Annotated in this window: 48 protein-coding genes (2 of these 48 cut by a window edge); 22 read left to right on the top strand and 26 right to left on the bottom strand. The window is 65.6% G+C overall.

What is annotated here, in order from left to right:
- Nucleotides 1-420, top strand: the 3' portion of a protein-coding gene (greA, locus tag JKF87_RS01375; protein ID WP_201096634.1) for a transcription elongation factor GreA. The gene continues 54 nt to the left of window position 1, outside the view; 420 of the gene's 474 nt are visible here — the last part of the coding sequence; its start codon lies off the left edge, out of view; it ends in the stop codon at nt 418-420.
- Between the two features lie 5 nt (nt 421-425).
- Nucleotides 426-1445, top strand: coding sequence for a mitochondrial fission ELM1 family protein (locus JKF87_RS01370; protein WP_201096632.1), 1020 nt, complete (start codon nt 426-428; stop codon nt 1443-1445).
- Here the strand turns inward: JKF87_RS01370 and JKF87_RS01365 are convergent.
- The gene (locus JKF87_RS01365) at nt 1442-1648 is read right to left on the bottom strand and encodes a hypothetical protein (RefSeq protein WP_201097261.1); all 207 of its coding nucleotides are present in this window, start codon (nt 1646-1648) and stop codon (nt 1442-1444) included. The genes JKF87_RS01370 and JKF87_RS01365 overlap by 4 nt on opposite strands.
- Before the next feature lie 70 nt (nt 1649-1718).
- Between JKF87_RS01365 and trxB the strand changes: the two genes are divergently transcribed.
- Nucleotides 1719-2726, top strand: coding sequence for a thioredoxin-disulfide reductase (trxB, locus tag JKF87_RS01360; RefSeq protein ID WP_201096630.1), 1008 nt, complete (start codon nt 1719-1721; stop codon nt 2724-2726).
- 244 nt (nt 2727-2970) lie between these two features.
- On the opposite strand, the gene JKF87_RS01355 is transcribed toward trxB, so the two are convergent.
- From JKF87_RS01355 to JKF87_RS01340, 4 genes are all read right to left on the bottom strand, one after another.
- On the bottom strand, nt 2971-3930 hold the full coding sequence (locus JKF87_RS01355; protein ID WP_307417184.1) for an aldo/keto reductase: 960 nt from the start codon (nt 3928-3930) through the stop codon (nt 2971-2973).
- Between the two features lie 71 nt (nt 3931-4001).
- Entirely contained in the window at nt 4002-4409 is a 408-nt protein-coding gene (locus JKF87_RS01350) for a response regulator (RefSeq protein WP_201096628.1), read from the bottom strand.
- A 71-nt stretch (nt 4410-4480) separates the two neighbouring features.
- Nucleotides 4481-6418, bottom strand: a complete 1938-nt coding sequence (locus JKF87_RS01345) for a PAS domain-containing protein (protein WP_236261015.1) — start codon at nt 6416-6418, stop codon at nt 4481-4483.
- An 86-nt stretch (nt 6419-6504) separates the two neighbouring features.
- Entirely contained in the window at nt 6505-7680 is a 1176-nt protein-coding gene (locus JKF87_RS01340; protein WP_201096627.1) for a cell wall hydrolase, read from the bottom strand.
- 233 nt (nt 7681-7913) lie between these two features.
- Here JKF87_RS01340 and JKF87_RS01335 point away from each other — a divergent pair, with 233 nt between their 5' ends.
- Nucleotides 7914-11618 (top strand): PAS domain S-box protein, encoded by a 3705-nt coding sequence (locus tag JKF87_RS01335; protein ID WP_201096625.1) that lies wholly within the window; start codon nt 7914-7916, stop codon nt 11616-11618.
- A 72-nt stretch (nt 11619-11690) separates the two neighbouring features.
- On the opposite strand, the gene JKF87_RS01330 is transcribed toward JKF87_RS01335, so the two are convergent.
- Nucleotides 11691-12047, bottom strand: a complete 357-nt coding sequence (locus JKF87_RS01330; RefSeq protein WP_201096623.1) for a DUF6481 family protein — start codon at nt 12045-12047, stop codon at nt 11691-11693.
- 225 nt (nt 12048-12272) lie between these two features.
- On the bottom strand, nt 12273-12458 hold the full coding sequence (locus tag JKF87_RS01325) for a hypothetical protein (protein ID WP_201096621.1): 186 nt from the start codon (nt 12456-12458) through the stop codon (nt 12273-12275).
- Nucleotides 12459-12904: 446 nt separating this feature from the next.
- On the opposite strand from JKF87_RS01325, the gene JKF87_RS01320 reads away from it, so the two are divergent.
- Nucleotides 12905-14095, top strand: coding sequence for a cell wall hydrolase (locus JKF87_RS01320; RefSeq protein ID WP_236261014.1), 1191 nt, complete (start codon nt 12905-12907; stop codon nt 14093-14095).
- 27 nt (nt 14096-14122) lie between these two features.
- Here JKF87_RS01320 and nadC read toward each other — a convergent pair whose 3' ends face one another.
- The 6 genes from nadC to JKF87_RS01290 form a co-directional block, all read right to left on the bottom strand.
- Nucleotides 14123-14983: a carboxylating nicotinate-nucleotide diphosphorylase gene (gene nadC, locus JKF87_RS01315; protein ID WP_201096619.1), complete on the bottom strand. Its 861-nt coding sequence runs from the start codon at nt 14981-14983 to the stop codon at nt 14123-14125.
- Nucleotides 14980-16500, bottom strand: coding sequence for an L-aspartate oxidase (locus tag JKF87_RS01310; protein ID WP_201096617.1), 1521 nt, complete (start codon nt 16498-16500; stop codon nt 14980-14982). The genes nadC and JKF87_RS01310 overlap by 4 nt, the downstream gene beginning before the upstream one ends.
- Nucleotides 16497-17360 (bottom strand): metalloprotease, encoded by an 864-nt coding sequence (locus JKF87_RS01305; protein ID WP_201096614.1) that lies wholly within the window; start codon nt 17358-17360, stop codon nt 16497-16499. Before JKF87_RS01305 ends, JKF87_RS01310 begins: the two co-directional genes overlap by 4 nt.
- 60 nt (nt 17361-17420) lie before the next feature.
- Nucleotides 17421-18500: a quinolinate synthase NadA gene (gene nadA, locus JKF87_RS01300; RefSeq protein WP_201096612.1), complete on the bottom strand. Its 1080-nt coding sequence runs from the start codon at nt 18498-18500 to the stop codon at nt 17421-17423.
- Nucleotides 18501-18585: 85 nt separating this feature from the next.
- Complete coding sequence (locus JKF87_RS01295) at nt 18586-18774, bottom strand: helix-turn-helix transcriptional regulator (protein WP_317134887.1); 189 nt, start codon at nt 18772-18774, stop codon at nt 18586-18588.
- 13 nt (nt 18775-18787) lie between these two features.
- Nucleotides 18788-19486, bottom strand: coding sequence for a hypothetical protein (locus tag JKF87_RS01290; protein ID WP_201096608.1), 699 nt, complete (start codon nt 19484-19486; stop codon nt 18788-18790).
- A 141-nt stretch (nt 19487-19627) separates the two neighbouring features.
- On the opposite strand from JKF87_RS01290, the gene JKF87_RS01285 reads away from it, so the two are divergent.
- The 4 genes from JKF87_RS01285 to JKF87_RS01270 all read left to right on the top strand — a co-directional run bounded on the left by JKF87_RS01285 (nt 19628) and on the right by JKF87_RS01270 (nt 23161).
- Complete coding sequence (locus JKF87_RS01285; protein ID WP_201096606.1) at nt 19628-19963, top strand: GIY-YIG nuclease family protein; 336 nt, start codon at nt 19628-19630, stop codon at nt 19961-19963.
- Between the two features lie 97 nt (nt 19964-20060).
- Nucleotides 20061-21578, top strand: a complete 1518-nt coding sequence (gene ilvA, locus JKF87_RS01280) for a threonine ammonia-lyase, biosynthetic (protein ID WP_201096604.1) — start codon at nt 20061-20063, stop codon at nt 21576-21578.
- Nucleotides 21562-22284 (top strand): LamG domain-containing protein, encoded by a 723-nt coding sequence (locus JKF87_RS01275; RefSeq protein WP_236261012.1) that lies wholly within the window; start codon nt 21562-21564, stop codon nt 22282-22284. Before ilvA ends, JKF87_RS01275 begins: the two co-directional genes overlap by 17 nt.
- A gap of 67 nt (nt 22285-22351) precedes the next feature.
- Nucleotides 22352-23161 (top strand): tetratricopeptide repeat protein, encoded by an 810-nt coding sequence (locus JKF87_RS01270; protein ID WP_201096602.1) that lies wholly within the window; start codon nt 22352-22354, stop codon nt 23159-23161.
- Here JKF87_RS01270 and JKF87_RS01265 read toward each other — a convergent pair.
- Together JKF87_RS01265 and JKF87_RS01260 are read right to left on the bottom strand one after the other, a co-directional pair.
- Complete coding sequence (locus JKF87_RS01265; RefSeq protein ID WP_236261011.1) at nt 23158-23688, bottom strand: methylated-DNA--[protein]-cysteine S-methyltransferase; 531 nt, start codon at nt 23686-23688, stop codon at nt 23158-23160. The two genes, JKF87_RS01270 and JKF87_RS01265, sit on opposite strands and share 4 nt — an antisense overlap.
- Complete coding sequence (locus JKF87_RS01260; protein ID WP_201097186.1) at nt 23672-24763, bottom strand: bifunctional transcriptional activator/DNA repair enzyme AdaA; 1092 nt, start codon at nt 24761-24763, stop codon at nt 23672-23674. The genes JKF87_RS01265 and JKF87_RS01260 overlap by 17 nt, the downstream gene beginning before the upstream one ends.
- Before the next feature lie 156 nt (nt 24764-24919).
- Between JKF87_RS01260 and JKF87_RS01255 the strand changes: the two genes are divergently transcribed.
- Entirely contained in the window at nt 24920-25522 is a 603-nt protein-coding gene (locus tag JKF87_RS01255) for a beta/gamma crystallin-related protein (RefSeq protein ID WP_201096600.1), read from the top strand.
- A 43-nt stretch (nt 25523-25565) separates the two neighbouring features.
- On the opposite strand, the gene JKF87_RS01250 is transcribed toward JKF87_RS01255, so the two are convergent.
- The 3 genes from JKF87_RS01250 to JKF87_RS01240 all read right to left on the bottom strand — a co-directional run bounded on the left by JKF87_RS01250 (nt 25566) and on the right by JKF87_RS01240 (nt 30183).
- On the bottom strand, nt 25566-26696 hold the full coding sequence (locus tag JKF87_RS01250) for an HAAS signaling domain-containing protein (RefSeq protein ID WP_307417179.1): 1131 nt from the start codon (nt 26694-26696) through the stop codon (nt 25566-25568).
- Nucleotides 26693-27040: a PadR family transcriptional regulator gene (locus tag JKF87_RS01245; RefSeq protein ID WP_236261010.1), complete on the bottom strand. Its 348-nt coding sequence runs from the start codon at nt 27038-27040 to the stop codon at nt 26693-26695. The genes JKF87_RS01250 and JKF87_RS01245 overlap by 4 nt, the downstream gene beginning before the upstream one ends.
- 143 nt (nt 27041-27183) lie before the next feature.
- Nucleotides 27184-30183, bottom strand: coding sequence for a TonB-dependent receptor plug domain-containing protein (locus JKF87_RS01240; RefSeq protein ID WP_201096596.1), 3000 nt, complete (start codon nt 30181-30183; stop codon nt 27184-27186).
- Nucleotides 30184-30555: 372 nt separating this feature from the next.
- On the opposite strand from JKF87_RS01240, the gene uvrB reads away from it, so the two are divergent.
- A complete protein-coding gene (gene uvrB / locus JKF87_RS01235) occupies nt 30556-32889 on the top strand; it encodes an excinuclease ABC subunit UvrB (protein ID WP_201096594.1) in 2334 nt (777 codons plus the stop codon).
- Nucleotides 32890-32901: 12 nt separating this feature from the next.
- Here uvrB and JKF87_RS01230 read toward each other — a convergent pair whose 3' ends face one another.
- Both JKF87_RS01230 and JKF87_RS01225 read right to left on the bottom strand, forming a co-directional pair.
- The gene (locus JKF87_RS01230; protein ID WP_201096592.1) at nt 32902-34605 is read right to left on the bottom strand and encodes a DGQHR domain-containing protein; all 1704 of its coding nucleotides are present in this window, start codon (nt 34603-34605) and stop codon (nt 32902-32904) included.
- 22 nt (nt 34606-34627) lie between these two features.
- The gene (locus tag JKF87_RS01225) at nt 34628-35569 is read right to left on the bottom strand and encodes a DNA-methyltransferase (protein ID WP_201096590.1); all 942 of its coding nucleotides are present in this window, start codon (nt 35567-35569) and stop codon (nt 34628-34630) included.
- Nucleotides 35570-35761: 192 nt separating this feature from the next.
- Here JKF87_RS01225 and JKF87_RS01220 point away from each other — a divergent pair, with 192 nt between their 5' ends.
- Nucleotides 35762-36304: a hypothetical protein gene (locus JKF87_RS01220; RefSeq protein ID WP_201096588.1), complete on the top strand. Its 543-nt coding sequence runs from the start codon at nt 35762-35764 to the stop codon at nt 36302-36304.
- Between the two features lie 186 nt (nt 36305-36490).
- Here the strand turns inward: JKF87_RS01220 and lepA are convergent, their stop codons facing one another.
- Entirely contained in the window at nt 36491-38299 is a 1809-nt protein-coding gene (gene lepA, locus JKF87_RS01215) for a translation elongation factor 4 (RefSeq protein ID WP_201096586.1), read from the bottom strand.
- A gap of 193 nt (nt 38300-38492) precedes the next feature.
- On the opposite strand from lepA, the gene JKF87_RS01210 reads away from it, so the two are divergent.
- The gene (locus JKF87_RS01210; protein ID WP_201096584.1) at nt 38493-39626 is read left to right on the top strand and encodes an efflux RND transporter periplasmic adaptor subunit; all 1134 of its coding nucleotides are present in this window, start codon (nt 38493-38495) and stop codon (nt 39624-39626) included.
- Between the two features lie 8 nt (nt 39627-39634).
- The gene (locus JKF87_RS01205; RefSeq protein ID WP_201096582.1) at nt 39635-42727 is read left to right on the top strand and encodes an efflux RND transporter permease subunit; all 3093 of its coding nucleotides are present in this window, start codon (nt 39635-39637) and stop codon (nt 42725-42727) included.
- A 60-nt stretch (nt 42728-42787) separates the two neighbouring features.
- Here the strand turns inward: JKF87_RS01205 and JKF87_RS01200 are convergent, their stop codons facing one another.
- The 3 genes from JKF87_RS01200 to nhaA form a co-directional block, all read right to left on the bottom strand.
- Complete coding sequence (locus JKF87_RS01200; RefSeq protein WP_201096580.1) at nt 42788-43069, bottom strand: hypothetical protein; 282 nt, start codon at nt 43067-43069, stop codon at nt 42788-42790.
- A gap of 165 nt (nt 43070-43234) precedes the next feature.
- Nucleotides 43235-45859 carry a TonB-dependent receptor gene (locus tag JKF87_RS01195; RefSeq protein WP_201096578.1) on the bottom strand — a complete coding sequence of 875 codons (2625 nt, stop codon included), beginning with the start codon at nt 45857-45859 and terminating at the stop codon, nt 43235-43237.
- Nucleotides 45860-46135: 276 nt separating this feature from the next.
- The gene (nhaA, locus tag JKF87_RS01190; RefSeq protein ID WP_201096576.1) at nt 46136-47335 is read right to left on the bottom strand and encodes a Na+/H+ antiporter NhaA; all 1200 of its coding nucleotides are present in this window, start codon (nt 47333-47335) and stop codon (nt 46136-46138) included.
- Nucleotides 47336-47669: 334 nt separating this feature from the next.
- On the opposite strand from nhaA, the gene JKF87_RS01185 reads away from it, so the two are divergent.
- Nucleotides 47670-49085, top strand: coding sequence for a protein adenylyltransferase SelO (locus tag JKF87_RS01185; protein WP_201096574.1), 1416 nt, complete (start codon nt 47670-47672; stop codon nt 49083-49085).
- Between the two features lie 36 nt (nt 49086-49121).
- Here the strand turns inward: JKF87_RS01185 and JKF87_RS01180 are convergent, their stop codons facing one another.
- The gene (locus JKF87_RS01180) at nt 49122-50405 is read right to left on the bottom strand and encodes a hypothetical protein (RefSeq protein ID WP_201096573.1); all 1284 of its coding nucleotides are present in this window, start codon (nt 50403-50405) and stop codon (nt 49122-49124) included.
- 395 nt (nt 50406-50800) lie between these two features.
- Between JKF87_RS01180 and JKF87_RS01175 the strand changes: the two genes are divergently transcribed.
- The 7 genes from JKF87_RS01175 to JKF87_RS01145 all read left to right on the top strand — a co-directional run bounded on the left by JKF87_RS01175 (nt 50801) and on the right by JKF87_RS01145 (nt 56517).
- Complete coding sequence (locus JKF87_RS01175; protein WP_201096572.1) at nt 50801-51217, top strand: DoxX family protein; 417 nt, start codon at nt 50801-50803, stop codon at nt 51215-51217.
- A gap of 174 nt (nt 51218-51391) precedes the next feature.
- The gene (locus tag JKF87_RS01170; RefSeq protein WP_201096571.1) at nt 51392-51871 is read left to right on the top strand and encodes a MerR family transcriptional regulator; all 480 of its coding nucleotides are present in this window, start codon (nt 51392-51394) and stop codon (nt 51869-51871) included.
- A gap of 3 nt (nt 51872-51874) precedes the next feature.
- Nucleotides 51875-53659: an acyl-CoA dehydrogenase C-terminal domain-containing protein gene (locus JKF87_RS01165; protein WP_201096570.1), complete on the top strand. Its 1785-nt coding sequence runs from the start codon at nt 51875-51877 to the stop codon at nt 53657-53659.
- Nucleotides 53660-53842: 183 nt separating this feature from the next.
- Nucleotides 53843-55006, top strand: a complete 1164-nt coding sequence (locus tag JKF87_RS01160) for an acyl-CoA dehydrogenase family protein (protein ID WP_201096569.1) — start codon at nt 53843-53845, stop codon at nt 55004-55006.
- Between the two features lie 19 nt (nt 55007-55025).
- The gene (locus JKF87_RS01155) at nt 55026-55304 is read left to right on the top strand and encodes a type II toxin-antitoxin system Phd/YefM family antitoxin (RefSeq protein ID WP_307417169.1); all 279 of its coding nucleotides are present in this window, start codon (nt 55026-55028) and stop codon (nt 55302-55304) included.
- Complete coding sequence (locus JKF87_RS01150) at nt 55301-55555, top strand: Txe/YoeB family addiction module toxin (RefSeq protein WP_201096568.1); 255 nt, start codon at nt 55301-55303, stop codon at nt 55553-55555. Before JKF87_RS01155 ends, JKF87_RS01150 begins: the two co-directional genes overlap by 4 nt.
- Before the next feature lie 68 nt (nt 55556-55623).
- Nucleotides 55624-56517 (top strand): bestrophin family protein, encoded by an 894-nt coding sequence (locus tag JKF87_RS01145; RefSeq protein WP_201096567.1) that lies wholly within the window; start codon nt 55624-55626, stop codon nt 56515-56517.
- A gap of 5 nt (nt 56518-56522) precedes the next feature.
- On the opposite strand, the gene JKF87_RS01140 is transcribed toward JKF87_RS01145, so the two are convergent.
- A protein-coding gene (locus JKF87_RS01140) for an ABC1 kinase family protein (RefSeq protein ID WP_201096565.1) crosses the window boundary here: on the bottom strand, nt 56523-57671 show its 3' portion. The gene runs 384 nt beyond the window's last position; the window shows 1149 of its 1533 coding nt (coding positions 385-1533); the start codon falls outside the window, past its right edge; it ends in the stop codon at nt 56523-56525.

The following is a 57671-nucleotide window of genomic DNA, read 5'->3' as shown; positions in this document are numbered from 1 at the left end:
AAACAACTGAAGTCGGTCGAAAGGCCCAGTGTCATCGCGGCCATCTCTGAAGCCCGCGAGCACGGCGACCTGTCTGAAAACGCCGAGTATCACGCGGCCAAGGAACGCCAGGGCTGGATCGAAGGCCAGATCGCCGAGATCGAGGACAAGATCAGCCGCGCCCAGGTCATCGACGTGTCCAAACTGTCGGGCAGCCAGGTCAAATTCGGCGCGACCGTCACGGTCGTCGACGAGGACACCGAGGAAGAGAGCCGCTATCAGATTGTCGGCGAACACGAAGCCGACGTGAAGCAGGGCAAGATCTCCATCGCCTCGCCGATCGCCCGCGCCCTGATCTCCAAGGAGGTCGGCGACGTGGTCGAGGTCAACACTCCCGGCGGCGTCAAGGCTTACGAAATCCTCAAGGTCGAGTGGAAATAAGCCCGATGGCGGGGGCGTTCGCTCGTCCCCGCTCGTCCGGCCCTCTTGCCATCTGGGTCGTCTCTGACGGCCGCACCGGCATTGAAAATCAGGCGCTGGGCCTGGCCGAGGCCATCCAGCGCCTGACGCCTGCCGACATCACGATCAAACACATTCGCTGGCGGCCTCTGTTTGACCGCTGGCCCTCAGCCTTGAAGACGCGGGCCATGCTGGACCCGGCGTCTGATCCGCTGGACGCCGCACGGCCCGATCTGTGGCCCGATCTGTGGATCGCCACCGGCCGCGCCACCCTTCCGCTTTCGACCCGAATCAAGGAACGGAGCGGCGGCAGGACCTTCGTCGTCCAGACCCAGGACCCGCGCTGGGCCAACACCCGCTACGACATGATCGTCGCCCCGGCCCACGACGGTCTGTCGGGCGACAATGTCTTTGAGATCACCGGCTCGCCCCACCGCATCACGCCGCAACGGATCGCCGAGGCCGCGCCCGCCTTCGCCGACCGCATCGCCCCCCTGCCCCATCCGCGCGTCGCCGCCCTGATCGGCGGCAAGTCCAAGGCGTTCGACCTGCCCCCCGACCATGCGGCCGCCCTCGCGGACCGGATCGCGGCGGCGGTGAAAGCCGCGGGCGGATCGCTGATGCTGACCTTCTCGCGCCGGACCCCGGACGCAGCCAAGGCGGCGATGACCGCGCGTCTGTCGGACCTGCCCGGCTGGATCTGGGACGGGACCGGCGACAACCCCCTGTTCGGCTTCCTGCATCACGCCGACCACATCCTGGTCACCGAGGACAGCGCCAACATGGCGGCCGAGGCCGCATCGACCGGCAAACCCGTCCACATCCTGCCCATGGTCCCGCTGAAGTCCGGCGGCAAGTTCGCCCGCCTGCACGACGACCTGCAATCACGCGGCGCGACCCGCGCGTTCGACGGGACGCTGGACGCCTGGACCTATGAGCCGCTGGCCGAAACCGACCGGGCGGCGCGCGCGGTGCTGGAGGCGATGAGCACCCGCGCGACCGCCTAGTCCGGCGACTTGTCGTCGTCGTCCTTGCCGTCTTCGGCCTTCTTGTTGATCGCCGCCATTCCCGCGGACCCGAGGCCGGAACCGATGGCCACGCCCAGGGCGATCCCCACGGCCAGATTGTCCATCGCCACACCCAGCGCCACGCCGATGGCGACGCCCATGCCTATGCCGCCGCTGAAAAACGCTGCACCCTTGTTCTTCATTTCCGCTTCCGATCCGTCAGACCCGAAGACGAGCATCGCACAGAAAGGAATCAGCGCCTAAATAGGCGTCATGAGCACTCCCAGAACCGTCCGCGTCGCCATCATCGGATCCGGTCCCGCCGGTTGGACCGCCGCCATCTATGCCGCGCGCGCCTCGCTGAACCCCGTCGTCATCGCCGGCATCCAGCCCGGCGGCCAGCTGACCATCACCACCGATGTCGAGAACTATCCCGGTTTCGCCGAAACGATTCAGGGTCCGTGGCTGATGGAGCAGATGCAGGCCCAGGCCCTGCACGTCGGCACAGAGGTCATCCACGACATCGTCACCTCGGCGGACCTGTCGCAGCGGCCGTTCCGACTGACGCTGGACAGCGGCGAGGGTATCCTGGCCGAGACGGTCATCATCTCCACCGGCGCCCAGGCCAAGTGGCTGGGCCTGGAGTCTGAGGCGGCCTATCAGGGCTTTGGCGTCTCGGCCTGCGCCACCTGCGACGGCTTCTTCTATCGTGGCAAGGAGGTGGTCGTGGTCGGCGGCGGCAACACCGCCGTCGAAGAGGCGCTGTTCCTGACCAACTTCGCCTCCAAGGTCACGGTCATCCACCGCAAGAACGAGTTCCGCGCCGAGAAAATCCTGCAGGACCGCCTGTTCGCCAATCCCAAGATTGAGGTGATCTGGAACGTGGCCATCGAGGAGATCGTCGGCGTCGTCGACGGCATGGCCAAGAATGTCACCGGCGTGCGCCTGAAGAATGTGCAGGACGGCTCGACCCGCGAAATCCCCGCCGACGGCGTCTTCATCGCCATCGGCCACGCCCCGTCGTCGGAACTGTTCAAGGGCCAGCTTGAGACCAACTCGGGCGGTTATCTGCGCGTGAAGCCGGGCACGGCCTCCACCGCCATCGAAGGCGTCTGGGCCGCCGGCGACGTCACCGACGACGTCTATCGTCAGGCCGTCACCGCCGCCGGCATGGGCTGCATGGCCGCGCTGGAGGCCGCCCGTTTCCTGGCCGAGGAAGACCACGCCAAGGCCAATCACCCGATCAGCCACGCCGAGGCCGAGAAGATCGGGGTCTGGTGATTTCCGACTTCTCCCTCCGCGCGACGGGGAGGGAGAAGCCGCTTTGACCCAGGTTCGATTGACGTTCAGCCCCCAAACCGTCCTTCCGGGGCGCCCGTAAGGACGAACCCGGAATCCAGGGCCGCGACGCCGTTGCTGAAGGTGTTCGGCGCCGGGGTGCGAACCTCCTGGGTTCCGGGTTCTTCGCTTCGCTCAGCCCCGGAATGACGATCTAAAATCTCGGCTTACTGAATGTCGATTGGCCCTAGTACGCGCTGGCCTCGGTCAGTTCCGCGACATCGTCAGCCGACAGGCTCAACGCCCCCGCCTTGACGATGTCCTCCAGCTGTTCGGTCGAGGTGGCGCTGACGATCGGAGCCGTCACGCCCGGCTGGGCCAGCAGCCACGCCAGAGCCGTCTGGGCCGAAGTCGCCTCGTTGCGCTGGGCCACGCCGTCCAGCACCGCCAGAATCCGCACGCCGCGTTCGTCGAACCTGTCCTTCAGGGCGTGCTCGCGGCTGGTCCCGGCGATCTGTTCGACCGTCTTGTACTTGCCGGTCAGGAAGCCGCTTTCCAGGCTGTAATAGGTGATGACGCCCAGCCCCTTCTCCACCGCCAGGTCCTGCAACGGCCCTTCGAAGGTGTCGCGGCTGTAGAGGTTGTAGTGCGGCTGGATCAACGCATAGGCGGCCAGCCCTTCGCGCTCGGATATCGCCAGCGCCTCGGCGACCTGTTCGGTGGTGTGGTTGGATGTGCCGATGGCCCGCACCTTGCCCGCCTTCACCAGCCGGTCCAGCGCCTTCAGCGTCTCCTCCTGCGGCGTCAGCGGATCGGCCCAGTGGGTTTGGTACAGGTCGATGTAGTCGGTCTGCAGCCGACGCAGGCTGTCCTCGACCGCCTTTTCGATCCAGCCCGCCGTCAGGTCGTTGCGGCCCTGGCCCATATCGGCGCCGACCTTGGTGAAGATCTTGACCTTGTCACGCACGCCGCGCGCCTTGAGCCATTTGCCGATGATCGTCTCGCTCTCGCCGCCGACATGATCGGGAACCCAGCGGGAATAGACATCGGCGGTGTCGATGGCGTCGAACCCCGCCTCCACAAACCCGTCCAACAGGGCGAAGGACGCCTGTTCATCCGCCGTCCAGCCGAAGACATTGCCGCCGAACACCAGCGGGGCGATCTCAAGTCCGCTGTCTCCAAGCGGCCGTTGGTTCAGTGTGGTCATCGAAGGCTCCTATCGGGGGGAGCATTCGACATATGCCGCATCAACAGATGCGCAACCGGCGCGGCGATCCGTCAGCCGAAAAGCTGCAGTCCGGGGGGCGCGTATTGCACCGGCTGGCCCTGGCGGCGGCGCATGGCGTAGTCGACGGCGGTCTGGACGGCCTGTTCGTCGGCGGGTTTGGACAGGACGCCGATGGCCCCGGCGACGCCGTCACGGACCATGCCGGGATTGCCGGTCATGAACAGGACCGATACGCCCAGGTCCTGGCCCAGCTCACGGCCCAGGTCGATGCCGGTCGGCCCGTCCGACAGGTGAATGTCCACCAGGGCCAGGTCGATCTCGGACTCATGGACGATGTCGCGGGCTGACTTGGCCGTCGCGGCGACGCCCACCACGTCGTGCCCAAGGTCTTCCAGCACGAAGCGAAGCTCCATGGCGACCAGGGCTTCATCTTCAATTATGAGGATGCGGGCGGGCATAAACTTTCAGTACCAATCCTAGTTAGCGTCTCGAACGCATGATGGGCCGCACAGTTTCAAATTTGTCCTAATCAGAGACTCTTTCCCGCCGCGCGTCGCCGTGACAGCGCGGCGGCGGGCAGATCCACGACCATTTGCAGGCCTTCAGGCCGCCATTCGCGCTCCAGCCGCCCGCCCAGCTGGGTCTCGACAGACAGGGTGGCCAGGGAAGAGCCGAAGCCGTTGCGCGTGGGGGCGCCGTTGATCGGCGGCCCGCCCGTCTCCCGCCAGCTCAGGATGAAACGGTCGCCTTCATGCCGGGTGTTCAGGTTGACGCGCCCGCGTGAGGCGGACAGGGCGCCGTGCTTGGCCGCATTGGTCGCCAGTTCGTGGAACAGCAGCGCCACCGAGGTCGCCGACTGGTCGTCAAAGACCGTGTCGTCGCCGCTGATCAGCACCCGTCCCTGCCCCTTCTCATCGGCATAGGCGCTGAACAGGTCGTGGAAGAAGGCGTGCAGGGTGGTCACGCCGACCGCGGGCTGCGACGTCTCGGTGTGCGGCCGGACAAACTCATGCGCCCGCGCCAGGGCGTTTATCCGCGTGCGCAGGGATGTGGCGAAGTCCCGCGCCTCGGGGTGCTGGCGCGCCGACAGGGCCACCAGGGCCGACACCACGGCGAAGATGTTCTTGATGCGGTGGCTCAGCTCCTGACTGACCAGCTCCCGCTCGTGCTCCAGCCGCTTCAGGTCGTCGATGTCGGTGCAGCTGCCGAACCAGCGCGTGATCTCGCCCGCCTCGTTGCGGGCCGCTTCCGCCCGCGCCAGCGCCCAGCGATAGCCCCCGGCATGGTGTTTCAGCCGGTATTCGACCTCATAGGGTTCGCCGCTCTCCAACGACTGCCGCCACAGGGTCTGACCGCGCGCGCGGTCGTCCTCATGCACCAGATTGTCCCAGCCCTGGCCTTCGCTGGAGCCGGGCGTCGTGCCGGTGAAGGCGTACCAGCGGGCGTTGTAATAGTCGGGATGGCCGTCCGGGGGCGAAGACCAGACCATCTGGGGCATGGCGTCGGCCAGAGAGCGGAACCGCGCCTCGCTGTCAGCCAGCTGCAGCACCGCCTCAGCCAGATGCGCGTCCTGGCGACGGCGCGCCGTGATGTCGGTGGCGATGCCGGGAAACCGCACCGGCGCCCCCTCGTCGTTCAGATAGATATGGCCGCGCGCCTGAATCCAGCGCTCGCCGTTCTCCTCGTGCAGGATGCGGTATTCGCTGAGGAAGGCCCCGCCCGTGATCATCAGGGCGTCGATCTCCGCCTCCACCCGAACGGCGTCGTCGGGATGCACATTGCGCAGAAAAGCGCTTAACGGCGCGCCTTGCGCGGCGACTTTCGGGTCCACGCCATAGATGTTGGCGAAACGTTCGTCGGCGACGATGCGGTCGCCGGGCACGTCCCAGTCCCAGGCCCCGACATAGTTCGACGCCGCCAGGGCGCGACGCGTCGTCTCCTCGCTCTTGGCCCGCTGGATCAGGGTGCGGCGCAGCTCCAGCTGGGTCATCACCTGCCCGGCCAGGGTTCTCAGCGCCATGGCCTGAACCTCGGTCAGCCCCTCAGGCCGGGGCTGGGTGTCCAGCACGCACAGGGTGCCCAGCGGCAGACCGTCCTGGGTCTTCAGCAACTGTCCGGCGTAGAACCGCAGATGGGTGTCGCCCGTCACCAAGGGATTGCATTCGAACCTTGGGTCCACCGTGGCGTCCGGCACCTGCATTCCGTCTTCCAGCAGCAGGGCGTGGGCGCAGAAGGATGTGGCCAGCGGCGTCTCGCGCACGCCCAGTCCGACCTCGGCCTTGAACCACTGGCGGTCCGCGTCGATCAGATTGACCACCGCGATCGGGGTTTCGCAGATGCGGGCGATCAGTTGGACGACATCGTCGAACGCCTGCTCTCGCTCCGTGTCCAGTATGTCGTAGGAACCCAAGGCGTTCAGGCGTTCAAACTCATCCCACTGTGGAACATCAGGAACGGGGTCGGTCAAACAGGCGTCCTTTCGCGGTCGGAGACATCCAACCCAGATGAATGCGCCGAAGGGGGCTGGCGTTGCATTACCACATCTGCGCCGCGTCAGCTGGACGGACGTCCGACCTCCTCGACCGCCATCGGCGTGACCCCGGCGGGCGCGACGGTGACGGCGGGCGCAGCAGGCTTGGCGGTTTCAAAGCTCTGCAGCCGCGCATTGATGGCGGCGACCTCTTGCGGCGTCGGCAGGCGACGGCCCGCCATGCTGGCGACGCCGACAACACGCTGTTGGCCGTCGATCTCGACCGTTTTCAACGGCCCGTTCGGGGTCAGGGGCGCATCCGCCGCGCCTGTGCTGGCCGTCATCATCCGGGGACGGGCGAAGCGCGCCTCGTCGATGTTCGGCTCGCGGCCCTGATAGACGGTGCGGAAGGCGGCGGTTTCGCCATAGACGCCCTTCCAGCGATAGAAGATGTGCGCCCCGATCTGGTTCACCTTGGCCACCGTCGGCGCCCACCACGGATGGACATAGTCGGCGTGATAGTGGGTCGCCGTGCCGACCTGCTGGGCGACCTCGCCGTTCAAGGCCTTCTCGGCGACCTTGCGCGCCCGGTCCCAGGCCCAGGCGACCGGCGCCTGCGCCAGCGCGCCGTCGCAGGTGAAGCTGAACTGGCAGCCCGTCGTCCGCTCCGCCCCCTCGAACACCACGCCGCAGACCGTATTGGCGTAGTTGGGATCGCGCACGCGGTTCAGCACCACCTGCGCCACCCCCGCCTGACCGGCGTCGGGCTCCAGCGCGGCCTCGTAGTAGACCGCCTGGGTCAGGCAGCGCAGGGCGCGGCGGCGATCCTCGGCGCTGCCCTTGAAGACAAAGGGGCGCGCGGGCCGCAGCGCGCCCGCCGCCACCGCCATGGCCGCATTCAGCTTCTGGGCCTCGGCGCCGTATTCGCCCGGCATCACCTGCGCCTTGCCCGCCAGAAGCACCGCCTCCCAGTTCGGCGCCAGTCCGTGCAGGGCGGGGATCAGCAGGGTCGGATCATGGCTTTGCGCCAGCGCCAGCTGTTCGGCGGTCAAAGGCGCGGCCAGGCCGTCTGGCCCCGCAGATGCGACCTTGCCGGCCAAGCCCTCTGTCTGCATCTGCGCCGCCTGCGCGCGGTCGGCGTCGGGCCTTGCGGTCGATCCCGCCGACATGGCGACGCCCAGCACGGCGCAGGCCGCCGGCAGGGCCGCCGCGCCGCGCCGCAGCGCCGCCCACATCGTGATCAGTCCGGACAGTTGCATTCAAAACCCAAAAAGCGACGCCCTATCTGATGAGGACGTCGCCATTTCCAAACCCTGCGCCTGATTATGGGCGGATTTCAGGCCATCAACAAACCGCTGTTATGGGTGTGGTTTCAACGCTAACTAAAGCCTGTCGGACGATGACCGACGCCGGAACACAAGACCCGACACAGCGTTGGACAACATTCGAACGCCGTCCGCTCGCGACGAAGGCGGCTGGGGTCTGACAGAATATGAAGGCGGGGGGTATTCTGCAGCGCATTCCAAATGTCGATGAGGCCTTGCTGCGTCTGGCGCGCATCGACGTCTCGTCGCCGCTGAAGCAGGTTCTGGTCGGCCTGGGCTTCGCCGTCCTGGCGCTGGGCGTCCGCATTCTCCTGAAATCGTTTTTCGGCGACATCACCGGCTTCGCCATCATGCTTCCGGCGGTGATGCTGGCGGCCCTCGCCGCTGGCAGACTGGGCGGACTGGTCGCCCTGGCCGCCGCCCTGATCGGCGCCTGGAGCGTGATCGTCATCGGCGTTCCGGGCGAACACAGTCTGGTGCGCATTGTCGCCCTGCCCGCCACAGCGACCTTCGTCTTCATCGGCCTGTTCTGCATCCTCGTCGCCGCCTCGCTGCGCAAGACCCTGACGCGGCTGGAGGCTTCGGCCTCCGCCCTGCGCCAGTCCGACGCCCGCGTGGACGAAACCGAAGACCGGCTGAAGGTCATCAGCGAGTTCGCCCCCACCATGCTCTGGATGAGCGATCCGCAGGGACGCTGCATCCACATGAACGCCGACCAACGCCAGTTCTGGGGCGTGCAGGAAGGCAGGATCGACTTCGACGCCTTCGACTTCCGCAAGATCATACACCCAGAAGATCACGACGCCTTCGTAGCGGATACGACCCACGCCCTGACGGCGGGACGCCCCTTCGAGGTCGAAGCGCGCCAGCGCCGCGCCGACGGCGTCTATCGCATCGTCCGGTCTCACGCCCGCCCGCGCATCAACCGCAACGGCGACTATCTGGGCATGATCGGCGTCAATCTGGACGTCACCGACGCCCGCGCCGCCGAAAAGGCCCTGCGGGAAAGCGAAGTTCGTTTCCGCCTGACCGCGGACACCGCCCCCTCGCCCGTCTGGCTGACCAACGCCAAGGGCGAGGTCGAGTTCGCCAATGAGGCGCTGGTGGAATTCTACGGCCGACCCGCGCCCGAGATTCACGGCCACATCTGGAAAGGGAGCGTCCACCCCGAGGACGCCCCCATGGTCGCGGACGCCCAGGGCTTCGCCCGGCCCGCGCGCCAGCCCTATGGGTTCGAGGCGCGGTTCCGCCGACATGACGGCGAATGGCGCTGGATGCGCATTTCGGCCAAGCCCCGGTTCGACGACACGGGCGCCTTCCTGGGCTATATCGGCATCTCCTTCGACGTCACCGCGACCCATGAGGCGCTGGACGCCCTGGGCCGTCAGGAACGGCGCCAGACCTTCCTTCTGGCCCTGGTCGACCGGCTGCGCGACCTGTCCGATCCCGACGCCATCATGGCCATGGTCGAAAGCTCGCTGGGGGAGCTGCTGGAGGCGGACCGCGTCGGTTATGGCGAGGTCGATCTGGACGCCGGAGTGATCGCCATGAGCCGCGACTGGACGGCGGGCGTCGCCAGCGCCAGCGGCCAGTTCAAGCTGATCGACCTGGGCGCGGAGCTGATCGCCGACCTGGCGTCGGGCCAGACCGTCCGCGTCGATGATGTCCGCACCGACCCGCGCACGGCGGCCGCCTGTGAAGTGTTCGACGACATCCAGACGCGCGCCCTGATCCGCGCGCCCCTGATCCGGGGCGGTCTCCTGCGGGCCTATCTCTACGTTCACTCCGCCACGCCCAGGGTCTGGACCGACGCCGAGGCCTCCCTGCTGGAAGAGGTCGCCGCCCGCACCTGGGCCGAAGTCGAACGCGCCCGCGCCGAGGCCAAGACGCGCGAAAGCGAGGCCCGCTTCCGCGCCGTCGCCGACATCGCCCCCGTTCTGATCTGGGTCAGCCGCAAGGACGGCAGCCGATCCTTCGTCAACCAGGCCTATTCCGACTTCTACGGCGGCCAGTACGAGGACGCGCGCGAGGCCGACTGGCTGGCCTCGGTCCATCCCGACGACCGCGAACGCATACGTCTGGCCTCGTTTGAAGGCGAAGCCTCGGGCGGCCCCTTCTCGCTGGAGGCCCGCTATCTGCGCCACGACGGCGAATGGCGCTGGATGAAATCCTGGTCGCGTCCGCGCCGCAGCGGCGCGACCCTGCTGGGCTATGTCGGCGTGGCCTTCGACGTCACCGACATGCGCGAGGCCCAGGCGCGGATCGAGGAATCCGAGACCCGCTTCCGCATCGTCGCCGACAGCGCCCCGGCCCTGATCTGGATGAGCGACGACGCCGCCCAGCTGAATTTCGCCAACAGACGCTATCGCAACTTCTTCGGCATCAGCTCGTCGCGTCAACTGGTCGGCAGCTGGCGCGCCCTGATCCATCCCGACGACGAGGCGGTGTTCAGCGCCGCCTATATGCGCGCCTTCGAGGCCCGTGACATTTTCGAGGCCCTGGCCCGGGTCAACCACCCCACGCTGGGCCTGCGCTGGCTGCGGACCGAGGGCGTGCCCCGTTTCGACGCAGAGGGCCGGTTCCAGGGCTATGTCGGGGCCAGTCTGGACGTCACCGACGCCAAACGCGCCGAAGACGACCTGAAACGGATCAACGAACTGCTGGAGGAGCGCGTCAGCGCCGCCCTCGACGAAAAGGCCCTGGCCGAGGCCCAACTGGCGCACGCCCAGCGGATGGAGGCGGTCGGGCGCCTGACCGGCGGCGTGGCCCATGACTTCAACAATCTGCTGACCGTCGTGATCGGCGCCCTGGACATCATCCTGCGCAGCGAAGACCCCGCCAAGCGCAAGAAACTGGCCGAAGCCGCCCTGGCCGCCGCCCGGCGCGGCGAAAGCCTGACGCACCAGCTGCTGGCCTTCTCGCGGCGCCAGGCCCTGCGTCCCGAGGAGATCGACCTCAACACCCTGATCCGTCAAAGCGCCCCCCTGCTGCGGCGGGCGGTCGGCGAAGCGGTGGATTTCAACCTCAGGCTCAAGCGCGGCGCCGCGCGCGTCCGGCTGGACCCGGCCCAGTTCGAGGCGGCGCTGCTGAACCTTGTCGTCAATGCCCGCGACGCCCTGGGCGACGTCACGGGCGGCCAGATCCGCGAAGGCGGCCAGGTCACCGTCCAGACCACCGCCCGCCGCATCGACGCGGGCGAGGTCGCCGAGCTGGCGCCGGGCGACTATGTCTGCGTCACCGTATCCGACAATGGCGAGGGCATGTCGCCCGAGGTCATTGACCGGGTGTTCGAACCCTTCTTCACCACCAAGGGCGTGGGCAAGGGCACGGGCCTGGGGCTCAGCCAGGTCTATGGCTTCGCCCGTCAATCAGGCGGCGGGGTGCAGGTCGCATCGACCATGGGCCAGGGCGCCGCCATCACCCTGTGCCTGCCGCGGCTGGTGACCCGGCGGACCAGCGTCCCGCCCCTGCCCCCGCCCCAGCCGGACGTTCCCTTCGCTCAGGGACGGCGCCTGCTGCTGGTCGAGGATGACGTCGCGGTCGCCGCGGTTGCCGTGGATCTGCTGGAAAGCTTCGGTCTGGAGGTTCAGCGCGCCGAAAACGGACCTGCGGCGCTGGAGGCCCTGCGCGCCAGCCGGTTCGACCTGATGCTGACCGACGTGGTCATGCCCGGCGGCATGAGCGGGGTCGATCTGGCGCGCCGGTCCGCCCGCGACTGGCCCGAGATGCGCATCGCCCTGACCTCCGGCTATATGGGCGAGGACGTGGACCAGATGCTGTCCGACAGCCCGTGGCCCTTCCTGCGCAAACCCTATTCCGCCGAGGCCCTGCGCAATCTGGTCGAAGGCCGCGCGCCCCAGGGCGTCGATTAGGCTTCAGGCAAAGAAAAACGCGCTGCAGAGGCGAATCCGCAGCGCGTCGATCCCTGAACAGACAGACCTGTCTTAGCGGCGCGCCTTGCGGGCGGCGTAGCGCGCGTCGCGCTTGGCCTTCTGCTCTTCCTTGGTCAGCTGCTTGCGCGCCTTGCGGTCGGCGCGCTTCTCGGCGTCGATCTCTTCCTGGGCCAGGCGTTCGGCCTCCAGACGGGCGGCTTCCTTTTCCGCCTTTTCACGGCGCAGCTCGGCCTTGGCCAGTTCGTGCTGTTGACGCAGGGCTTCCTTCTCGGCGGCGCGCTTTTCAGCGAGACGCTCGAATTCGGGGTCGGGGGCGGCGGCCTTCGGCTTGAACTTGGCGAGCAGGGCTTTCTTGGCTTCCTGCTGGGCGGTCAGGCGGTCGGTGAATCCGGTCTTCAAATCTTTCATGCGAAAGCGTTCAGGTTCCTTGTGGTCCGGCCGAAAGCGGCCGTCGGGGGGTCAGGCGGCGAAAACGCACGGCCGGAGCGGGCCGCACAAAACCGAAACCAGCGGCAAAATCAAGGTTCGTCATGAACGAACACGCGGCTTCGGGCGGATCGGGGGCCGATCCGCGCGCAGTGATGCAGATAGGTCGCGCCTCGCCAAAGGCAAGGGCGCGACCCCGTGCAGGCGTCAGTTGGGCTTCTGGGCCTGACCGACGGCGGTTCCAGCGGCGCCGCCCACGGCTGCGCCAACCGGGCCGCCGACGACGGCCCCCGCGACGGCGCCCGTGGCGGCCTTCTGTTCAACAGTGGCTCCGCAGGCAGCCAGCGCCAGGGCGCTGAAGACGGCGGCGGTCAAGACAATCGGACGGGTCATGTGTTTTTTCCTCCAGGGGCCAAGCTTCAACGTGAACCCGACAGGTTCGTTCCACCGCAAACAAACCACCGAATACAGAAGCCGACACGACGCGAACAAATGTCACAATTGGATAAGCTGACTTCAACGATATGGCGCAAATAACGAACAACCTGTGTGTATCGGAATACAGTATTCGCGCGATAGATTGTCCGAAATTAAACCAAATACGACCACAATCTCGGATAACCCGAAAAAATACCTATTGGTTTCTAGGCCTTATCCAACATCTTGCGAATCAACCACATTCCGGTCACAAATAGCGGTATATAGGCCCGTCCTCCGACGCCCGGGCCCATCGAGCCGAGCGCCGGATTTGCAGGCTGGAACAGCGACCGCAGAGTCGCCCGGCTGGCGAGACTACCCCGGGGGCTGCGTTTCTCGCCCTGCTTAACAGGACTACCTCGTTGTCGCATTCCTCGCAGACGCGCGGCGTTTCGCGTGCCGAACGTGTGGCCAAGATCAAGCCCATGACGGCGGCCGCGGCCTTTGGCGGGCTCGTGGGACTGGCGATCGGCAGCGCCTATCTGGGCGGCATGACGGCCCGCGCGACGACGCTGCGGGTCCAGGCTGAACGGATTCAGGGCGCCACCGCCGCCGGCTTCACCGAAGAAGCCCTGGCCGCCGCCGCAGGCGGTCTGGACGCCAGCGCCCTGACGATTGCAAGACGACACGACCCCTACACCAGCGCAGGCTCCGCCCAGCGCGACCGCCAGGCCGAGCTTCTGGCCGCCCGCCTCGAACAACTCCGCGCCCCTGCCGACAACGGCCTCCGCCAGGTCAACGTCACCGCACCGACCGGCGCGCGCCCCTTCCAGATGGATCACGCCCTGGACGCCAGCCGCGACCTGGATTGCCTGACCCAGGCTGTCTATTACGAAGCGCGCGGCGAAGGCCGCGACGGCATGAAGGCCGTGGCTCAGGTGGTCCTGAACCGCGTCCGCCACCCGGCCTTCCCCAAGACCATCTGCGGCGTCGTCTTCCAGGGCGCAGCACGGGGCACTGGCTGCCAGTTCTCCTTCACCTGCTCGGGCGTCATGCGCGGCGGCGTCAACCGCGCCGCCTGGGACCGCGCCCGCGCCGTGGCGTCCGGCGCCATGTCCGGCTCGGTCTTCGCCAGCGTCGGCAACGCCACCCATTTCCACACCACGGGCGTGTCGCCCACGTGGCGCAATTCTCTGATCCAGGTCGGCCAGGTGGGCAGCCACCTGTTCTATCGCTTCGGCGGCCGCTCGGGCTCCAGCGATGCGTTCAACTATGCGCCGCGTCCCTCCGCAGGGGGTGAGCAGCCGCGCCTGATCCAGGCCGGGATCAATCCGGTCGAGGCCGCCCGTCAGGCCGGACAGGCCGTGGCCTATTCGCTGGTCCTGGCCCAGGAAGGCCTGTCAGGGTCCGAAACCCCGCGCCCCGCCGCAGCGCCGGCCGCCGCCGCGCCCAAGGCCGAAACCCCGGCGCCCCGCGCACAAGCGCCGCAGACCGCCGCCCCGGTCGCCGCCGCCTCTGCACCGGCCCCGCGCCCTCAGCCTGCGGTTCAACCCGCCCGCGCCGCTCAGCCGACGCCCAAGACCGAGGCCGCCACGGCCGCTACGCCCGCCTGACATCATCGTAACTGGACGCGCCTGGCTTCAGAGCGCGTCCAGACCGATGTCCAGCACCGGCGCCGAATGGGTCAGCGCCCCGACCGAGATCACGTCCACGCCCGTCTCCGCGATGCCGCGCACGGTCGTCAGATCGACCCCGCCTGACGCCTCCAGCGTGATCCGGCCTGCCACCCGCGCCACCGCCGTGCGCAGGTCTGCCAGACTGAAGTTGTCCAGCATCACCACATCCGGCGCCGCGCCCTCGTCGATCAGGGCCAGAACCGCGTCCAGCTGATCCAGCCCGTCGACCTCGACCTCCACCTTCATCAGATGGGGCGCAAAGGCCCTGGCCCGGCGCACAGCCGGGGCGACTCCGCCGCAGACGGCGACGTGGTTGTCCTTGATCAGGATGGCGTCATCCAGCCCGAAGCGGTGATTGATCCCCCCGCCGCAGGCGACGGCGTGCTTCTCCAACGCGCGCAGGCCCGGCGTCGTCTTGCGCGTGTCGGCGATCCGCGCCTTCGTCCCCGCGACCGCCTCGACATAGGCGCGCGTCAGGGTGGCGACGCCCGACAACCGCCCCAGCAGGTTCAAGGCCGTGCGCTCCGCCGACAGAAACGCCCGCGCATCGGCCTCGACCACCGCCAGAACCGCCCCCGCCTCGAACGCCGCGCCGTCGCTCAAACGCACGTCCACGGTCGCCTTGGGGTCCAGCGCCAGAACGGTCAGACGCACCGCGCCGATCCCCGCCAGTACGCCGGGCTTTCTCGCCGCGAACGCCGCCTTCATGCGCGCGCCCTCGGGGATGCAGGCCAGGGCCGTCATGTCGCCCGCCCGGCCCAGATCCTCGGCCAGGGCCATCCGCACCACGGGTTCGATCATCAGATCAGGAAGGGTCCGCATCATTCCGCCACCGCCAGGATTGCGGGCTGCACCAGCCGCACCCGCGTATGTTCCGCCGCCGCCGCCGTCTCGGGATAGTCGGCGCGGTAATGCCCGCCCCGGCTCTCATGCCGGTCCAGCGCCGCCTGCACGATCAGCCGCGCCGCCAGCAGGGCCGCCGCCGGTCCATGCTGGCCCTCCAGCCGGTCGATCAGGGCGATCAGATGCGTCAGGCCCGCTTCGTCGCGCACCACGCCGGCATGATCCGTCATTCCCGCGCGCAGTTCCGCCATCGCTTCATCCGGCAGGTCCGGCCCCGCTGCGGCAGGCAGGGGCTTGCCGCCGCCCGCCTCGGCCGCCGCCGCCACGCCTGCGCGCCGCCCGAAGGTCGCCGCCTCCAGCAATGAATTGGACGCCAGACGGTTGGCGCCATGCACCCCCGTCGCCGCGCATTCGCCCACGGCGAACAGGCCCGGAACCGTCGTGCGTCCGTCCGCATCGGCGGCGATCCCGCCCATGTGATAGTGGCAGGCCGCCATCACCGGAATGGGGCTGACGCGCGGGTCCAGACCGGCGCGCATGCAGGCGGCGAACACCGCCGGAAACTCATGCGGGAAGGCCTCGCCTATGGCCGTGCGGGCGTCCAGATAGGCTCCGCGTCCCGAGGCCCGCGCCGCATGGACCGCCCGCGCCACCACGTCGCGCGGCTTCAGGTCCGCATCATCCTCTTCGCCCAGCAGAAACGCGCCCTGCCCGTCGATCAGCCGCGCGCCCTCGCCGCGCAGGGCCTCGGTGGCCAGGGGCGCGGGGTCCAATCCGACATCAATGGCCGTGGGGTGGAACTGCACGAACTCGGGATCGAGGATTTCAGCCCCCGCCAACGCCGCCAGCGCCATGCCCTCGCCCTTCAGGGCCGCAGGCGTCGTCGTCGCCGCGAACAGGCCGCCCGCCCCGCCGGTGGCCAGCACCACCGCCGTCGCCGTGATCTGGGTCAGCTTTCCGCCCGGCCCGCGCGCCACCAGCGCCCCGACCACCCGTCCGTCGGCGTCCCGCAGCAGACCCTTCAGCCGCGCGTCGTCCCAGACCTCGATCCGCTTCTCGGCCCGAACGGCGGCCACGATGGCCGTCAGGATCGCCCGGCCCGCGCCGTCGCCGCCGACCCGCGCCACCCGCGCGACCGAATGGGCCGCCTCCAGACTGACGACGAAGCCGCCGTCGGCGTCCCGGTCGAACGGCGCGCCCAGAGCCGCCAGCCACTCCACCGTCTCGCGTCCGTTTTCCGTCAGGGCGCGCGTGGCCGCGGCCTCGACCAGACCGGCGCCCGCCGCCTCAGTGTCCCGGGCATGGCGTTCGGCGGAATCCTCCGCCGTCAGGGCCGCCGCCATGCCTCCCTGCGCCCAGGCCGACGAACAGGCGTTCAGCAAGGGCTCCGGCGTGACCACCAGCACCTTTGCTCCAGCCTTCGCCGCCTCCAGCGCGGCCGACAGCCCCGCCAGACCTGCGCCGACGACCAGAGGCCCGTCATGTCGAACTCGGCTCACACGTGTACTCCGATATAGTTCAGGCCGAACTTCACGGCCTCGACCGCCGATCCGTCGGCCAGAGGCAGCAGGGCGCCGATCGCCGCCCCCGCACAGACCGCCGCCGTCGCCAGAAACAGGCCCAGGCTCTTGCCCGCCTCGGGCCAGCTCAGTTGGCCCCATTCCTCACGCCAGACGCCGCGCTTCAGATGGCCGAAGACCGAAATGGCCAGAAACACCGCCAGGATGTAGCGCCCCGTCGAGACGCCCCACAGCACCACCCCGACCCCGATGGCCAGCAGCACCAGATGCTCCAGTCGCGGATGCACCCGCGCCAGCACCGGCCCCAGCGCCTTTGACCCGTCCAGCGGCGGCGCAGGCAGCAGGTTCACCAGATTGAGCATGGCGATGAAGAAGGCGCCCAACAGCCACTCGCCCTGACCTGTTATGGCCCACAGGCCCACGAACGGGACCATGGCCAGAAGCCCGAACGCGGGGCCCGCCAGCGACACCAGCACCCCGTGCCACTCGCTCTGGGGCGCCCTTTGCCCCTTGGCCAGGCCGCCCAGGAAGGGGATGATATAGATGCGCGCCGGGCCCATCCCGACCTTGTTCATCGCCAGGACGTGTCCGTATTCGTGGACGAACAGGCCGAACACCACCGCCACCGACACGACCCAGCTGCCGGTGATCCACCACAGGAAGCCGCCCATCAGCAGGGTGGAGATCACGGCCCAGCCGGGGCTCTGGCCCTTGTCCAGCGCGCCGGTTTCGGACTGCGGCCCACGCAAGTCCTTGGGCGCGTCCTTGCGCACGGCCAGGTCTTCAGGCTTGGGATCCCAGGGACCGGGACGGCGGATAGGTGTGTCGATGTCGCTCATGGCGTCCAGATGGGCGCACGCGACCCTTCCGCACAGGGGACGGATCGCCGCGCCATGGCCTTAGATCAGCTCAACGGCGACGTGGTGTTTGGCCTTGATCAGGTCATAGCGCGCCGGGACGACGGGCGGCGGCAAGTCGATCATCCGCTGCACGGCCTGACGCCCGCGTTCGATCATATCCTTCGGCACGGTCACCTCGAACTGCATGTGCAGCAGGCAGTCCCGGATGTTCTCCAGCGTGATCCGCTTCATGTGCGGGCACAGGTTGCACGGGCCGATGAACTGCACGCCCGGAACGTCGCCCGCGACGTTCGACGCCATCGAACATTCGGTGATCATGACCACCTGTTTGGGCCGTCTGGCCTCGACATAGTCGATCATCGCCGCCGTCGATCCGGCGAAGTCCGCCGCCGCCATCACGTCCTCGGGGCATTCGGGGTGGGCCAGGATTTCAGCGCCCGGATAGGCGGCGCGCATCTCGACGATGTCGGCGGCGGTGAAGCGTTCGTGCACCTCGCACCGGCCCTTCCAGGCGATGACGCCGACCGTGGTCTGGGCGGCGACATTGCGGGCCAGATATTCGTCGGGGATCAGGATGACGCGGTCCACGCCCCATTCCTTGGCCGCCCATTCCACCACCTGCACGGCGTTGGCGCTGGTGCAGCAGATGTCGGTCTCGGCCTTCACGTCCGCCGTGGTGTTCACATAGGTCACGACCGGCAGACCGGGATAGCGCTGCTTGATCAGCCGCACGTCGGCGCCCGTGATCGACGACGCCAGCGAACAGCCCGCGCGCAGGTCGGGGATCAGCACGGTCTTTTCCGGCGACAGGATCTTCGACGTCTCGGCCATGAAATGCACGCCCGCCTGGACGATCACCTTGGCGTCAGACCGCGCGGCCTCCTTGGCCAGTCCCAAACTGTCGCCGACATAGTCGCCGACCCCGTGGAAGACCTCGGGCGTCATATAGTTGTGGGCCAGGATGACGGCGTTGCGCTCAACCTTCAGCCGGTTGATTTCGCTGATCAACCGGGCCTGTTCGGGCCATTCCAGCGGGGTGACGTGGTCCTTGACCTTGGCCCACACGCCGGCGGTCTCCCGCTCCAGTTCCTTCGTCAGACCAAAGGCGCCATCCGCCATGACCATCCTCCCACAACCCTTATGCTCAAAGTTAGCATAAGCAGGAACAATGTAGGCCGATGCGGCTGGCGCGCAAGTCACAACTTTAATCGCTCAGTTCGAACAGTGCGCCCAACGGCGCGTCCAGCGCCTTCGCCAAGGTCAGGGCCACCACGACCGAGGGCGTGAAAATGCGGTTCTCGATGGTGTTCACCGTCTTGCGGGAAACCCCGGCCCGATCCGCCAGCTCCTGCTGGGTCAAACCGGCCGCCGTGCGCACTTCTTTCAAACGCACGATCAATCTGGGCTCAGCCACGTGACGCCTGCCGGTCCAGCCACCAGTAACGAAGCGCGGCGGTGAGCGCCGAAATCTCGAATACGACAGGCATCCCCGCCGTCGCCAACGGCGCATTGATAAGACCTGCAATATAGACCCCGGCCATCGCGGCCAAAGCCGCCACAAAAGACCAGGTGACGGCGCTGCGCCGGAAATGGATCGTCAGTTCGTCAGCATCTTTCTCGGCGGCGCCTGGTCGCCTCTGCACCCTCTTGCCGCTCAAGATCATTTTGATGACGACGGCTGGCAGGGCCAAAGAAACCACCGCCGCCTGCCAGTCCACCAGATCGCCATTCTGTAATGCGATCTGCCACGCCGCCCTCGCACCGAACGTCATGTACAGCAGGCCAAACGCCGCCATAACGACAACTTGCAACGCCTCGGCGCTCTGCACCTGATCTCGGTCCCAGGCCTCCCTGAGCGCATCTCGATCAGCGTCACGACGCCCCCAAAGGTCGAAGAACAGCAGGCACGTCAGCCCAAGGACAATCAGAGACAGGGAAAGGGCGACCATCGCCACCAGAGGCGGCACTGGGTTTTGAAACGCCATGACCATCAAGATCAAAGCCCCCGCCGCCAAACAGCCCAGCATCACCCCCTCGCGCCGGTGTCGTATCAAGCGCGCGCTCACCAGCGCTTTTCGTTTTTCGACCTCGACCTGATCCACCATGTCCATGCACTCAATAATGATACCTGCAGGTTACATATAACCTACAGGTTACACTCGCAACCAAATTATCTTGCTGGCGACGCTAGATATTTACCCGGATTATATTATCTGGCATTTGACCCGGATAAATAGGAGATCGCCATGACTGGCGCCGCACGCAAAGACCTGATCGCCGCCTACAAGGACCGCCCCACGATCGCGGGGGTGTTCGCCGTCATCTGCACCGCCACCGGCCAGACCTGGGTGGGGCAGAGCCGCCATATCGACACCCAGCAGAACGGCCTGTGGTTCGCGCTAAAACAGGGCGCCAGCCCCTTCGCCTCGCTCCAGCAGGCGTGGAAGGCGCATACGCCAGAGGATTTCCGCTTCGAACAGCTGGACCGGCTGTCGCCCGATCTGTCGGACATGGCGCGCAAGGACGAGCTAAAGAAACGCGCCGCCCTGTGGGCCAACCGGCTGCAGGCCGACCTGATCTGACCGCGCCCGAGGTCCGGCACCGTTTTTGCTCGACCTTGGACGCACACGCCCCTATCGACACATTCAATCCGGGCAGCGCCTCAAATTCGATAGAAACGTGCAAGACACCATCCGCCGCATCCTGACCGCCCGCGTGTACGACGTGGCGGAGGAGACCCCGCTTGATCCGCTGCGCCGCCTGTCGGCGCGGCTGGACCGGCCCGTCCTGCTGAAACGCGAGGACCTGCAGCCGGTCTTCTCGTTCAAGATCCGCGGCGCCTACAACAAGATCGCCAACCTGTCTGAGGCGGAGCTGGCGCGCGGCGTCATCTGCGCCTCGGCGGGCAATCATGCGCAAGGGGTGGCCCTGGCCGCCGCGCGTCGCAACACGCCCGCGACCATCGTCATGCCGACCACCACGCCGGGCATCAAGGTCGCCGCCGTGCGCGCCCTGGGCGGCGAGGTCGTGCTGCATGGCGACAGCTTCGACGAGGCCTATGCCCACGCCCGCCATCTGGAGGCCCAGACCGGCGCCGCCTTCATCCACCCCTTCGACGATCCCGACGTGATCGCGGGGCAAGGCACCGTCGGGCTGGAGATCGCCCGCCAGCACGCCGACCCTATCGAGGCCGTCTTCGTGCCCATCGGCGGCGGCGGTCTGGCGGCGGGGGTTGCGGCCATACTGAAGTTCCTGCGTCCCGAAACCCGCGTCATCGGCGTCGAGCCGGTGGACGCCCCGACCATGAAATCAGCCATCGACGCAGGCGAGGTGGTCGCCCTGAACGAAGTCGGCCTGTTCGCCGACGGGGTCGCCGTGCGCCGTGCGGGCGACCAGACCTTCGCCCTGTGCAACGCGTTGCTGGACGAGATCGTGCTGGTGGACACCGACGCCATCTGCGCCGCCATCAAGGACATCTTCGACGACAGCCGCGCCATCGCCGAACCGTCCGGCGCCGTAGCCCTGGCGGGGCTGAAGGCCTGGTCCGCCGCCCATCCGGGATCGGGCAGCCTGATCGCCATCAACTCGGGCGCCAACGTCAACTTCGACCGCCTGCGCCACGTCGCCGAACGGGCCGAGATCGGCGAGGGCGCCGAGGCCCTGCTGGCCGTGGCGATGAAGGACGACCGCGACGACTACCGCCGCTTCCTGAACAGCCTGGACGGCCGCTCGGTGACCGAGTTCAACTATCGCTGGTCCGGCGACGGCCTGGCCCAGATCTTCGTCGGCGTGGCCCTGCGCAACGGGCCTCACGAACGCGATGATCTTATCCAGAGCCTGCGCGCGGGGGGCTATGCGGTCGAGGACATGAGCGACAACGAGACGGCGAAACTGCACGTCCGCTACATGGTCGGCGGGCGCACCGTCGGCCTGCCGCACGAACGCATATTGCGCTTCCAGTTCCCCGAACGGCCGGGCGCCTTCCTGCGCTTCCTCAACAGCCTGCAGCCGGCCTGGGCCATGACCCTGTTCCACTATCGCAACCACGGCGACGATGTGGGCCGGGTGCTGGCGGGCATCTGCGTACCGCCGCAGGAACAGCATCTGTTGGAGGACGCCCTGGCCCTGCTGGGCTATCCCTATGTCGATGAGACCGCCAACCCCGCCTGCCGCCTGTTCCTTGACGGCGTCGCCTGACGAAAGTGCGTTCCGTCTCAGCCGACGGGCGCTGCTGGCCGCGCCCGTCGGCCTGAGCGCCTGCGCCGCCCTGCCCCAAACCGGCCGGCCCCGCGCGGGCTTGGCGGCGGACCAGACCGTCTGGACCTTCGACCGGCTGTCCGACATCGGCGGTTTCAGAACCACGGTCGAGGGGGCGCCGCGCCTGATCGACAGCCCGTGGGGTCAGGCCGTCTGGTTCGATGGCGCGAACGACGCCCTGTTCATCGACAATCATCCGCTGGCGGGCGCCAGGACCTTCACCTTCGAAGCCCTGTTCCGCCCCGACGGCGGCGCCTTTGAACAGCGCTGGTTCCATCTGGAAAGCGACCCCGCGCCAGATGCGCCCGAGGCGCGGATGCTGTTCGAGGTGAGGGTCGTCGAACAGGGCTGGTATCTGGACACCTTCGCCTTCGGTCCCGGCTATCGCCAGCCGTTGATCTTCCCCGACCGCATCCACCCGCTGGGCCAGTGGAGCCATGTGGCCCAGACCTTCGACGGCGCGACCTACCGCGCCTATGTCAACGGCGTGCTGCAGGGTGAGGCGCCGCTGGCCTTCAAGCCGCAGGGACCGGGCCGCGCCTCGGTCGGCATCCGCATCACCCGCGCCTATCCGTTCCGCGGCGCCGTCCGCCAGGGCCGCTTCACCCCCGCCGCCCTGCCGCCGGAACGGTTCACCATGGGCTGAAGCCCACCTCGCCAAATACGGGTATTCATGCTTACTCTGGCGTTCCAAACAGACAGGAACGCACTTCATGTTTCGCATCCTGGCCGCCAGCCTTGTGCTCGCCACCGCGCCCTTGAGCGTTTCCGCACCCGCAACCGCTCAGACGGCGCAGCTTCGCGCCGCCAACTTCCAGACCCGTCAGGAGGTTCGCGACGCTCAGACCTATGACCGTGCAATCAAGGATTTTCAGTCGCGCGGCTATGCGGGTCTGACCCGCCATCTGCCCGCTCTACGCGCTGCGTTTGACCGCATGCCTGACGACTATGCCCAGGTGGTCGTTCAGCATGAAACAAGCGTCGCGCGCCTGAGCGACGGCGGCGACGTCTTGCTGATGATGGTCATGCTGTCCGCGCCCGACGATACCGGCAAGTCCCGGGCCGCCATCACGCTTGCGAATGTCTATGGCGACATCGCCCTTCTGCTGGCCTCTGAGGCTGTGGAAGGCCGACGCTACGACGAAGCCCTCGCCTATCTGGACCGCGCCCTGAAGATCCAACCGGCCAACTGGCTGCTGCTCTCGGAAAAAATCGTCGCCCTGCAAGGCGCGCAACGTTGGGACGAGGCTCTGGCCCTTGCCGACGAAGCTCTGGACAGCGACGACATCCTGCTGACCTTGCACGATGATGCCTTTCATCGCCGACGCGGTTTCAGCCTGATCGAACTGGGCCGTCTGGATGAAGCCAAGGCCGCCTATGAGGCCGCGCTGGCCATTGACGAGGATGACGCCAACGCCAAGCGTGAGTTGGACTACATCAACAAGCTTCAGGCGGGTGCGCCGCCGACGGCGATCAACTTCGTCGCCCCCGCATCGACAACCCCGCCTCAGCCGCTGAATTAAATCAGCCGCCCGCCCGCTTCGTGCGCCAGAAGCCAGCGCTTGCGCTCCAGCCCGCCGGCATAGCCGGTCAGGGTTCCGTTCGCGCCGATCACCCGGTGGCACGGCACGATGACGGCGATGGGGTTGGACCCGTTGGCCAGGCCCACGGCCCGCACCGCCCTGGGCGATCCGACCGCCTGCGCCAGCCGTCCATAGGTCCAGGTCTCGCCTGCCGGAATGGTGCGCAGCGCCCGCCAGACCGACCGTTGGAAATCGGTGCCGCCGGTCTTCACCTCGACGCCGTCGAACGCCGACAGATCGCCGCCGAAATAGGCCTGAACCGCCCGCCGCACAGGCTCGGGCGCAGGACCGGGAACCAGGGTCACCTCGCCATAATGGCGGCGCAGCAGGCGCAGAAACCGCGCCTCATAGTCATGAAAGTCCAGCGCCCGCACCGCGCCCTGGGCGTCGGTCGCCACCAGAACCTCGCCGACCGGAGATCCGATGCGGTCCAGCGTCAGGATCAGGTTTTCAAGCGGCTTCGTCATCACGCGTCTCCTTGATCGTGTTCCAGTACAGCGCCCCATAGGCGCGCCACGGCCTCCAGTGTTCCGCCCGCGCCGTCAGGGCCGCATCCGTCGTCGCCAGCCGGTCGCTGGGCGCATCCTCGCCCGCGTCGATCCAGTCTCCGGGCGGGCGCAGACCGGGCCGCGCCTCTATCGCCGCCGCCAGCGCCGGATCGTGCGAAAGGTCATGGGCGATGGCCTCTGGGTCGGCGGCCAGATCAAACACCCGCCGCACCCGCGCCAGAACCCCCGGCAGGGCCTTCAGCTCGGACACCCGCGCCTGGACCGCCAGCCGGTTCGCCGCGCCCGGCTGGACCGACACCGAGCCCTGCGTCCCGTCCGTGTCCGGCGTCAGGCGCCGCGTCCAGACGCCTGCCTCGACCGCCTCGTCGTCCGCGTCCCGCGCGCCCAGGGCCGCGATCATCGCGCCCCAGTCATAGGGCGGGCGATAGGCCAGACTGATCCGCACCGCCTCGCCGCGCGCCTCGTTCACCGTGCGACGGCGCAGTTCGGAAGGCGGGCGGCCGTACAGGGCCTGGAATGTTTCGTTGAACCGCCTGACGCTGCCGAAGCCGGACGCCATCGCCACCTCGGCCATCGACAGGTCGCTGTCGTGGATCAGTTGTTTGGCCAGCAGCACCCGCCGCGTCTGGGCCACGCTGACCGGGGCCGCGCCCAGATGCTGGCGGAACAGGCGGCGCAGATGCCGTTCGCCCACGCCCAGCCGCGCCGCCAGCGCATCGGCGTCCCCCGTATCCAGCGCCCCCGCCTCGATCAGGGCCAGGGCTCGGCTGACGGTGTTGGAGGTGCCGCGCCAGGCGCCCATCTCGGGCGCCGTCTCGGGCCTGCATCTCAGACAGGCGCGCAGACCCGCCTCCTGCGCCGCCGCCGCCGTGGGGTGAAACACCACATTGCCGCGATTGGGCGTCCGCGCCGGACACACCGGGCGGCAATAGATCCCCGTCGACAGCACGCCGGTGAAGAACCGCCCGTCGAACCGGGCGTCCCGCGCCACCACGGCGCGCCAGCAGGCTTCCTGATCCAGCATCTGTTCCATGTCGGACAAGATGGGCGCTCGCCCGCCTCATGTCTCGCGGTTTTCGGACATGGATCGCCTGCACCGATGTTCAAGCCCAGCGAGATTCGATTCGCGCTCAGATCGCGACAGGCATAGCCTCACCCCGTCTGCACATAAAAAAGAGGGAGTAACGCCGTGGTTCGCCTGCCTCATCTCGTTGTCATCGGCGCCGTCGCCGCGATGGCTTTCAGCGCCTCCGCCCAGCAACGCACCAGTCCGCCCCGCCCGCCCGGCGGCGGCGTTCCCCCCGGCTCGTACCAGCAGACCTGTCGGGGCATATCCCTGAACGGCAATCTGCTGCGCGCCCAATGCACCAATGAACGAGGCGCGCCTGTCTCCTCGACCCTGGACACCAACAGCTGTCGCGGCAGCGACATCCGCAACGACAACGGTTATCTGCGCTGCGGTCCTGGCGGCGGCGGTCCTCGCCCGCCCGTGCCGCCCGGCCCCGGCCCACGCCCGCCTGAGCCTCCGCGTCCCCCGTCCGGCGGCGCGTTCGAAGTCATCGCCTACACCCGCGCCAACTACAGCGGGCAGCAGCTTCGCATCCGCCACCCCATCGACAATCTGGCCGACCATCGCGGCTTCAACGACAATATCCGCTCGATCCGGGTCATCCGCGGCCGGGTTCAGATCTGCGAAGACGCCCGCTATCGCGGACGCTGCACCACGATCAGCCGCTCAACCGGCGATCTGAACCGTGTCGGCATGGCCAACAGGGTCTCCTCGATCCGCTGACCTGCACCGGCCCCGGCTGCAGCCGGGGCCGGACTTCGGCTGCTCAGGACTCGCGCCCCACGATCAGCCGCGCCGTCGATTTGATCATGCGCCACACCTCGGCGATATAGCCCCAGACCACGGCGATCATGATCACGGTCGCCACCTGGAAGTCGCCGCTGCGGAACAGGTCCACGACCCGCTGCCAGAAGGCCTCCGCCGTCGGAACCCAGATCAGCGGGCTCAGCGGCGAGTGGAAGAACAGCCACCACATGGCCCAGGCCGTCGCCGCGGCGAACACCAGGTCGCCCAAGGCCGTCAGGCGCACCGGCGATCCCGTCGCAGTCCGCGTGATGTCAAAGGCGATCCGCGCCAGGGCGAAGACGATCACGGGCCAGTACGCCGCCTCGACAATGCCGCGCAGGATGACGCCATAATCAACGCCGCTGATCACGCCCGCCAGATCCTGCGGCCGCACCGGCGTGATCGGCGTCAGATTGGTCCACCACAGCAGCAGCACCGTCCAGCCGATGGCGCTGGCCACCGCGCGCGCCGCCGGCGACATCTGGGCGTTCTTGCGGACCTCGACGCCCTTCTGGGCCTTGGGCCCGGACCAATCTCCCTTGGCCAGCCGCTCGCCCCAGGTCTCGGCGTCCAGATTGCCGATCTCGAACAGAGCCAGATCCTTGACCCGCCATTCCGAGATGAATTTCGGCTTCCTGTCCTGCCGCTCGATGAAGAAACCGATGACGGTCAGAACCCCGACCAATGTGAAGCCGCCGCTGATGAAGCCGTTGATCGCCTGGCCGATCGCCTTGCCGACATAGATGTCGCCGGTCGCCACCCGCGCCACGGCGCCCAGCACCGTCACGCAGACCAGCACCATCAGCGCCACCTTCACCGCGAACCACCACCAGGGATAAAGCTCCGCCCCGATCAGCGCCTGCGGGCCGGACCGATAGCGCGCCGCCACTGTCAGCGGATGCCCGACCTCGCGCAGCAGAGCCTCGACTTCATCATCAGTCGCCGCCCGCCCCAGACGCCCTTCCAGCGCCTCCAGACGGCCCATGATCTCGTCGCGCAGTTCGGCGACGATGTCCTCGCGCACATCCTTGGGCAGTTGCGCCGCCACGGCGCTCAGATAACGCTCCACCAGATCCATCCCGGCCTCTCCCGTCTGATTTTCCGTTTTCACAGCATCTTCTCCAGCGAAGCGGACAGGCCGCGCCATTCCGTCGCCAGCCGCGCCAGCATCGCCTCGCCCCGCCCCGACAGCCGATAGAACCGCTTCTTCCTGCGGTCCTCCTCACGCCATTCACTGTCCAGCAGGCCCTGGCTCTCCAGACGGCGCAGCAACGGATAGAGGGTGCTCTCCTCCATCTCGATCCCCGCCTCGCCCAGCGCGACCCGCAGCGAATAGCCGTATTGCTCGCGTCTCAGACTGGCCAGCACCGCCAGGATCAGCGACCCCCTCCGCAGCTCCAGCCGCAGGCTTTCAAACAGCAGTTCCTCATCCTGACTCACCCGTCGCCACTCCATGCGCCGCATAGTGTGCGACACACAGTGTATGGGGCATACTGTATGAGGGAGTCAAGAATTTTACGCTCTTGCCGTACTGCCCTGAATTGAAAAAGGCGGCGGACCGAAGTCCGCCGCCTAGTCTCATACGATGACTGCAGTCCTTAGAAGGACTTCGTCACGTTCAGGAAGGCCGTGCGGCCCAGGTAGTCGTAGCCCGAGTACAGCGGAGCGTTGCCGACCCGGTTGTACACGCCCGCCGAGATGGTGGGGGGATCTTCGTTGAAGATGTTGCGAACGCCAGCGGTCAGCGTCCAGCCTTGGCCCGAATATTGGACCGAAGCGTTATGCAGCCAGTAATCGCCGACATCCAGGTCATACTGCGTCGTAGCCGGGTTCAAGCCGTAGTACTCGTAGCTATCGGTGCCCTTGATCCACTCAACACCGTAACGTACGCGCCACTTGTCCCACGTGTAGGAGACATCAGCCGTGCCGGTGAACTCCGGGTTGTTGACCATACCAACGTAGTCTTCCAGGGGATCATCATCGAACAGCTTGTTCGAGATTTCCGTGTACTGGGTGACGGCAAGGTTGAACAACGCCGTGCCCGGGCCCGCGTTCACACGGTAACGGACCGTGTAGTCCAGCCCCTTAACGATGTCCGTCGCCAGGTTGACGTAGCTGTCATAGACAGTCAGCGCGCTGTTCGAAGGATCGCGCTCGACCAGACGGCAGAAGCCGTTGCGGGCAGCAAAGTCAGCCGGGTTCGAGTCATAGCAACGCGTCAAGATGTTGCCATAACCGGTACGGTCAACGCCGTTCTTGACCTCGATTTCGTAGTAATCGACGGCGAACGCCAGATTACCCCAACCGGAGGGCAGCGGCGGCTGCACCACCAAACCAACGGTCATGTTGGTCGAGGTTTCAGCAGCAAGACCAGCATCAGCGCCACCAGCAGTGATCACACGAATGCTCTGCACCGACGTGAAGTCATCGGCCAAACCTTGTGACTTACAGTTCGCCACACGGTTCGGGTTTACATCAGGCGCGCCATAGTTGTTGCAGCGATCCTGAGCGGCGGATTGGAAGCCGCTGGTTGCGCCGACGAACTGCTCGAACAGCGCAGGAGCGCGGTAGGAGGTGCCGTAGGTGCCGCGCACCGTGACCCAGTCAATCGGACGATAGACCAGACCGATCTTGTAAGTCGTGTCGTCGCCGTACGAGTCGTAGTCCGTATAACGGAACGATGCGTTCAGGCTCAGCTCCTTGGCGAACGGCGCGTCACGCAGCAGAGGCGCTTCGATTTCACCGAAGGCTTCCCACACCGAGTCAGACCCACGCGTGATGGTCGACGTCGAGTAGTTGTAGGTGTTGCCATTCTGGGTATCCAGGCCAGGAGTGTCGTCGATTTCCGAACGACGGTATTCCAGACCGAAGAAGCCCATGACCTGGCCAGCAGGCAGGCTGAACAGCGGACCGTCAATGCCGGCGCTGACGATGGTTTCATTAAACTCTGTCACGCCGGTGACCGGACGGAAGACGTAATCCACCCAATCCTTCGGCAGCTTGCCGCCGATGACGTCAGAGGTCAGAGCAGGAGCCGCGATACAGCCCGGGTTCGTAGCCAGTTGGCGGCACTGGAAGCGACCGCTTCCGTCGCGAACGACGTCCAGGGTTTCGATCAGGCGGTCAGTCAGGAACTGTTCGCTTGTATATTCCGAACGCGAGCGCGAATAGCTCGCCGAAACATCATAGCGCCAGTCGGGCAGGAAGAAATCGCCCTTCAAGCCAGTGACGACGCGCGTGAAGTTCTGCTCTTGCCACGAGTGGTCGTTGCCGAAGCCGATGAAGGCGCGAACGCCGATATCTTGACCCTTGTTAAGGCCTTGGTCAGCCGAGAAGGTGCTGAACGCCAGGTTGCCCGGAATCAGCGGGCTGCCCTTGGCATAGTCCAGCGACAGCTGACGGTAACCCGTTTGCGACGACTTACGGTTATTGAAGAGCACTTCGCCGTACAGCTCGGCGTTGCCCAGAGCGTGCAGCTGATAACCGCCTTCACCGTAGATGGTCGTGATTTCGACAGGCGAGATTAGCGACGTGTTCAGCTTGCGGTCTTCAGTTGTGTCGCGAACATTGAGGTTGTTCGCGCCGCCGCCGACGCCTTCAAAGCCGATCACGCCGGTGTTGACGCCAGCGTTAGGACGCCAGCGGTTGAACACGGTTCCAACCGAACCAGCTGCACCAACACCCGTCGTGCCCAGGAAGGTGCGGTTGCCGTTTGCGTCACGCGCGCCTTCGACACCAGCGCCGATCGTGTTGATCGTCACACCGTTCGAACCGGTCGTGGTCAGCGGGTAGCACTTCGACTCTCCGGTAAGCGGATCGATGAAGTCACGGTTGTTGCGGAAGCCATCGGTTTGGCAGCGGGTGAAAGCGCGATCGCGCAGCGTCAGTTCGTCACGATCATAGTGTTCGATCGAACCTGCAGCACGCCAACGATCACCATGGGCGCCAGCCGTCAGCGACAGACGGGTCGAGCCGCCATTGCCATTAGCTTCCATGGTTTCGTTGCGCTGCGCCTCGAGGGTGAGGCCCTCAAAGTTTTTGCGCGTCTGGATGTTCACAACGCCGGCGATGGCGTCCGATCCATAGATGGACGAAGCGCCGTCGCGCAGCACTTCAACGCGTTCAATCATCGCAGTCGGCAGCACGTTCAAGTCTGCCGAACCAACCGATCCACGCGAACCTGCCGGCGAAACGCGGCGACCGTTCAACAGGACTAGGGTACGGGTCGGCCCCATGCCGCGCAGGCCAATCGTATTGACGCCGCCGCCGCCGTTCACGACGAAGTTGCCGTAAGAGTTGTTGATCTGAGCGGTGCCGCCCGTGACAGCCGCGCTTTGCAGCACTTCAGCTGTCGAAGCGAAGCCCTGCAGGGTCGCTTCTTCACGCGTCACGACCTGAGTCGGCGACGGCGCATTGAAGTTGTCGCGACGGAGACGCGAACCAACGACAACGACCTCATCCACATCAGAAGCCTGCTGCGTCGAGGCTTGATTTGCGGTCTGCGCGAAGGCCGCAGTCGAGGTGAGAAGCGCCAGAGAAACCGCTGCCGCACTACCAACAACCGTGGAGCCTAGGAGGAAATTCTTATGAGTACTCATATGTCCCTATAATGCTTATGAGGCCGAACAGAAATCACAACGTTATCCGAACACCGTTCTAAAAAACGATGTTCGCGAAACGCCCCTTTGATACCTCGATGGCTAAGGAACGTGAGAAGTGTGGGCAACAAAAATATGTCAGGAAAGCAACGTTAGTCGGAAAACTGCGGCATTTTTGACGACAATTGGCCCTTGGAAATTCTTAATTTGCCACTTTAAGTCGATAATATGGCAGATTCGGTTTATATTACGTCGTTATTTAAACGTTACTTAACTGCAGATTGTACGGCCATAACTTTACAATCCAGCTTCAAAGCGCCCGCTCGCAACCAAATCCTAGCGGACATGCGACACGCACATTAGGTTGCGTTCATGGCTCGTTCCCCCTCGAAATCGACCAAGCCCGTCCATGTGCCGAACCCCGGCGTGCAGGAGGCGTCGGCGCAGTTCGTGCGCGAGACGGGAAAACCGGCCAAGGCCATGCCGATGTTCGCCCCGGTCACCGGCCCGCGCCTGACGCCGGAAGAGCCGGTCGCCGCGCCTGCGGGCTGGGCGCCGCACCGTCCCTCGCGCGAGGGGACCAAGAAGGGCGGCGTCTTCCGACTGGAGACCAAATACACCCCCGCCGGCGACCAGCCCGCCGCCATCGCCGAACTGGTGGCTCAGGCCGAGGCGGGCGATCGGGATCAGGTGCTGCTGGGCGTCACCGGCTCGGGCAAGACCTTCACCATGGCCAAGGTCATCGAACAGACCCAGCGCCCGGCCCTGATCCTGGCCCCTAACAAGACCCTGGCGGCCCAGCTCTATTCCGAGTTCAAGGCCTTCTTCCCGGACAATGCGGTCGAATATTTCGTCAGCTATTATGACTATTATCAACCGGAAGCTTATGTCCCAAGAACAGACACTTACATCGAAAAAGACTCGTCAATAAACGAGCAGATCGACCGGATGCGGCACTCGGCGACGCGGGCGATTCTGGAGCGGGACGATGTGATCGTGGTCGCCTCGGTCAGCTGCATTTACGGCATCGGGTCGGTGGAGACCTACACCGCCATGACCTTCAGCCTGAAGGTCGGGGACACGATCGACGAGGCCAAGCTGCGGGCCGACCTGATCGCGCTGCAGTACAAGCGCAACGACCTGAACTTCGACCGGGGCATGTTCAGGAAACGCGGCGACGTGATCGAGATCTTCCCGGTCCACCTTGAGGACCGCGCCTGGCGCATCAGCCTGTTCGGCGACGAACTGGAGGCGATCCAGGAGTTCGATCCCCTGACCGGCAAGAAGACCGCCGACCTGACCGAGATCACCGTCTATGCGGCCAGCCACTATGTCACCCCGCGCCCGACGCTGAACCAGGCGACCCTGGGCATCAAGGCGGAGCTGAAGGAGACGCTGGACTGGATGGTCGAGAACGGCAAGCTGCTGGAGGCCCAGCGGCTGGAGCAGCGCACCCGCTTCGACCTGGAGATGATGGAGGCCACCGGCTCCTGCGCGGGGATCGAGAACTATTCCCGCTGGCTGACCGGCCGCGCGCCGGGAGAGCCGCCGCCCACCTTCTTTGAATACATCCCCGACAACGCCCTGCTGTTCGTGGACGAGAGCCACGTCACCATCGGCCAGATCAACGGCATGTTCCGGGGCGACTACCGCCGCAAGTCGACCCTGGCGGAGTACGGCTTCCGCCTGCCCTCCTGCATCGACAACCGCCCGCTGAAGTTCGAGGAATGGGACGCCATGCGGCCCCAGACGGTTCACGTCAGCGCCACCCCCGGCCCGTGGGAGATGGAGCGGGCGGGCGGCGTCTTTGTCGAGCAGGTCATCCGCCCCACCGGCCTGATCGACCCGCCGGTCGAGATCCGCCCCGTCTCAGGCGCTACCCGCAACCAGGTCGATGACGTCATCGACGAGGTCAAGGCCACCACCCGCGCCGGCTACCGCTCCCTGGTCACCACCCTGACCAAGAAGATGGCCGAGGACCTGACCGAATACATGCATGAGCAGGGCATCCGCGTCCGCTACATGCACTCGGACGTGGACACGCTGGAGCGGATCGAGATTCTGCGCGACCTGCGGCTGGGGTCGTTCGACTGTCTGATCGGCATCAACCTGCTGCGCGAGGGTCTGGACATCCCCGAGTGCGGGCTGGTCGCCATTCTGGACGCGGACAAGGAGGGCTTCCTGCGCTCCGAGACCTCATTGATCCAGACCATCGGCCGCGCCGCGCGCAACGTCGACGGCCGCGTCATTCTATATGCCGACCGGATGACCGGCTCGATGGAGCGCGCCATCGCCGAGACAGACCGCAGGCGCGAGCGTCAGGTCGCCTACAACACCGAACACGGCATCACGCCCGAAAGCGTCAAGCGCGACATCAAGGAGATCCTGGAAAGCCCCTATGAGTCCCGCGACCTGGACCGCCTGACCAAGCCGGGCGTGGCCGAGGCCTCCAAACCCTTCGTCGGCACCAACTTCCAGGCCGCCCTGCGCGATCTGGAAGGCCGCATGCGCGAAGCCGCCTCCAACCTGGAGTTCGAGGAAGCCGCCCGCCTGCGCGACGAGATCAAGCGCATGAAGCTGATGGACCTGGAGTTCGCCAACGAAGCCCTGACCGGCGCAGGCGAAGAGGTGGACCGGTCAGCCCCGAAGAAATGGCGCAAGGAGGCGGCGGCGGAGGCGCAAGAGCGGTTCAGGAAGGGACGATGAAGGGGTTCTGCACTACGAGAAGTATTTAATAAACAGCGCTTCTCCTAGCTTGTTGTATTGACTGGATTTATAGTCCGAGAACTTGAATTCTTGCAGCCCGTCAAGCGCCTCCTTGTAGCTCGCGGTCTCTGCCAGCTTTCCATTGCGAACGATCCGCCTAAACAAGCTCAGGCATCCGTTTATCGTTGTAGTCGTAAGGAAATATCCTGGCACCTTACGATCTGCAGTCCATCGTTCCGCAGGGACCTGAGACTTTACTGCCGACATGAATTTAGCGACCTCCATAGAGCAGTACGAGACATACTCATCCAACAGTGCGTCGTTGTTTTGCGTCTTGAGGTCTTGCTTTGACGGAGATTTCCATGCGTTAAAAAGAGAATCCGGCCCTCCGATCCGCACAAGATGCGCGAGCGCATAGCTGACAACCGAAGTCGTCTTCATTTTATCTTGGTCGTAGAAGTATCTCTCAAACTTATTGCCTAGCGCGCCGCTCCCCTCGTTGAGCCGATTTATGACTCTCTTCGCTATAGAAATTGCTGAATAGGGCCGAAGTAAAACTTCAATCTCTTGCGTAAGATCGGATTTTACTGCCGTCTGGGTAGAATTAATCTCCAAAAACAGATTGGCCTGAAAGCGCATCTGTTCGTCATCCGACATTCCGGGCGGAAAAATAATTCCTGTGACCAGAAGATTCTGCCGCTTTCGAAGGACAGAAATCTCTGTTTCACCCGAGCCTCCTTCATGATAGGCGAACAAACGGTGCTGGCCGTCAATAATTCCGATAGTTCCTATCTCGTTTGGTATTTGAATCCGCGCTCGCTTAGTCTTCTTGATTGCCGCCGTATCAGTGGTTGCACCGTCCTCGTCGACGATCTTCGTTGTTGATGGCAGCGTGGCGATCACGTTGTTTATGAACACCCGCTTTCTTGATCGCAAGTAGCGCCGGACTTTCTCAATCTTAGCACTTGAAATCATGCGTTGGTACAAGCTAGCCCCTCCCCGCCATCCATCGCGTCTAAGGACGTAGGCGCGCTGCAGAAGCGCGTCTGGATCGATGTAGAAGGAGGCAACCTTGAAGCCCGCGCCAAAGTTCGAATGGGATTCTGGCAGCACCGAACCATCATAAACTGAGGTCGCGGCTGAGGCTGGATTGAGGATTGCTGAGCCAAACTCCGAGACCGGGAGGCCCAAAAACTCGAGAATCTCGTATCGTGCAGTATGCCGCACCGCACGAGACACGCTCTCCAAGTATCGGACAACGTTGTAGTCGAGATACGTCACGCTTGGCACTTCAGCTTTGGTTTCATTTGCGACCGCATGCCGCGATGCATAAAGAACAAATACGCGACACTGATCCAAATCGTATATGCCCGATACAGCCTCCGCGAATGCGGGAAAGGTCGCCTTCAAATAAGTGAGAAATCCCGTCGGATTCTCTACCATTTTCCGAAATGGCACAGACTTTTTTTTGAGATGGACCGACACCTCATTTGATACGGTATACTCTACGAAAACGATTACGTTCTCTAAGTAGAACACATCATCTATATCGCAGGTACTCCCCTCGAAGGTGAACTCTTTATCCATCATCTTGCCGATTCGCTTGAAGCCAGCCAAACGAAACAGCGTACGGACCCTACTGAAGTGGTCGCGTTTTAGAATATCCTGCGCGGAAAGCGGAGGTTTTACCTTCTTCGTTTTGACGGCCTTCTTCATTCGCGCCCCTCCCCAGGCGTATCTAACTTGCTTCCAGCCATTCTTCCGGAACTAACGCGACTTTCTGCGTCACACTTGGAGCGCTAACGGGACGCCCGAGTGGTCGAACAGGCAAGTTTCCGGCGGCAAGCTGTTTCAGCCGTGCTCGGGCAAGTTTGACAAAAGCCGGATCGCGATCGATGCCGACCGCTCGCCTATTCTGCTTCACAGCAGCTAAGACGGCTGCGCCTGTCCCCACGAAGGGATCGAGGACCAAATCTCCCGGTTCACTGAGCGCCAAGACGCAACGCTCCGCGAGTTCGATGGGAAACTGGCAAGGGTGTTCAGTTTTCTCGGGATGGTTGGCTTTGACGTTGGGAATTTCCCAAACAGGATTTTCAAGAAAGTCCTTCTCGGCGGAAAACTCCCAGTAATCAGAGGGGTTCTTGCCCCTTGGGTTCCCACTTGGAAGACCAGCCTTGACCCCCTTGCTCTTTGAATGTCGCTTTCCGGGATACAGTTGCGGGACACGAACGGGGTCTAGGTTGAACTTGTATTCGTCTGATTTTGTGAACCAGAGAACGGTCTCATATCTTCCAGAAAACCTTCGATCTGAGTTCAAACCAAAGTTGAATCGCCAAATTATCCTGTTCCGAAGTTTGAATCCGTTCTTCTTAAACAGGTCATAGAACATTATGTCGAGCGGATAAACTTCACCATTTTTAATATAGCTTCCGACCTGCCAACACACACTTCCGGACGTCTTAATTTTCTCGCACACAGCATCGACCACTGCCGTTTGCCAGACTTTATATTCTTCTAAGGTCCGAGTTTGATCTCGTTCGTATATCTTGCCAATATTGTACGGCGGAGAGGACACCACCAAATCCACGGATCCAGTTTCGACGGACTTGAGAGCTTTCAGCACGTCTCCCTGAAGGATTTTTCCTTCCCCCAAGGTAGATTGAGCTGGCTCGCGAAGCATGGTGAGTCCGATTCGTCGTGGAGTTGAGGCCCACTGTGCACAACCATGAGGAAACTTTCTAGCTAAAGGAGCGACCTCTAATCCGCCCCTCCGGGGGGCAACTTCTCCCGCAAGGGGAGAAGGACTAGCGCAGCCGCCCATAGCGCGTCGAAGACGTCCGATCCTGACGTTCAGCACCGCTACAACCCGCCCATGACCTACGGCCCGATACGGAAAATCCGGTCTGAGGACACCTGGTGGGAGATCAGGCGGGCGTGGGAGCGGGGCGAGACGGGGGCGTCGCTGGCGTTGCGATATAATGTGGGGCTGTCGAACCTGTGGCGGCGGCGGGCCTCTGAAGGCTGGCGCAGGCTGAAGGGCGAAGACCCGCCGCCCGAGCCGCTGGAAGGCTGGCCTCGCTACGCCCGCCGCCAGCGCGAGGCGTTCGATGACCGACTGCACGACGCGCGCGATCTGGCCCAATGCCTGATGGAGACCGCCAAGGACGAGCGGCTGATGCAGGCGCCGCACTGGCACATACCCTGGCTGTACTGGTGGCGGGCCGAACATCTGGGACCGGCGGCGACGGCGCGTGACCGGGCGCGGGCGCGCGAGACGGGTCAGCCGTGGGCCGAGGTCTTCTGGGATGACGACGGGCGGCTGAGGCCGCTGGAGGTGCTGGACGCGGAAATGGCGCGGCTGCACCCGCAGGAACTGCGCGACGAACTGGGCGTGCCAGAGGACGTGGAGATATGACGCCTCTCCCTCCCCGTTCCCGGGAGGGTGGTCGAGCCGGAGGCGAGACCGGGTGGGGGCGGCAGGGCGACGCCCCACGGTCTATGGTTCAGCAGATCAGTGCGGCCTTGCCGGGTCGGCCCACCCGGCTTCGGCTGACGCCTCAGCCACCCTCCCCCGCAGGGGAGGGAGAAGATCAGTGCGCGATCAATCCTCGTCCATCTTGAGCGCGGCGATGAAGGCTTCCTGCGGGATTTCGACCTTGCCGAACTGGCGCATGCGCTTCTTGCCCGCCTTCTGCTTCTCCAGCAGCTTCTTCTTGCGGGTGGCGTCGCCGCCGTAGCACTTGCTGGTCACGTCCTTGCGCAGCGCCCGCACGGTTTCGCGGGCGATGATCTTGCCGCCGATGGCCGCCTGAATCGGGATCTGGAACAGGTGCGGCGGGATCAGCTCCTTCATCTTCTCGACCATGCCGCGGCCGCGCGTCTCGGCCCGCTGGCGGTGGACCAGCATGGACAGGGCGTCGACCGGCTCGGCGTTGACCAGAATGGACATCTTCACCAGATCGCCGACCTTGTATTCGGTGATCTCGTAGTCGAACGAGGCGTAACCCTTAGAGATCGACTTCAGCCGGTCGTAGAAGTCGAAGACGACCTCGTTCAGCGGCAGCTCATAGACCACCATGGCGCGGCTGCCGACGTAGGACAGCTCGATCTGCTGGCCGCGACGGTCCTGGCACAGCTTGATCACACCGCCGAGGTATTCGTCGGGCGTCAGGATGGTGGCCTTGATCCAGGGCTCGGCGATGGTCTCGATCTGCATCACGTCGGGCAGGTCGGCCGGGTTGTGCAGGTCCATCTCGGTCCCGTCGCGCAGGCCGATCTTGTAAACGACCGACGGGACCGTCGCGATCAGGTCGAGGTTAAACTCGCGGCTGAGGCGTTCCTGAATGATTTCAAGGTGCAGCAGGCCCAGGAAGCCGCAGCGGAAGCCGAAGCCCAGGGCCGCCGAGCTTTCCATCTCATAGGTGAAGGAGGCGTCGTTCAGGCGCAGCTTGCCGATGGCGGCGCGCAGGTCCTCGAAGTCGGCGGCGTCCACCGGGAACAGGCCGCAGAAGACCACCGACTGAACTTCCTTGAAGCCCCGCAGCGGTTCGGCGGTGGGCTTCTTCTCGTCGGTGATGGTGTCGCCGACGGCGGCGTGGGCGACCTCCTTGATCTGGGCGGTGATGAAGCCGACCTCGCCGGGGCCAAGCTGGTCCACGGGGGTGTTCTTGGGCAGGAAGACGCCGACCCGGTCGATCAGGTGGGTCGAGCCGTTGCGCATCATCTTGACCCGCATCCCGGTCTTCAGCACGCCGTCGAACACGCGCACCAGAACCACGACGCCCAGATAGGGGTCGTACCAGGCGTCGACCAGCATGGCCTTCAGCGGGGCGTTGATGTCCCCCTTGGGCGCCGGCAGCTTGGCGACGATGGCCTCCAGCACATCCTCGATGCCGATGCCGGACTTGGCGCTGCACAGCACGGCCTCGGAGGCGTCGATGCCGATGACGTCCTCGATCTGGGCGCGGACCCGCTCGGGCTCGGCGGCGGGCAGGTCCACCTTGTTCAGGATCGGCACGATCTCGTGGTTGTTGTCGATCGCCTGATAGACGTTGGCCAGGGTCTGGGCCTCCACCCCCTGCGAGGCGTCGACCACCAGCAGCGAGCCCTCGCACGCCGCCAGCGAGCGCGACACCTCATAGGCGAAGTCGACGTGGCCCGGCGTGTCCATCAGGTTCAGCACATAGTCCTGACCGTCCTTGGCCTTGTAGTTCAGGCGGACCGTCTGGGCCTTGATGGTGATCCCCCGCTCCTGCTCGATCTCCATATTGTCCAAGACCTGCTCGGACATCTCGCGCGCGGTCAAACCGCCGGTGAACTGGATCAGGCGATCGGACAGGGTCGACTTGCCGTGGTCGATGTGCGCGACCACGCTGAAGTTGCGAATGTTCGAGATAGGGGGAGTCGTCATCCGCGCGCCCTATCACGCGGACGTGTCGGGGGCCATAGCGAGCGCTGATCTGCGCCTTTGTCAGTGCCAGATTAAGGGTTTGCAACAATCGCTTTCGGCGTTTGAGAGGAACAAACACAAGCTGTAAACAGCTTTGCCCTACAGGCTCGGCGCAAGCCGATGATCCGCTTCGCCTGCAACCGAGGATTTCCCCGTGTCAAAGACGACCCGAACCGCTCTGGGCCTTAGCGCCGTTGCGCTTTCCGCCCTGTTGCTCGCAGGCTGCGGCGGACACGGAGGCGATGAAAAGAAGGACGAAAAAGCGGGCAGTTCGCGTCAGACCGTCACGGCGGCGACCGTCGCCCAGACCAGTCTGAACCGCGTCATCACCGCATCCGGCACGGTGTCGGCCTGGCAGGAGGTGCCGGTCGGCGCCGAGACGGGCGGCCTGACCGCCGTGGCCCTGTATGTGGACGAGGGCTCCTACGTCCGCGAAGGCCAGCCGCTGGTGCAGATGAACGACGTGCTGCTGCGCGCCCAGGTGCAGCAGCAGCAGGCGGGCGTGCAGACGGCCGAAGCCAACAACGCCCGCGATGACGCCGCCCTGGCGCGTGCACAGGAGCTTAAGGATCGCGGCTTCCTCAGCCAGGCGGCGCTGGACACGGCCCTGGCCAACCAGCGCGCCTCAGCCGCCAATCTGGCCTCGGCTCGCGCCTCGCTGGCGGAGACCCGCACCCGCCTGTCCCAGGCCACCATCCGCGCGCCCGTGTCCGGCCTGATCATCAGCCGCAGCGTCACCAAGGGCCAGATCATCGGCGCGGGAACCGAACTGTTCCGCATGGTCCGCGACGGTCGTCTGGAGTTGAACGCCCAGGTGCCGGAGACCCAGCTGGGTCTGGTCCGCGCCGGTCAGTCGGCGACCATCTCCTCCAGCGAGGGCGGCGATACGACCGGCACGGTCCGTCTGGTCACGCCGGAGGTCAACGCCAGCACCCGCCTGGGTCTGGCCCGCATCACCCTGGCCAGCGGCAGCCACCTGCGCCCGGGCATGTTCGCCCGCGCCGACATCGCGGCGGGTGATCAGCCCGCAACCACCGTGCCGACAGCGGCGGTCCTGTACCGCAACAACAAGCCCGGCGTCTTCGTGCTGAACACCGACAGTTCGGTCCACTTCCAGCCGATCACCGTCCTGTCGCGCAGCGACGCCCAGACGGCGGTCGAGGGCGTCGCCATCGGCGCGCGCGTGATCGTGGACGGCGCCGGCTTCCTGAATGAGGGCGACCGGGTCACCGTGGCCCAGACGCCCGCCCCTGCCCCGACGCCTGCCGCCCAAGCTGCGGCCAAGTAGGACCGATCATGAACCAGATCTCGTCCTGGGCGATCAAGAACCCGATCCCGATCATCCTGCTGTTCGTCCTGCTGACGCTGGGCGGGGTGGTCGGCTTCTCGGGCATGCGGATCAACTCCAACCCCGACATCGACTTCCCGCTGGTTTCGGTCACGGCGGCCCGTCCCGGCGCGGCGCCCGCCGAAATGGAGGTGCAGGTCACCCGGCTGATCGAGGATTCCCTCGCCGGTCTGTCGGGCGTGCGCCACATCAACTCCAACATCAGCGACGGCGTGTCGTCCACGGTCATCGAGTTCGAGCTGGGCACGGACACCGACCGCGCCACCAACGACGTGCGCAACGCCATGACCGGACTGCGCGCCTCCCTGCCCCAGGACATGCAGGAACCGGCGGTCCAGCGCATCGACATCACCGGCGACGCCCTGATCACCTATGTGGTCCGATCGCCGACCATGACGCCCGAACAGATCAGTTGGTTCATCGACAACGAGATGAGCCGCGCCCTGCTGGCCCTGGGCGGGGTGGGCGAGGTCAACCGTTCGGGCGGCGTGGACCGCGAGATCCGCGTCGAACTGGACCCGCAGCGTCTGGCCTCATACGGCGTGACCGCCGCCCAGGTCAGCCAGGCCCTGACCAACGTCAACAACAACCTGCCCGGCGGCCGCGTCACCATCTCCGGCTCGGAGCGGGCCATCCGCACCCTGGGGGCCGCGGCTTCGATCGAACAGCTTCGCGCCACCCTGATCCCCCTGGGCAATGGTCAGACCGTGCGCCTGGATAATCTGGGCGAGGTCGAGGACAAGTGGAGCGAGCCGCGTCGCCTGGCCCGCTACAACGGCCAGGAAGCCGTCACCTTCAACTTCCTGCGCTCGCGCACGGCCAGCGAGGTCAAGGTCGCCGACAAGGTGCGCGCCGAGGTCAAACGGATCGACGACGCCCACCCGGAATTGACCATTCAGCAGGTCACGGCCAGCGTCGAGCAGATCGAGGAAAGCTATTTCGCCTCGCTGGAGGCCCTGGTGGTCGGCGCCATCCTGGCGGTCATCGTCGTCTTCATCTTCCTGCGGGACTGGCGGGCGACCTTCATCGCCGCGACGGCCATGCCGATGTCGCTGATCCCGACCTTCGCCATTCTGGGCCCGCTGGATCAGTCGCTGAACGTGGTCACCCTGCTGGCCCTGTCTTTGACCATCGGCATCCTGGTCGACGACGCCATCGTGGAGATCGAGAACATCGTCCGGCACATGCGGGACGGCAAACCGCCCTATGACGCCTCCATCGAGGCCGCCGACGAAATCGGTCTGGCGGTCGTGGCGACGACGGGCACGATCGTCGCCGTCTTCGCTCCCGTGGGCTTCATGCCCGGCATCATCGGCCAGTTCTTCAAGGCCTTTGCGCTGGCGGCCTGTATCTCGGTCGTCTTCTCGCTGGTCGTGGCGCGGACGCTGACGCCGCTGATGGCGGCCTTCATCCTCAAGCACACCCATCATGAGGACAAGGACCCGTTCTGGATGAACGGCTATCTGAAGGCGCTGCGCTGGTCGCTGGCCAACCGGTGGAAGGTCTTCATCCTGGGCATCCTGTTCCTGGCCGCCTCGGTCGGAACCTCGTACCTGGCCAGGATGTCGTTCGAGTTCATGTCGCCCGGCGATACCGCGCGCGCGGCCTTCCAAGTCGAACTGCCGCCCGGCGCGACCCAGCGCGAAACCGACCGGATCGTTCAGCAGGTCACCCGCAAGCTGGAGGCGCGCGACGAGGTCACCTCCGTCTATGCCGCCATCGGCGGGCAGGACGTGAACCAGGCCAATATCTACGCCGACCTGGTGCCGAAGGGCGACCGCAAGCTGAGCCAGCAGGCCTTCGCCCGCACCATGGTCGATGAGTTGAAGCAGATTCCCGGCGCCCGCATCCGCGCAGGCATCGCCCAACAGGGCGGCGGTCCAGGCGACGGCACCACCTACACCTTCTCGATCCTGGGCGATAATCCCGAGACGCTGAACGCCGCAGCCCGCAAGGTCGAGGAGGAGATGCGGGGGGTCAAGGGTCTGGCCAATGTCGTCAACTCGGCCGCCATCGCGCGGCCCGAGATCCTGGTCACTCCGCGTCCTGACGAAGCGGCCCTGGCGGGCGTGTCCGCCGGCGCCATCTCCCAGGCCGTGCGTGTGGCCACCATCGGCGACGTCGATCAGTTCCTGCCCAAGTACAACCTGGGCGACCGGCAGATTCCGATCCGCCTGCAACTGACCGAGGCGGCGCGCGAGGACATCACCGTGCTGCAGAACCTGCGGGTTCCCGCCAACAACGGCGAAACCGTGCCGCTGAGCGCCGTCGCCGACATCCAGTTCGGCGCAGGCCCGGCGACGGTGCGCCGTCAGGACCGTTCGCGCATCGCCTCGATCAGCGCCGAACTGGACGGCATCGCCACCGGCGCCGCCAGCGCGGCGGTGCAGAAGCTGCCGTCGGTCAAGAGCCTGCCGGAAGGCGTGCGCCAGGTTCCGGCAGGCGACCAGGAGTTCATTCAGGAGATGCTGAAGGGCTTCGCCATCGCCTTCGCCTCGGGCATCTTCCTGATGTACGCGGTGCTGACGCTGCTGTTCAAAAGCTTCGCCTATCCGATCACCATCATGGCGGCCCTGCCGCTGGCCATCGGGGGGGCCTTCATCGCCCTGGCCATCGGGGGGGCCAACTTCTCCATGTCCGCCCTGATCGGGGTGCTGATGCTGATGGGGATCGCGGCCAAGAACTCCATCCTGCTGGTCGACTATGTCATTATGGCCGAACAGGGCGGGATGCCGCGTCGCGAGGCCATTCTGGATGCGGCGCACAAGCGCGCCCGTCCGATCCTGATGACCACCTTCGCCATGGGGGCGGGCATGGTGCCTATCGCCCTGGGCGTCGGGGCCGACGTGCAGTTCCGCGCGCCCATGGCCATCGCCGTGCTGGGCGGGTTGATCTCCTCGACCTTCCTGTCGCTGCTCTACATCCCGGCGATCTTCACCATCGTCGACGACTTCGCCCAGTGGATCCGCGGCATCCTGCACCGCAAGACGGCGGGCCAGCGTCAGTTGGCCCAGCCGAAGCCGAGGACGACGATTGAGTGAAGACAATCACCCTTTGCGGACCCTCGCTGGGTCCGCAAAGGGTGGTGAGCGGACATCCGGTTAGCGGCTCTCGATCTCGTTTGGAAAGCCTGTCTCGGTCGCTCCTGCGGTCTGGATGAGCCGGGAAAGTCCTGATCTGGTCAGCGTGTCAGCCATGTGCCGGTTGATCGTGACCAACTGGCTTCGCGCGTTCCCGTTCGTGTCGAAAAGCTGGAAGGCGATGCGCCCGCGTTCGCCCGCCTCGATGCGAGGCTCACAGCTCGGGAAGTCATTCTTGAGCGTGCGTAGAAGCGCAGTCCGAAACTGTGGGGTGGAAACGCCTAGCTTCTTCGGTGCTTTCATTCCCCGATCATCGGTCAGCTATCGAAGGTCCGCAACGGGTCGAAAACCGAATTTGGGACCACATCTGAACACGGACATTGCGCCCATCCCCTGTTCGCACCCCAAGAAAAAGGGCCGCCCGGTTTCGCGGACGACCCTTCGTCATTCAGCCATGCGGCTGGATGATCAGTATTTGACCCGCAGCGTCACGCCCCAGGTGCGCGGTGCGCCGAGGTAGGCGTTGTAGGTCGCCGTGTCGGTGGCCTGGTTGTAGTAGGTGCCGTTCGGCTGCGGCGTCGCCGTATTGGTGAAGGCGGTGCCCTGCAGCGGCGCAGCGAAGCCCACCTGGGTGTATTTTTCTTCGAACAGGTTCTGGGCCCAGACATCGACCGTCCAACGCTCGTCCTCGGCGCCGATGGACACGCGGCCGTTGACGACCGTGAAGGCGTCCTGATGCTTGTACGGCAGCAGGTCGGAGCCGGTGTTGTATTCGGTCGAATATTTGGCCGACAGGTTGAAGCCGCCGCGCAGACCGCCGCCAAGCGAACGGTCGAACGACAGGGCGCCGGTCAGCGACCATTCCGGAGCGAAGGAAGCGCGCGCGCCCGGCAGCAGCGACAGCTGCGGGAAGCGGCCCGGGCTGGACATGTCGGCGGCGGTGAAGTGGCCGTATTTGGCGTCGGTGTAGGTCACGCCGCCCTGGAACATCAGGCCTTCGATCGGCGTGAACCAGACCATGTCGGCGTCGACGCCCTTGGAGCGCAGCTCAGGAATGGACTCCACCACGAAGGCGGTGCCCAGGAAGGTGTTGAGCTGGAAGTTCTCGAACTTCTGATCGAAGTACGAAATGTTCAGCAGCATGGTGCGGTTGAACAGGGTCGTCTTCAGACCCGCTTCATAGCTGTCGACCGTTTCGGCCTTGAACAGCAGCGACTGCTCCGGGACGATAGGCAGAGGATTGGTCGGGGTTGAGTTCTGCACCCGGTCCATATTGTAGCCTGCGCCCTTATAACCGCGCGCATACGACACATAGGCCATGACCGACTTGTTGAAACGATAAGAGGCTTTGAAGGTGCCGCTCAAATCCGTGTCGTCGTACTTCTCCGAAATAGCACGGTTGTCATACAGGGGGTTGGCCCACGGCAGACACATATTGCCTGCGATAGTGCCGGCCGGTTGCGCTCCGAGCACAGCGCCAATAGCTCCGAGGTTGCCCAACACCGCACCGCAGGCGGCGCCGTTGCTTCCCAAATTATCTTGGATGCCCAGCAGACGCTTGCTGTCATAGGTGTAGCGCAGACCCATGTTCAGCTCGAACGCATCCGTCACACGCCAAGTGTTGTTGGTGAACAGAGCCACCGATTCTGACGACTGCGAATAGTGGTCTTGATAAGCTTTTCCTGGCGCATAGCCCGGTCCGGTCGTACCTGCCCCGCCAGCCCCCAAACAGCCGATAAAGCCGCCTGGCGTCTGGCCAGGCTTCGTGAAGCACGGAATGCTTCCCGGGCTGATCGGGATACCAGCGTTCACTGCATTCAACTGAGCCGTCAGCAGGAAGGACAGGAACGGCGTGTAGTCCGTGCCATAGACGTAGCTGTCGTCGCGATAGATGTCTTCCTTGGTCGCGAACAGGCCGACCAGCCAGTCGAAGCGGTCCGTCGTGCCGGCCAGACGCAGTTCCTGGGTCAGGTTGCGCACGCCATAGCCGTTCGAGCCGTCATTGTCCCGATGCAGGATGTCGGCGCCGGTGTAGTCCAGGTCCATGCCCTGCTGGAACGACCAGTCGCGCCATGAGGTCTGCGACGTCAGGGTGGCGTTGATGCTGGGGAAGTCGATGGTGGCTTCCGCCGACAGACCCATGTCCTCCATCTGCTGCGGAGTTTCGCGGTTGGCGTAGGCCAGTCGCGAGAAGGGCGCCTTATTGACGCCAGCGACATAGGGCGCTTGGCCCGGCCCCTTGGCGCCGGTCAGGGCGGCGATGAACTGCTGGGTCGGACCAACGCGCGTCTGGACGGCGGCGCAGCAGTATTCGTCGCGCTTGCTGTAGTCGGCGATCAGGCGGATCGAGACGTCATCGTTCGGCAGGATCAGCAGCTGGCCGCGGCTGGTCCAGTAGTTCTGGGTGCCGTCGTCGGTGCGGGTGTTGGGGCCCTTGCCGTCGTTGACCTCATAGAAGCCGTCACGCTCGCGGTGGGCGACGAACAGGCGACCGGCGATCTTGTCGGTCAGGGGGCCGGTGGCCGAAACCGAACCGCCGATGGCGCCATAGTTGCCGCCCGTCAGCTCGCCCTCGATCGAGGGGGTGAAGGAGGGACGCTCGGTGATGATGTTGATGACGCCGGCCGAGGTGTTCTTGCCGAACAGGGTGCCCTGCGGGCCCTTCAGCACTTCGATGCGGCTGAGCTCGCCCAGATCGCCGAAGCCGACGGCGTTGCGCGAACGATAGACGCCGTCGATGACCACGCCGACCGAGCTTTCCAGGCCGGGGTTGTCGCCCACGGTGCCGGCGCCGCGGATGCGGACGGTGGTGGAGGCTTCCGACTGGGTCGAGGTGACCGTCATGCCGGGGGTCAGGATCTGCAGGTCCTTGATGTCCTGCACGCCCGCGCCGGTCAGCAGTTCCTGCGACAGGGTCGTGACCACGATCGGCACGTCCTGCAGGCTCTGCTCGCGCTTCTGGGCGGTGACGATGATGTCGTCGACGCTGGACGGGACCGACTGCTGGGCCGAGGCGACGCCCGCGAAGCCAAAGGCGGCGGCGCCGATCACGACAGCGGACACAGTGGTCTTGAGATGTTGAATTTGGCGCATAAGCGACCTCCCGGCTGGAGCCCGATCGCACTGGCGACCGCAGCGTTCCCTGTTCCCAATCGACCCGCCTCTGCGTGGAGACGAGTTCAGTAAGGCAGAGGCTAAGCGTGGTTCGGGCCGCCTCACAAGCGAGCGTTGTTACCTGCGTCGATTTTTCGCCGCAGTTGCGGCCTGCTGTGACACGGAAGCGACATAAAATGCTTCCGCAAGGTCAGTATTTGCGTGAAAATTCTGTAATTTTGCAACGCACAAAGCCCCTCAGGTTGCGCTGCACAATCAAGGCCGTTCGACAACGTCGGGGCGGCGTCCGCGCCCCGCCAGGCCCAGCACCGCCGCCGCCGCGAGCGCCGACAGGATGGACCCGCCGATGACGCCCAGTTTGACCTCCACCTGCTCCGGCGAATCCACGGCGCCGGGGAAGGCCAGAACCCCGATGAACAGGCTCATGGTGAAACCCACGCCGCACAGCAGAGACACGCCGTAAACCTGCAGCCAGCTGGCGTCCGTGGGCCGCGCGCCGATCTTGAGCGCCGAGGCGATCCAGGCCGCGCCGAACACCCCGATCTGCTTGCCGAAGAACAGGCCCAGGGCGATGGCGATGACCAGGGGCGCAAAGGCCTGCTCCAGCGACAGACCCGCGAAGGACACCCCGGCCTTGGCGAAGGCGAACAGCGGCAAAACCAGGAAGGCGTTCCACGGGTGCAGGTCGTGGATGGCCTCCTTCAGCGGGCTCTGACCGTCTTCGACGCGCGGCTTGATCGGCACGATCATGGCGAAGGCCACGGCGGTCAGGGAGGTGCTGAGCCCCGACTGGACGGTCAGATGCCACACCGCCGCGAAGCCCAGCGCCCAGAAGGGCGTGGGAATGCGGATGCGATGGGCGACGACCCCGCCCACGGCCAGCAGGCCCAGGGCCCACAGCAACGGCGTCCAGTTCGCGCCTTCGCTGAACAGGATGGCGATCAGGGCGATGGCCCCGAGGTCGTCGACGATGGCCAGGGTCAGCAGGAACACCCGTAGCGAGGACGGCAGACCGCGCCCGACGAAGCCGAAGATGGCCAGGGCGAAGGCGATGTCGGTCGCCAGAGGAATGGGCCAGCCCTCATGCGGCGCGCCGATCACGCCCGACAGCAGAAGATAGACCGCCGCTGGCCCGGCCATGCCGCCCAGCGCCGCCAGAACCGGCGTCGCCAGCTTGCGCGGATCGCTGAGCTCGCCACGCACGATCTCGTATTTGATCTCCAGCCCCACCACGAGGAAGAAGACCGCCATCAGGCCTTCCTTGATCCAGTTGGAGATGGTCTCCTCCAGTCGGATCGGGCCGATCTGGACGATGTGATAGGACTTCAGCCAGCCGAAATAGTCCGCCGACCAGGGCGAGTTGGCCACGATCAGGGCAGCTATGGCCGCCAACGCCAGGGCCGCGCCGGATGCGGCCTCGGTCTTGAGGAAATCGAGAGTCAGTTTGCGCGCCACGGCGGCCTCCAAACGAAAGGAAGAAACGTCGTGACGCCAGGTTATCGACGGGCGTCGGACCAGATTCGCCGCCCGCAGGCGACGCCAGCCTGACCGCACAGGGCGGCCTGATGTCTGAAGGCAGAATAGCGGATGCGGCCCGGCCTCGCCACCCCTGCGCTCGTCCTTCCGGGGCGTCCGCAGGACGAACCCGGAATCCAGGAGGGCTTCTGCGGCGCTTGATGCGTCTGGCGTTCGCCTTGTCTTCCTGGGTTCCGGGTTCTTCGCGACGCTCAGCCCCGGAATGACGTGGTGAAGGTTGCGCTCGCGCCGTCGGACACGCACCTAGCCCTCCATGCCCGTCTCCCCCGCCTATCGCCCCGAACCGCGCTTCATCGACCTTGGCCCCGATTATGCCGACGCGGTGAAATCGGCGGATTTCCCCCAGACCATCCTGCGGTTCCGCAACCACCGGGCCGCCGCCGAAGTCGGGCTGGAGGGCCTGACGGATGCCGAATGGATCGCCGCCTTCGGCCGGTTCCAGCCCCTGCCCGACCAGCCCGGCCCCATCGCCATGCGCTATCACGGCCATCAGTTCCGCCAGTACAACCCGGACCTGGGCGACGGGCGCGGCTTCCTGGCGGCCCAGATGCGCGACGCCAACGGGCGGCTGCTGGATCTCGGAACCAAGGGCTCGGGCCAGACCCCGTGGTCGCGAAACGGCGATGGCCGTCTGACGCTGAAAGGCGGGGTGCGGGAGATCCTGGCGGCCGCGATGCTGGAGGCGCTGGGCGTGCCGACCAGCCGCGCCTTCTCCCTGATCGAAACGGGCGAGGCGCTGGAGCGCGGGGACGAACCCTCGCCCACCCGCTCCGCCGTTCTGGTGCGCCTGTCGCACAGCCATGTGCGGTTCGGAACCTTCCAGCGCGCGGCCTATCTGGGCCGAACCGACCAGACCGAGGCCCTGCTGGAGCACGTCCGCAGCCTGTATCACCCGCAGGTCGCGCCCGGCGACGCGCCCGGCCTGCTGCGCGCCGTGGTCGAGGCCTCGGCTAAGTTGACGGCCCGCTGGATCGCGGCAGGCTTCGTCCACGGGGTGCTGAACACCGACAATCTGAACGTGACGGGCGAAAGCTTCGACTATGGGCCGTGGCGGTTCCTGCCCCACTATGACCCGGCCTTCACCGCCGCCTATTTCGACCAGACGGGCCTCTACGCCTTCGCGCGCCAGCCCGAGGCCGTGTTCTGGAACCTGACCCAGTTGGCGGGGGCGCTGAAGCCGGTCGCAGACGGACCCGAGGGCCTGACCGAGGCGCTGAACAGTTTCGGCCCCGCCTATATCCGCGAACTGCGCGCCGCCTTCCTGATGCGCCTGGGGGTGCTCAGCCTGGGCGAGGCCGCAGACCAGCGCCTGCTGGATGCGGCGCTGGCCCTGCTGCGTGAAAACGGCGAGGCCATGCGGTGGGAGCCGCTGTTCTTCGACTGGTTCGGCGGCTTCGCCTCCTCGGCCCGCGCCCTGTCCGGCCCGCGCGGCAAGCTGTACCAGGGCGAGGCCTTCGACGCCTTCCGCTTCGCCCTGATGGAGCACGAACCGGACCGGATCGAACGGCTGGAGCACCCCATGTTCGCCGCCCGCGAGCCCGAGGAGATGCTGATCGACGAGGTCGAAACCATCTGGTCCGCCATCGCCGCCGCCGACGACTGGTCGCCCCTGAACGCCAAACTGGCCCGGCTGGAGGCGGCGCGCACGGCCTGGGGGTTCAGGGCCTGAACTCCCATCGCAGGGGCTGGTCGCCGCCCGACAACCTCATTCGGGATTGGGCTCGTCAATGGCGCCCAGCACGGTCGTGGCGGTCAGCGTCGGGGCCAGGATGGCGATGTCATAGCCGAGCGCCAGATTGCGCCACTCCGACGGCGCGGACGCCAATCCGCCCGCACGCAGCCTGCGCAGATCGACTAAAATCCAGTCGTCCGGCGAGACGTCCGCGGGGCGCATGAGCAGGACATCCTTGCGCCAATCCGGGTCTTCGTCCTCCGTCACGTCGAACGGTTGTGCGGTGGCTGCGCGGCCCACGCCGGCATAGCTTCCCTCAGTCCCCTTGGCGCCCAGGACCATGACGTGCAGGGCAGTGACGCCTTCGCCCTCCGCCCGCTCGGCGACGAAGGCGCCGATATCACGCTGATCCAGCGGGTTGAGGCTTTTGTAGACGTGCCAGGCGCCGAACTTCATCAGAAGCCGCGCCTTCGGATTTTCCGCAAGGTGAGCCGCAAGGGTGCGTTTCATCAGACGCGCCCGGCGGCCATTGGGATCGCCCGAACGGGACTGCGAGGCGTGATAGATCGCATGGGTCTCGGTCAGGAGGCCAAATAGATACCGGGCGCGCTCCCCGCCGTCGCGGGCGATGGCGACTCCGGCCTGGTCCAGAGCCTCCTGCGTCACGTCGAACAGGAACAGGTCGCCAGGCGAACCGGATTCAAGTGCGGCGGCCGTCGTTTGCCGATCCTGTGCGGCCAGGCCCTCGATGGTGGCGCGGGCGATGGGGCCGGGGTTGGATTTCAGCATCTCCTCCAGCAGGTGGCCGCTGGCCCCGAGGAACTCCTGATCCAGCCCCCAGAGTTGGAGATCCGGCCCTGCAGCGGCGGCGCAGTCGGCAGCCATCTGGCCTTCGTCGCGCCCGTTGAAGAAGGCTATGACGTCGGGATGTCGGCGCGCGAAGTCGGCGATGCGCGCCTCGCGATCAGGGGACCGCATCATGGAGCCCACGGCGCGCGCCGCCTCCGGTCCCGTTTCGACGACCATGGCCGTCAGGCCCATGGGCGCCATCAGGCGACAGACCTGGGTCGTGAAGGCAGGAATCTCCCGGCTCATATGGCTTTCGCCGATCAGCACATACTGGCTGTCCGCCACGGCCTGCCCCAGCACAGACGCGCCTGCGCCCGAAAAGCCGTTGGAGCCGACGCCCAGGGGCAGACTGGCCTGGCTGATCAGTTGCGTAAAATCGGCGGGCGGGGGCGTTTGCGCGTGCGCTCCGCTCGCCAACACCGCCCAACTCGCCATCCCCATGGCGCAAGCCAGTTTCCGAATCTTCACTATCGATCCCCTTCACATTCATCCGCCGTTTAGCGAGGCGAGAGCGGGCCGCCCAGTGAACATGCGTCCATGTTTGGAGTCATACGGAGTTCTGGCGGCTATCGCGTGCCGGGCAATGCAGAGGGCAAATCCGGTCACATGGCCAAGAGGGTGATCATCCTGCGCTTTCGGCGGCATGAGCTATCTTGGCGACCTGCGAATAATCCCGCGGACCCGTTGCTTCGGCGGCGCGAATCGCCACAAGCGCGCCGCCCGAAACAATTCGTCATCACTCGAAGTCATCAGCTGATGTCATCGGGTGATGACTATTTTTAAAAGCGCAGCTATAGACCCTCTTGCGAAGCGGTGGCGACGAACCGATATCGTCACTGTTACGGATTAGGCATTTCCTCCCCATGACCACCACCACCCTGACTTCGGGCCGCGCCCGGACCCATTCGACCTACAAGAATGTCGCCCTCTGGACCTTCCAGGGATGGATCGCGATGTTCTTCATCGCCGCCGGCTACGCCAAGCTGACCGAGCCGATGACCAATCTGATCGCCCTGATGGGCTGGCCCGCCGTCGCGCCCGACAACATGGTGCGCGGCGTCGGCGTGGTCGAGCTGGTGCTCGGCCTGGCGGTGCTGACGCCTCTGATCTCATGGCGCATCGGCCGTCCGATCCTGCTGACCGCCGCAGTCGGCCTGATCGCGATGGAGGCGACCATGCTGATGGTTCACGCCCTTAGCCACGACATCGGCCTGGCCGTCGTCAACCTGCTGCTGCTGGCCATCACGGTTCCGGTGCTGCTGGGCCGCCGCAAGGCCTGAGCCGCGCCACGGCTTCGATCGCCGGAAGCCCCCACCCTCAGCAACCGGCGTATCGCGCCCGGAACCACTCCCAGGTTCCGGGCTTTTTCTTGCCGGACCGCCTGCGACAAAAGCTTACCCTTACGTGCGCGTAAAGCCTCTTCCCTTTACGTACGCGTAAAGTTATGAAGGCGCATGGCCACTGCCGACGATCATCGCACCTATTCCATCCGCCAGCTGTGCCGCGAGTTCGGCGCGACGGCCCGTGCGCTTCGTTTCTACGAGGACAAGGGCCTGCTCACCCCTGCCCGCAAGGGTCAGACGCGGGTCTATGATTCCCGCGACCGCGCACGGCTGAAACTGATCCTGAGGGGCCGCCGCATCGGCTTCACCCTGCAGGAGATCCAGGACATGATGGATCTCTATGATCAGAAGGACCACAACGTCCATCAGATGGCGGTGGCGCTGGTGCGTCATCGCGCCCAGATCGCGGCGCTGAAACAGCAGCTCGAAGACATCGAGGGCGCGATCGAGACGGCCGAGACCGCCTGCGCCTGGATGGAATCCAAGCTTTCAGAACACCGCCCGGACCTGCTGCCGGGCGCCGAGGACTATGAGAAGCTTCTCCAGTCCCGCCTCAACCACGACCATCACCCCTTCAAAGCAAGAGCGTAACTCATGGCCTATAAGTCGCCTGTCCGTGACTTCACCTTCATCCTGAATGAAGTGCTGGAAATCGACCGCTACACCAACCAGCCCGGTTTCCAGGACGTGTCGTCGGACCTGATCGGCCAGATCCTGGAAGAAGGCGCCAAGTTCGCCGACGAGGTCATCGCGCCCATCAACAATCCGGGCGACAAGGAAGGCTGTCACTGGGCCGAGGGCGGCGTGGTCACCGGACCCAAGGGCTGGAAAGAAGCCTATAAGGCCATGTCGGAAGCGGGCTGGATGGCGCTGGCCGCCGACCCGGCCTACGGCGGTCAGGGCATGCCCAGCGTGGTCGCCTCGGCCTTTGGCCAGATGACGGCGGGCGCATCGGCCGCCTTCTCGATGTATCCAGGCCTGACGGCGGGCGCCTATGCAGGCATCCACGCCAACGCCTCGGAAGAGCTGAAGCAGAAATACCTGCCCAAGATGGCGACCGGCGAATGGTCGGGCACCATGAACCTGACCGAGCCGCAGTGCGGCACCGACCTGGGCCTGGTGCGCACCAAGGCCGTGCCGAACGGCGACGGCTCCTATTCGATTACCGGCCAGAAGATCTGGATCTCGGCGGGCGAGCACGACTTCGCCGACAACATCATCCACACGGTGCTGGCCCGCGTCGAAGGCGCGGTTCCGGGCATCAAGGGCCTGTCGCTGTTCGTGGTGCCCAAGTACCTGGTCAATGAAGACGGCTCGCTGGGCGAGCGCAATACGCTGGAATGCGCGGGTCTTGAGCACAAGATGGGCATCCACGGCAACGCCACGGCGGTCATGCAGTATGACGGCGCCAAGGGCTGGCTGATCGGCGAAGAAGGCCGGGGCATGAACAACATGTTCGTGGTCATGAACGAGGCGCGCCTGGGCACCGGCCTGCAGGGTCTGGCCATCGGCACCGCCGCCTATCAGGCCGCCGTTGAGTTCGCCCGCGACCGCCTGCAGGGCCGTTCGCTAACCGGACCGAAGAACCCGGAAGGCCCGGCGGACAGCATCATGGTCCACCCCGACGTGCGCCGCATGCTGCTGGAATCCAAGGCCTTCGTCGAAGGCGGCCAGGCCTTCATCCTGTGGACCGCGCTGCAGGCCGATCTGGAGAAGTCCGAAGACGCCGCCGTCGCCACCAAGGCCAAGGACTACATGGGCCTGCTGACGCCTGTGCTGAAGGCCTATCTGACCGACAAGGGCTTCCACGTCGCCTCGCTGGGCATGCAGGTCCACGGCGGTTCAGGCTACACCGAACACTTCACCGCCTCGCAGTATCTGCGCGATGCGCGCATCACCATGATCTATGAAGGCACCAACGGCATCCAGGCGCTGGACCTGGTGGGCCGCAAGCTGCCCGCCAACGGCGGCCGCGCCATCATGACCTGGTTCGGCGAGATCGACGCCTTCGTCGCCGAGAACAGCGGCAATGAAGCCATCAAGCCCTTCGTCGACGGCCTGGCCGACGTGAAGACCAAGCTGCAGGAAGGCACCATGTGGCTGATGCAGAACGGCATGGCCAACCCGGACAACGCGGGCGCCGCCTCGACCGACTATCTGAACGTCTTCGGCCTGACGGCGCTGGCGTACATGTGGGCCCAGATGGCCAAGGCGGCCCAGACGCAGGTGGAGGCCGGCTCGACCGACCCCTACTACGCCGCCAAGCTGCAGACCGGCCGCTACTTCGTCGAGCGCATCCTGCCCGACGCCGAAGCCCACCTGAAGAAGCTGAAGACCGGCGCCGACGTGCTGATGGCGATGCCCGCCGAGGCCTTTTGATCCAAACCAACGCAGAGACCTGTCCCTCCCCCTGCCGGGGAGGGTGGTCGAAGCGAAGCGAAGACCGGGTGGGGACGGCAAGGCGATCCACGCTCCGCCTCAGGATGCTTCGCCTTGCCGCCCCCACCCGGCCGCTGTGCGGCCACCCTCCCCGGACGGGGAGGGAGAATGCCGGAGCCCACTATGAACGTCCTCAACAGCCCCGAACCCGCCTTCATGCAGGAAGAGGAGATCACCCTCTTCTCCGACAGCGTCGGCAAGTGGATCGACGAGCACGCGCCGCAGGACAAGTTCCAACAGTGGATCGCCAACTCCAGCGTGCCGCGCCAGCTGTGGAATGACGCGGGCGACGCAGGGCTCTTGGGCCTGAGCCTGCCGGAAGAGGACGGCGGCTTCGGCGGCGACTATCGCCATGAGGTCGTGCTGATGCGCCAGCTGGGCTGGAAGGGCGCGGACCATTTCGGCATCTCGCTGCACAATGCGATCGTGATGCCCTACATCTGGCACTACGGCACCGAAGAGCAGAAGCAGCGCTGGCTGCCGCGTCTGCAGACCGGCGAACTGGTCGGCGCCATCGCCATGACCGAGCCGGGCGCGGGTTCCGACCTGCAAGGGATCAAGACCACCGCCATCAAGTCCGGCAACGGCTATGTGGTCAACGGCTCCAAGACCTTCATCACCAACGGCCAGCTGGCCAATCTGATCATCGTCGTGGCCAAGACCGACCCTTCGCAGGGTTCGAAGGGCACGTCGCTGATCGTGGTCGAAACGGACGGCGCAGAAGGCTTCGAACGCGGCCGCAACCTGCACAAGATCGGCATGGAGGCCAACGACACCTCCGAACTGTTCTTCAATGACGTCAAGGTGCCGGCCGACAACATCATCGGCGGGGTCGAGGGTCAGGGCTTCGTCCAGCTGATGCAGCAACTGCCGCAGGAGCGGCTGAACATCGCCGTTCAGGGCGTCGCCGCCGCCGAGCGCGGGCTGGAGGCCACCATCGCCTACGTCAAGGAGCGCAAGGCCTTCGGCAAGTCGATCCTCGACTTCCAGAACACCCAGTTCAAGCTGGCCGAGGTCAAGACCAAGCTGACCGTCGCCAAGGTCTTCACCGACCACTGCATCGGCCTGCACCTTGAGGGCAAGCTGGACGCCGCCACCGCCTCCATGGCCAAATACTGGGTCACCGACATCCAGGGCGAGACCATCGACGAGATGCTCCAGCTGTTCGGCGGCTATGGCTATATGAACGAATACCCCATCGCCCAGCTGTACAAGGACGCCCGCGTCCAGCGCATCTACGGCGGCACCAACGAAATCATGAAACTGCTGATCGCGCGCACCCTGTGAGTCCCTTGCGGGAATGTACGTGAATGCGTACATTCCCGACATGAACGCCATTTCCGTCACCGAGCTGCGCAAGAACCTGGCCGCCACGATCGACCGGGTGACGGCGGATCACGACTATACGATCATCACGCGCGAGGGCGGAAAGCCGGCGGCTGTTCTGATGTCGCTGGAGGACTTCGCCTCCTGGCAGGAGACGGACTATCTGCTGCGCAGCCCCGCGAACCGCGATGCGTTGCGCGCCTCCATCGCCGAACTTGAATCAGGCGGCGGACAGGCGCGCGAACTGATCACGGAATGAATGTCATATTCTCGGCCCGCGCCTGGACCCAATACGTCGAGTGGCAAGAGACGGACCGCAAGACGCTCAGGAAGCTGAACGTCCTGATCAGGGAATGCCAGCGCACGCCTTTCGCGGGGACCGGCAAGCCCGAGCCGCTGAAGGGCGAGTTGTCAGGATGGTGGTCCCGCCGCATCGATCAGGAACACCGGCTGGTCTATCGCGCGACCCAGGCAGGGCTGGAGATCGTCCAGTGCCGCTATCACTATTGATCCGCCCCGATCAGGCGCCCCTGTAAGCCTCTTGGCGCGGGCGGTTCGACAGGCGTAAGGCCTGCTGCATGATCGTCCGCGCCAAACCTACGCTGTTCGAGATCGCCTTTGCGCTGCGCGGCTCGATCCTGCCGCGCATCATCTGGCGGCTGGCGGCCATGACGGCGGTTTCGGCCCTGGCCGTCTGGCTGACCCAGCGCTGGCCCGGATTGGTCGGGCAGCTGAGCGCCACGCCCTTCGCCCTGATCGGGCTGGCGCTTTCGATCTTCATGAGCTTCCGCAACAACGCCTGCTACGACCGCTGGTGGGAGGCGCGCAAGCTGTGGGGCGAGTTGATCATCGCCTGCCGGGGCTTCGCCCGCCAGACCTCCACCCTGTCGGCGCCGGATCGCGAGCCGATGCTGCGCGGCCTGATCGGCTTCACCTACGGCCTGAACGCCCGGCTGCGTGGAAACGATGAGGTTGTCGCCATCGCCCCGTGGAGCGCAGGCGTCGCCGCCGACCGCCCCAATCCCACCGACGCCGCCCTGTCGCAGGTCGGGGACCGTCTGGGGCGGCTGATGCAGGATGAGCGGCTGACGCCGATCCATTATTCGGTGCTGGAGCTGCGGCTGGGCGAGCTGACCCATGTTCAGGCGGCGTGCGAGCGGATCAAGAACACGCCCCTGCCCTTCGCCTATTCCCTGCTGCTGCACCGGACGGCGCATCTGTTCTGTCTGTTCCTGCCCTTCGCCCTGGCCCCGGCGCTGGGCTGGTGGACGCCGCTGCTCAGCGTCATCGTCGGCTATGCCTTCTTTGGTCTGGATGCGCTGGGCGATGAACTGGAAGACCCGTTCGGCGAGGACGACAACGACCTGGCGCTGGGCGCCATGAGCCGCACGGTCGAGCGCGAACTGCTGGACGCCATGGGCGTGCGCCCTCTGCCGGACCCTATCGCCCCCGTCCGCTATCACCTGACCTGACCGCCTCAGCGGCCCAGCCACGCCCCTGCGATCAGGGCCAGGGCCACCATCCCGCCCGCGCCCAGGATCGACACGCCGATCCAGCGCCCGGCCTTCGCCACGGCCTGGGCTGTCTGCCCATCAGAAACCCCGGCCTGCTTGCCCGGTTCCTCCAGCAGACGCCGCGACACCGCGCGAATGATGCGCGGCAGGTCGCCGCCTGACGCAGACAGGTCCAGAAGGGCGCCGATCACCTGGTTCTGCACCGCTCCCAGACTGCGCCGCGAGAACACCACCCGTTTCCAGGCGCCGCTCATCGCCCGCACCAGATCAAACTGGGGATCGACGCGCGACAGCACCCCCTCGATGGTGACCAGGGCCTTGAGGATCAGCATCAGGTCCGGCGGCGCCGCGACCCGCTCCTGGCGCATCAGGGCCATCAGGTCGGCGACGATGGCGGGCAAGTCGACATCACCGTTTCCGTGGCGCGCGATCAGCCGCTCCGCGCCTGCCGTCAGGCTTTGCGACGGGACATCGGCCCCTTCGGTCCAGTCAGCCAGAACCTCGGCCATCCGCTGGGCGTCGCTGCCTGCCAGCGCCTGGACGAAACTGATAAGCTCGGCCCGGCGGCGCGGCGTGACCGTGCCCACCATGCCGAAGTCCAGCAGCCCCACCCGGTCGCCCGCCATGCCCCGAAGATTGCCGGGATGCGGGTCGGCGTGGAACCGCCCGTTGACCAGAACCATGTCCAGAACCGCGTCCGCCCCGATCTGGGCCAGTCGATGGGGATCGACGCCGCCCGCCCGCAGCCGCTCTGCGTCAATCGGGGCGATCCCGTCCAGATAGTCCTGAACCAGCACCCGGTCGGTGGTGTAGTCCCAATAGACGGCGGGAATTACCACGTCGCGGTTGCGTGCGAAGTCGGCGGCGAAACGGTCGGTGTTGCGGCCCTCGGTGGTGAAATCCAGCTCGTCCAGCATGGCCTCGGACAACTGGGCGACCAGGGCGCGGGGGCGGTAGCGGGCGATCTCGGCGCTGGCCTGTTCGGCCTTGCGCGCCAGTTCGGCGATCAGGCGCAGGTCGGCCTCGACGCGGGGACGAACGCCGGGGCGGCGGATCTTAAGCACCACCTCGGTTCCGTCCTGCAGGGCCGCGCGATGGACCTGGGCGATGGA

It is taken from the genome of Brevundimonas nasdae (assembly GCF_016654005.1).
GTDB lineage: Bacteria > Pseudomonadota > Alphaproteobacteria > Caulobacterales > Caulobacteraceae > Brevundimonas > Brevundimonas nasdae.
The sequence above is the reverse complement of the archived record's forward strand: the minus strand, read 5'-3'. Positions and strand labels throughout refer to the sequence as shown.

Coding starts and splice junctions, on each gene's coding strand:
- JKF87_RS01340 (WP_201096627.1), bottom strand. CDS start 7,680: ATGCAACTGTCCGGACTGATCACGATGTGGGCGGCGCTGCGGCGCGGC.
- JKF87_RS01370 (WP_201096632.1), top strand. CDS start 426: ATGGCGGGGGCGTTCGCTCGTCCCCGCTCGTCCGGCCCTCTTGCCATC.
- JKF87_RS01175 (WP_201096572.1), top strand. CDS start 50,801: ATGACCACCACCACCCTGACTTCGGGCCGCGCCCGGACCCATTCGACC.
- JKF87_RS01195 (WP_201096578.1), bottom strand. CDS start 45,859: ATGCGCCAAATTCAACATCTCAAGACCACTGTGTCCGCTGTCGTGATC.
- JKF87_RS01150 (WP_201096568.1), top strand. CDS start 55,301: ATGAATGTCATATTCTCGGCCCGCGCCTGGACCCAATACGTCGAGTGG.
- JKF87_RS01305 (WP_201096614.1), bottom strand. CDS start 17,360: ATGAGCGACATCGACACACCTATCCGCCGTCCCGGTCCCTGGGATCCC.
- JKF87_RS01145 (WP_201096567.1), top strand. CDS start 55,624: ATGATCGTCCGCGCCAAACCTACGCTGTTCGAGATCGCCTTTGCGCTG.
- JKF87_RS01200 (WP_201096580.1), bottom strand. CDS start 43,069: ATGAAAGCACCGAAGAAGCTAGGCGTTTCCACCCCACAGTTTCGGACT.
- JKF87_RS01225 (WP_201096590.1), bottom strand. CDS start 35,569: ATGCTTCGCGAGCCAGCTCAATCTACCTTGGGGGAAGGAAAAATCCTT.
- JKF87_RS01365 (WP_201097261.1), bottom strand. CDS start 1,648: ATGAAGAACAAGGGTGCAGCGTTTTTCAGCGGCGGCATAGGCATGGGC.
- JKF87_RS01240 (WP_201096596.1), bottom strand. CDS start 30,183: ATGAGTACTCATAAGAATTTCCTCCTAGGCTCCACGGTTGTTGGTAGT.
- JKF87_RS01270 (WP_201096602.1), top strand. CDS start 22,352: ATGTTTCGCATCCTGGCCGCCAGCCTTGTGCTCGCCACCGCGCCCTTG.
- JKF87_RS01325 (WP_201096621.1), bottom strand. CDS start 12,458: ATGACCCGTCCGATTGTCTTGACCGCCGCCGTCTTCAGCGCCCTGGCG.
- JKF87_RS01170 (WP_201096571.1), top strand. CDS start 51,392: ATGGCCACTGCCGACGATCATCGCACCTATTCCATCCGCCAGCTGTGC.
- JKF87_RS01220 (WP_201096588.1), top strand. CDS start 35,762: ATGACCTACGGCCCGATACGGAAAATCCGGTCTGAGGACACCTGGTGG.
- JKF87_RS01230 (WP_201096592.1), bottom strand. CDS start 34,605: ATGAAGAAGGCCGTCAAAACGAAGAAGGTAAAACCTCCGCTTTCCGCG.
- JKF87_RS01355 (WP_307417184.1), bottom strand. CDS start 3,930: ATGACCACACTGAACCAACGGCCGCTTGGAGACAGCGGACTTGAGATC.
- JKF87_RS01245 (WP_236261010.1), bottom strand. CDS start 27,040: ATGGAGTGGCGACGGGTGAGTCAGGATGAGGAACTGCTGTTTGAAAGC.
- JKF87_RS01335 (WP_201096625.1), top strand. CDS start 7,914: ATGAAGGCGGGGGGTATTCTGCAGCGCATTCCAAATGTCGATGAGGCC.
- JKF87_RS01265 (WP_236261011.1), bottom strand. CDS start 23,688: ATGACGAAGCCGCTTGAAAACCTGATCCTGACGCTGGACCGCATCGGA.
- JKF87_RS01285 (WP_201096606.1), top strand. CDS start 19,628: ATGACTGGCGCCGCACGCAAAGACCTGATCGCCGCCTACAAGGACCGC.
- JKF87_RS01160 (WP_201096569.1), top strand. CDS start 53,843: ATGAACGTCCTCAACAGCCCCGAACCCGCCTTCATGCAGGAAGAGGAG.
- JKF87_RS01185 (WP_201096574.1), top strand. CDS start 47,670: ATGCCCGTCTCCCCCGCCTATCGCCCCGAACCGCGCTTCATCGACCTT.
- JKF87_RS01260 (WP_201097186.1), bottom strand. CDS start 24,763: ATGGAACAGATGCTGGATCAGGAAGCCTGCTGGCGCGCCGTGGTGGCG.
- JKF87_RS01205 (WP_201096582.1), top strand. CDS start 39,635: ATGAACCAGATCTCGTCCTGGGCGATCAAGAACCCGATCCCGATCATC.
- uvrB (WP_201096594.1), top strand. CDS start 30,556: ATGGCTCGTTCCCCCTCGAAATCGACCAAGCCCGTCCATGTGCCGAAC.
- lepA (WP_201096586.1), bottom strand. CDS start 38,299: ATGACGACTCCCCCTATCTCGAACATTCGCAACTTCAGCGTGGTCGCG.
- JKF87_RS01290 (WP_201096608.1), bottom strand. CDS start 19,486: ATGGTGGATCAGGTCGAGGTCGAAAAACGAAAAGCGCTGGTGAGCGCG.
- nadC (WP_201096619.1), bottom strand. CDS start 14,983: ATGATGCGGACCCTTCCTGATCTGATGATCGAACCCGTGGTGCGGATG.
- JKF87_RS01165 (WP_201096570.1), top strand. CDS start 51,875: ATGGCCTATAAGTCGCCTGTCCGTGACTTCACCTTCATCCTGAATGAA.
- JKF87_RS01330 (WP_201096623.1), bottom strand. CDS start 12,047: ATGAAAGATTTGAAGACCGGATTCACCGACCGCCTGACCGCCCAGCAG.
- trxB (WP_201096630.1), top strand. CDS start 1,719: ATGAGCACTCCCAGAACCGTCCGCGTCGCCATCATCGGATCCGGTCCC.
- JKF87_RS01350 (WP_201096628.1), bottom strand. CDS start 4,409: ATGCCCGCCCGCATCCTCATAATTGAAGATGAAGCCCTGGTCGCCATG.
- nadA (WP_201096612.1), bottom strand. CDS start 18,500: ATGGCGGATGGCGCCTTTGGTCTGACGAAGGAACTGGAGCGGGAGACC.